Source organism: Mesorhizobium sp. WSM3873 (assembly GCF_001672445.1).
GTDB lineage: Bacteria > Pseudomonadota > Alphaproteobacteria > Rhizobiales > Rhizobiaceae > Mesorhizobium.
Map to the genome: position 1 here is coordinate 1 of NZ_LYTM01000015.1, position 57,671 is coordinate 57,671.

General features: G+C 60.9%; 49 protein-coding genes and 1 pseudogene (1 of these 50 running past the window's edge). 22 read left to right on the forward strand and 28 right to left on the reverse strand.

Annotation, left to right across the window (positions count from 1 at the left end):
- Window positions 1-179 precede the first annotated feature (179 nt).
- From A9K71_RS12805 to A9K71_RS12840, 8 genes are all read right to left on the reverse strand, one after another.
- On the reverse strand, window positions 180-1,670 hold the full coding sequence (locus A9K71_RS12805) for a replicative DNA helicase (protein WP_066995631.1): 1,491 nt from the start codon (window positions 1,668-1,670) through the stop codon (window positions 180-182).
- Between the two features lie 269 nt (window positions 1,671-1,939).
- Window positions 1,940-2,905: a small ribosomal subunit Rsm22 family protein gene (locus A9K71_RS12810; RefSeq protein WP_066995634.1), complete on the reverse strand. Its 966-nt coding sequence runs from the start codon at window positions 2,903-2,905 to the stop codon at window positions 1,940-1,942.
- A 1-nt stretch (window position 2,906) separates the two neighbouring features.
- Window positions 2,907-3,230, reverse strand: coding sequence for a YnfA family protein (locus A9K71_RS12815; RefSeq protein ID WP_066995889.1), 324 nt, complete (start codon window positions 3,228-3,230; stop codon window positions 2,907-2,909).
- Window positions 3,231-3,300: 70 nt separating this feature from the next.
- The gene (locus A9K71_RS12820; RefSeq protein ID WP_066995637.1) at window positions 3,301-4,584 is read right to left on the reverse strand and encodes a cyclopropane-fatty-acyl-phospholipid synthase family protein; all 1,284 of its coding nucleotides are present in this window, start codon (window positions 4,582-4,584) and stop codon (window positions 3,301-3,303) included.
- A gap of 226 nt (window positions 4,585-4,810) precedes the next feature.
- The gene (gene rplI / locus A9K71_RS12825) at window positions 4,811-5,395 is read right to left on the reverse strand and encodes a 50S ribosomal protein L9 (RefSeq protein WP_066995892.1); all 585 of its coding nucleotides are present in this window, start codon (window positions 5,393-5,395) and stop codon (window positions 4,811-4,813) included.
- Between the two features lie 209 nt (window positions 5,396-5,604).
- Window positions 5,605-5,853 carry a 30S ribosomal protein S18 gene (gene rpsR, locus A9K71_RS12830; RefSeq protein WP_006203718.1) on the reverse strand — a complete coding sequence of 83 codons (249 nt, stop codon included), beginning with the start codon at window positions 5,851-5,853 and terminating at the stop codon, window positions 5,605-5,607.
- Window positions 5,853-6,347 (reverse strand): 30S ribosomal protein S6, encoded by a 495-nt coding sequence (rpsF, locus tag A9K71_RS12835; RefSeq protein ID WP_066995640.1) that lies wholly within the window; start codon window positions 6,345-6,347, stop codon window positions 5,853-5,855. Before rpsF ends, rpsR begins: the two co-directional genes overlap by 1 nt.
- Window positions 6,348-6,707: 360 nt before the next feature.
- Window positions 6,708-8,654, reverse strand: a complete 1,947-nt coding sequence (locus A9K71_RS12840) for an LTA synthase family protein (RefSeq protein ID WP_082980493.1) — start codon at window positions 8,652-8,654, stop codon at window positions 6,708-6,710.
- Window positions 8,655-8,853: 199 nt separating this feature from the next.
- Here A9K71_RS12840 and A9K71_RS12845 point away from each other — a divergent pair.
- Window positions 8,854-9,975 (forward strand): annotated as a pseudogene (locus tag A9K71_RS12845) (recombinase family protein); the annotation flags it as partial.
- Window positions 9,976-10,008: 33 nt separating this feature from the next.
- Here A9K71_RS12845 and A9K71_RS32540 read toward each other — a convergent pair.
- On the reverse strand, window positions 10,009-10,563 hold the full coding sequence (locus A9K71_RS32540) for a recombinase family protein (protein WP_082980494.1): 555 nt from the start codon (window positions 10,561-10,563) through the stop codon (window positions 10,009-10,011).
- A gap of 170 nt (window positions 10,564-10,733) precedes the next feature.
- On the opposite strand from A9K71_RS32540, the gene A9K71_RS12855 reads away from it, so the two are divergent.
- Window positions 10,734-11,486 (forward strand): hypothetical protein, encoded by a 753-nt coding sequence (locus tag A9K71_RS12855; protein ID WP_156752650.1) that lies wholly within the window; start codon window positions 10,734-10,736, stop codon window positions 11,484-11,486.
- A gap of 64 nt (window positions 11,487-11,550) precedes the next feature.
- Window positions 11,551-12,156 (forward strand): hypothetical protein, encoded by a 606-nt coding sequence (locus tag A9K71_RS31435; protein ID WP_156752651.1) that lies wholly within the window; start codon window positions 11,551-11,553, stop codon window positions 12,154-12,156.
- A gap of 991 nt (window positions 12,157-13,147) precedes the next feature.
- Here the strand turns inward: A9K71_RS31435 and A9K71_RS12870 are convergent.
- Window positions 13,148-13,660 carry a hypothetical protein gene (locus A9K71_RS12870; protein WP_066995660.1) on the reverse strand — a complete coding sequence of 171 codons (513 nt, stop codon included), beginning with the start codon at window positions 13,658-13,660 and terminating at the stop codon, window positions 13,148-13,150.
- A 131-nt stretch (window positions 13,661-13,791) separates the two neighbouring features.
- Here A9K71_RS12870 and A9K71_RS12875 point away from each other — a divergent pair, with 131 nt between their 5' ends.
- Together A9K71_RS12875 and A9K71_RS12880 are read left to right on the forward strand one after the other, a co-directional pair.
- The gene (locus tag A9K71_RS12875) at window positions 13,792-14,094 is read left to right on the forward strand and encodes a hypothetical protein (protein WP_156752652.1); all 303 of its coding nucleotides are present in this window, start codon (window positions 13,792-13,794) and stop codon (window positions 14,092-14,094) included.
- A gap of 76 nt (window positions 14,095-14,170) precedes the next feature.
- Window positions 14,171-14,818, forward strand: a complete 648-nt coding sequence (locus tag A9K71_RS12880; RefSeq protein ID WP_066995666.1) for a hypothetical protein — start codon at window positions 14,171-14,173, stop codon at window positions 14,816-14,818.
- Between the two features lie 709 nt (window positions 14,819-15,527).
- Here the strand turns inward: A9K71_RS12880 and A9K71_RS12885 are convergent.
- Both A9K71_RS12885 and A9K71_RS31440 read right to left on the reverse strand, forming a co-directional pair.
- On the reverse strand, window positions 15,528-16,511 hold the full coding sequence (locus tag A9K71_RS12885) for a tetratricopeptide repeat protein (protein ID WP_066995669.1): 984 nt from the start codon (window positions 16,509-16,511) through the stop codon (window positions 15,528-15,530).
- The gene (locus A9K71_RS31440) at window positions 16,504-16,920 is read right to left on the reverse strand and encodes a hypothetical protein (protein WP_156752653.1); all 417 of its coding nucleotides are present in this window, start codon (window positions 16,918-16,920) and stop codon (window positions 16,504-16,506) included. Before A9K71_RS31440 ends, A9K71_RS12885 begins: the two co-directional genes overlap by 8 nt.
- Window positions 16,921-17,207: 287 nt before the next feature.
- Here A9K71_RS31440 and A9K71_RS31445 point away from each other — a divergent pair, with 287 nt between their 5' ends.
- Entirely contained in the window at window positions 17,208-17,357 is a 150-nt protein-coding gene (locus tag A9K71_RS31445; protein ID WP_156752654.1) for a hypothetical protein, read from the forward strand.
- A gap of 415 nt (window positions 17,358-17,772) precedes the next feature.
- Here A9K71_RS31445 and A9K71_RS12895 read toward each other — a convergent pair whose 3' ends face one another.
- Window positions 17,773-18,117 carry a helix-turn-helix transcriptional regulator gene (locus A9K71_RS12895; protein WP_066995675.1) on the reverse strand — a complete coding sequence of 115 codons (345 nt, stop codon included), beginning with the start codon at window positions 18,115-18,117 and terminating at the stop codon, window positions 17,773-17,775.
- A 182-nt stretch (window positions 18,118-18,299) separates the two neighbouring features.
- Between A9K71_RS12895 and A9K71_RS12900 the strand changes: the two genes are divergently transcribed.
- From A9K71_RS12900 to gmk, 9 genes are all read left to right on the forward strand, one after another.
- On the forward strand, window positions 18,300-18,917 hold the full coding sequence (locus tag A9K71_RS12900) for a hypothetical protein (RefSeq protein WP_156752655.1): 618 nt from the start codon (window positions 18,300-18,302) through the stop codon (window positions 18,915-18,917).
- Between the two features lie 1,054 nt (window positions 18,918-19,971).
- Entirely contained in the window at window positions 19,972-21,033 is a 1,062-nt protein-coding gene (locus tag A9K71_RS12905) for a hypothetical protein (protein ID WP_066995681.1), read from the forward strand.
- 178 nt (window positions 21,034-21,211) lie between these two features.
- Window positions 21,212-22,153, forward strand: a complete 942-nt coding sequence (fabD, locus tag A9K71_RS12910) for an ACP S-malonyltransferase (RefSeq protein ID WP_066995684.1) — start codon at window positions 21,212-21,214, stop codon at window positions 22,151-22,153.
- A gap of 300 nt (window positions 22,154-22,453) precedes the next feature.
- Entirely contained in the window at window positions 22,454-23,191 is a 738-nt protein-coding gene (gene fabG / locus A9K71_RS12920) for a 3-oxoacyl-[acyl-carrier-protein] reductase (RefSeq protein WP_066995690.1), read from the forward strand.
- A 314-nt stretch (window positions 23,192-23,505) separates the two neighbouring features.
- Complete coding sequence (locus A9K71_RS12925; protein ID WP_006203723.1) at window positions 23,506-23,742, forward strand: acyl carrier protein; 237 nt, start codon at window positions 23,506-23,508, stop codon at window positions 23,740-23,742.
- A 34-nt stretch (window positions 23,743-23,776) separates the two neighbouring features.
- Window positions 23,777-25,039 (forward strand): beta-ketoacyl-ACP synthase II, encoded by a 1,263-nt coding sequence (fabF, locus tag A9K71_RS12930; RefSeq protein ID WP_066995693.1) that lies wholly within the window; start codon window positions 23,777-23,779, stop codon window positions 25,037-25,039.
- A 103-nt stretch (window positions 25,040-25,142) separates the two neighbouring features.
- Window positions 25,143-26,372, forward strand: coding sequence for an endolytic transglycosylase MltG (gene mltG / locus A9K71_RS12935; RefSeq protein WP_066995696.1), 1,230 nt, complete (start codon window positions 25,143-25,145; stop codon window positions 26,370-26,372).
- Between the two features lie 155 nt (window positions 26,373-26,527).
- Complete coding sequence (locus tag A9K71_RS12940; RefSeq protein WP_066995699.1) at window positions 26,528-27,418, forward strand: YicC/YloC family endoribonuclease; 891 nt, start codon at window positions 26,528-26,530, stop codon at window positions 27,416-27,418.
- Window positions 27,419-27,423: 5 nt separating this feature from the next.
- Window positions 27,424-28,098, forward strand: coding sequence for a guanylate kinase (gmk, locus tag A9K71_RS12945; protein WP_066995702.1), 675 nt, complete (start codon window positions 27,424-27,426; stop codon window positions 28,096-28,098).
- A 48-nt stretch (window positions 28,099-28,146) separates the two neighbouring features.
- Here gmk and rsmA read toward each other — a convergent pair whose 3' ends face one another.
- The 6 genes from rsmA to lptF form a co-directional block, all read right to left on the reverse strand.
- On the reverse strand, window positions 28,147-29,007 hold the full coding sequence (gene rsmA / locus A9K71_RS12950) for a 16S rRNA (adenine(1518)-N(6)/adenine(1519)-N(6))-dimethyltransferase RsmA (RefSeq protein ID WP_066995704.1): 861 nt from the start codon (window positions 29,005-29,007) through the stop codon (window positions 28,147-28,149).
- Window positions 29,004-30,038, reverse strand: coding sequence for a 4-hydroxythreonine-4-phosphate dehydrogenase PdxA (pdxA, locus tag A9K71_RS12955; protein WP_066995707.1), 1,035 nt, complete (start codon window positions 30,036-30,038; stop codon window positions 29,004-29,006). The genes rsmA and pdxA overlap by 4 nt, the downstream gene beginning before the upstream one ends.
- Window positions 30,039-30,116: 78 nt before the next feature.
- Complete coding sequence (locus A9K71_RS12960) at window positions 30,117-31,043, reverse strand: peptidylprolyl isomerase (protein WP_066995711.1); 927 nt, start codon at window positions 31,041-31,043, stop codon at window positions 30,117-30,119.
- A gap of 206 nt (window positions 31,044-31,249) precedes the next feature.
- The gene (locus A9K71_RS12965) at window positions 31,250-33,664 is read right to left on the reverse strand and encodes an LPS-assembly protein LptD (RefSeq protein ID WP_066995713.1); all 2,415 of its coding nucleotides are present in this window, start codon (window positions 33,662-33,664) and stop codon (window positions 31,250-31,252) included.
- The gene (lptG, locus tag A9K71_RS12970) at window positions 33,664-34,746 is read right to left on the reverse strand and encodes an LPS export ABC transporter permease LptG (RefSeq protein ID WP_066995716.1); all 1,083 of its coding nucleotides are present in this window, start codon (window positions 34,744-34,746) and stop codon (window positions 33,664-33,666) included. Before lptG ends, A9K71_RS12965 begins: the two co-directional genes overlap by 1 nt.
- Before the next feature lie 2 nt (window positions 34,747-34,748).
- Window positions 34,749-35,948, reverse strand: coding sequence for an LPS export ABC transporter permease LptF (lptF, locus tag A9K71_RS12975; protein ID WP_066995718.1), 1,200 nt, complete (start codon window positions 35,946-35,948; stop codon window positions 34,749-34,751).
- A gap of 349 nt (window positions 35,949-36,297) precedes the next feature.
- On the opposite strand from lptF, the gene A9K71_RS12980 reads away from it, so the two are divergent.
- Window positions 36,298-37,824 (forward strand): leucyl aminopeptidase, encoded by a 1,527-nt coding sequence (locus A9K71_RS12980; RefSeq protein WP_066995720.1) that lies wholly within the window; start codon window positions 36,298-36,300, stop codon window positions 37,822-37,824.
- A 7-nt stretch (window positions 37,825-37,831) separates the two neighbouring features.
- Window positions 37,832-38,281 carry a DNA polymerase III subunit chi gene (locus tag A9K71_RS12985; protein WP_066995722.1) on the forward strand — a complete coding sequence of 150 codons (450 nt, stop codon included), beginning with the start codon at window positions 37,832-37,834 and terminating at the stop codon, window positions 38,279-38,281.
- Window positions 38,282-38,473: 192 nt separating this feature from the next.
- Here A9K71_RS12985 and A9K71_RS12990 read toward each other — a convergent pair whose 3' ends face one another.
- Together A9K71_RS12990 and A9K71_RS12995 are read right to left on the reverse strand one after the other, a co-directional pair.
- A complete protein-coding gene (locus A9K71_RS12990; protein WP_156752656.1) occupies window positions 38,474-39,271 on the reverse strand; it encodes an OmpA family protein in 798 nt (265 codons plus the stop codon).
- A gap of 85 nt (window positions 39,272-39,356) precedes the next feature.
- A complete protein-coding gene (locus A9K71_RS12995) occupies window positions 39,357-42,596 on the reverse strand; it encodes a DUF6212 domain-containing protein (RefSeq protein WP_066995729.1) in 3,240 nt (1,079 codons plus the stop codon).
- 257 nt (window positions 42,597-42,853) lie between these two features.
- Here A9K71_RS12995 and A9K71_RS13000 point away from each other — a divergent pair, with 257 nt between their 5' ends.
- Complete coding sequence (locus A9K71_RS13000) at window positions 42,854-43,807, forward strand: glycosyltransferase family 2 protein (protein WP_066995731.1); 954 nt, start codon at window positions 42,854-42,856, stop codon at window positions 43,805-43,807.
- A gap of 34 nt (window positions 43,808-43,841) precedes the next feature.
- Here A9K71_RS13000 and A9K71_RS13005 read toward each other — a convergent pair whose 3' ends face one another.
- Window positions 43,842-44,132: a hypothetical protein gene (locus A9K71_RS13005; protein ID WP_156752657.1), complete on the reverse strand. Its 291-nt coding sequence runs from the start codon at window positions 44,130-44,132 to the stop codon at window positions 43,842-43,844.
- A 237-nt stretch (window positions 44,133-44,369) separates the two neighbouring features.
- Window positions 44,370-47,042 (reverse strand): glycosyltransferase, encoded by a 2,673-nt coding sequence (locus tag A9K71_RS13010; RefSeq protein WP_066995734.1) that lies wholly within the window; start codon window positions 47,040-47,042, stop codon window positions 44,370-44,372.
- 231 nt (window positions 47,043-47,273) lie between these two features.
- Here A9K71_RS13010 and A9K71_RS13015 point away from each other — a divergent pair, with 231 nt between their 5' ends.
- The 3 genes from A9K71_RS13015 to A9K71_RS13025 all read left to right on the forward strand — a co-directional run bounded on the left by A9K71_RS13015 (window position 47,274) and on the right by A9K71_RS13025 (window position 51,417).
- Complete coding sequence (locus A9K71_RS13015; protein WP_245299612.1) at window positions 47,274-47,789, forward strand: hypothetical protein; 516 nt, start codon at window positions 47,274-47,276, stop codon at window positions 47,787-47,789.
- A gap of 138 nt (window positions 47,790-47,927) precedes the next feature.
- Window positions 47,928-48,668: a sulfotransferase domain-containing protein gene (locus A9K71_RS13020; protein WP_066995737.1), complete on the forward strand. Its 741-nt coding sequence runs from the start codon at window positions 47,928-47,930 to the stop codon at window positions 48,666-48,668.
- 334 nt (window positions 48,669-49,002) lie between these two features.
- Complete coding sequence (locus A9K71_RS13025) at window positions 49,003-51,417, forward strand: sulfatase-like hydrolase/transferase (RefSeq protein WP_197504227.1); 2,415 nt, start codon at window positions 49,003-49,005, stop codon at window positions 51,415-51,417.
- 28 nt (window positions 51,418-51,445) lie between these two features.
- On the opposite strand, the gene A9K71_RS13030 is transcribed toward A9K71_RS13025, so the two are convergent.
- The 3 genes from A9K71_RS13030 to A9K71_RS13040 are packed head-to-tail and all read right to left on the reverse strand — an operon-like array spanning window position 51,446 to window position 54,460.
- On the reverse strand, window positions 51,446-52,429 hold the full coding sequence (locus A9K71_RS13030; protein WP_066995743.1) for an NAD-dependent epimerase/dehydratase family protein: 984 nt from the start codon (window positions 52,427-52,429) through the stop codon (window positions 51,446-51,448).
- Window positions 52,430-52,460: 31 nt separating this feature from the next.
- Entirely contained in the window at window positions 52,461-53,537 is a 1,077-nt protein-coding gene (locus tag A9K71_RS13035; RefSeq protein ID WP_066995901.1) for a glycosyltransferase family 2 protein, read from the reverse strand.
- Window positions 53,538-53,542: 5 nt separating this feature from the next.
- Window positions 53,543-54,460 (reverse strand): lysylphosphatidylglycerol synthase domain-containing protein, encoded by a 918-nt coding sequence (locus A9K71_RS13040; protein WP_066995745.1) that lies wholly within the window; start codon window positions 54,458-54,460, stop codon window positions 53,543-53,545.
- Between the two features lie 393 nt (window positions 54,461-54,853).
- Between A9K71_RS13040 and A9K71_RS13045 the strand changes: the two genes are divergently transcribed.
- Window positions 54,854-55,441 carry a DUF995 domain-containing protein gene (locus A9K71_RS13045; protein WP_082980497.1) on the forward strand — a complete coding sequence of 196 codons (588 nt, stop codon included), beginning with the start codon at window positions 54,854-54,856 and terminating at the stop codon, window positions 55,439-55,441.
- A gap of 190 nt (window positions 55,442-55,631) precedes the next feature.
- Here A9K71_RS13045 and galE read toward each other — a convergent pair whose 3' ends face one another.
- Both galE and A9K71_RS13055 read right to left on the reverse strand, forming a co-directional pair.
- Window positions 55,632-56,765, reverse strand: coding sequence for a UDP-glucose 4-epimerase GalE (gene galE, locus A9K71_RS13050; RefSeq protein WP_082980501.1), 1,134 nt, complete (start codon window positions 56,763-56,765; stop codon window positions 55,632-55,634).
- Window positions 56,765-57,671 carry the 3' portion of a UDP-glucuronic acid decarboxylase family protein gene (locus A9K71_RS13055; protein ID WP_066995749.1) on the reverse strand. Its footprint extends 155 nt past the window's final position, so 907 of the gene's 1,062 nt are visible here — the last part of the coding sequence; the start codon falls outside the window, past its right edge — the gene reads right to left on this strand; it ends in the stop codon at window positions 56,765-56,767. Before A9K71_RS13055 ends, galE begins: the two co-directional genes overlap by 1 nt.

Here is a 57,671-nt window from a genome sequence, read left to right on the forward strand (position 1 = left end):
CCTCTGTCCTGCCGGCCATCTCCCCCGCAAGGGGGGAGATCAGCAGCTTGGCCGCCGGCGCTCTTCTTGCAACGGCGGCGATTGGCGAAGGTCGTGGCGACAGCCAATCTCCCCCCTTGCGGGGGAGATGTCGGGCAGGACAGAGGGGGGTGTGACGGAGCGCTGACGTGGGCCAAAAGCTACTCAAACCTCTCCGGCAGATGATGCTCCTCGGCCAGGTCCGAGAACCGCGTGAATTCGCCATGGAAGGCGAGGCTGACGGTGCCGGTCGGTCCGTGGCGCTGCTTGGCCACGATGCACTCGGCCTTGCCGCGCGCCTCGTTCATCTCGTTTTCCCACTTGATGTATTCGTCGGTGCCGAGCTTCGGCTCGCGGTTCTTGAGGTAGTATTCCTCGCGGTAGACGAACAGCACCACGTCGGCGTCCTGTTCGATCGAGCCGGATTCGCGCAGGTCCGAGAGCTGCGGGCGCTTGTCGTCGCGGCTTTCGACCTGACGCGACAGCTGCGACAGCGCGATGATCGGCACGCCGAGCTCCTTGGCTAACGCCTTCAGGCCCGTGGTGATTTCGGTGATTTCCTGCACGCGGTTTTGCGAGGCGCGCGCGCTCGAGCCCTGCATCAGCTGGATATAGTCGATGACGATGAGGTCGAGGCCGCGCTGGCGCTTCAGCCGCCGCGCCCGCGCGGAGAGCTGCGCGATCGAGATGCCGCCGGTCTGGTCGATGAACAGCGGGATCTTCTGCATCGTCTGCGAGCAGGCGACCAGCTTCTCGAAATCCATCTCGGTGATTTCGCCGCGGCGGATCTTCGATGACGAGATTTCGGTTTGCTCGGAGATGATGCGGGTGGCGAGCTGTTCCGACGACATTTCGAGCGAGAAGAAGCCGACCACGCCGCCATTGGCCGCCTTGAAGGTGCCGTCGGCCTGCTGCGCCGGTTGATAGGCCTCGGCGATATTGAAGGCGATGTTGGTGGCCAGAGAGGTCTTGCCCATGCCGGGGCGCCCGGCAAGCACGATCAGGTCGGAAGGCTGCAGGCCGCCCATGCGGCGGTCGAGATCGCGCAGACCCGTGGCGATGCCTGACAGATGACCGTCGCGCATATAGGCGGCGTTGGCCATGTCGACGGCGGTTTTGACCGCGTCGTTGAAGCTCTCGAAGCCGCCGTCGTAGCGGCCGGTCTCCGCGAGCTCGAACAGGCGCCGCTCGGCGTCCTCGATCTGCTCGGAGGGCGACATGTCGACCGGCGCGTCATAGGCGATGTTGACCATGTCCTCGCCGACGGTGATCAGCGCCCGGCGCGTGGCGAGGTCGTAGATGGCTCGTCCGTAATCGGCGGCGTTGACGACTGTGACCGCCTCGACGGCGAGCCGCACGACATACTGCGCCACGGTCATGTCGCCGACCTTCTCTTCCGCCGGCAGGAAGGTCTTCAGCGTGATCGGCGTCGCGATCTTGCCCATGCGGATGAGCTCGGCCGCGACCTCGAAAATCTTGCGGTGCAGCGGCTCGTAGAAATGTGCGGGCTTGAGGAAATCCGAGACGCGGTAGAAGGCGTCGTTGTTGACCAGAATTGCGCCAAGCAGCGCCTGCTCGGCCTCGATGTTGTTCGGTGCCTCGCGGTAGAGCGGTTGCTCCGCCACGCCGAGCTTGCGCGCTGCTTCAGCCATGATGTCCCCGATTTCGATCCCGCTTCCTCGATATCAGAACTGGAAAAATCGGTGCTGACTTATCTGCAACAGTGAGGTTCCAACCGGCTTCGATGCTCGCGATTCACAACCGAAATTTTTCCGTGGAAAGAATCGTCATTGACTCGAATCGAAGTGCGCAACCCTAGCGGGACTCGAACGAGAACAAAACAGGAAAATGCGATGCCGGCTATGTCAGTCGTGGCAAGCTTGTCGGCGCCGTGTCGCCTCGCCCCTGAATCACAAGCGGCTCAGCCAAGCGTGTCGCCCCAGTCCGCCCGCCTCGCCGCCTTGAAGACATCGCCGTCGCGCTTGCTGGAGAGGCGCTCGCCGGCATGGCCGTTGGGCTGGCAGAGCTTGAGCACGACTTTGCCCGGACCGCCTTTTGGCGGCGCGATCACCCGTGACGCGCGCGCCGGCGCCGGCAGACGTGAGGCGGCGAGGTAGATGAACTTCTCGTCCTCCCACGGCACGTCGGCATCCTTGGCGAGCCGATGCAGCCGCGAACGCGCGACGCGGCGCGAGAAATGGCACCAGTCTGGCGGAGCGAGCGGGCAGGGCGCCTCGTGCGGGCAGGGCGCCGAGACATGCGCGCCGGCTTCGATGAGCTGCCGGCGCGCGGCAAGGATACGCTGCCAGCCGGCCGGCGTGCCGGGCTCGACGATCAGGAGCGTGTCGGCCGTCAATCGCCAGAGCCGGTCGACGAGTTTTGGCAGCGAGGCCGGCGCGATCTCGTCGAGCACATAGGCGACGCTGACCAAGTCCGCACGGTCGAGACCGTCGAGATCGATGGTGGCGTCGCCGGCTACCCAGCTCGCGCGGGCAGCGATCGCGCCGGCGGCCAGCGACTGGCCGACCTTGCGCACCGCCGCGCTTGCCTCGACCAGAACCGCCCGTTCGAGCTCCGGCCAGGTATCGGCCGTGGCCCAAAGCATGGTGCCAGGACCGGCGCCGATATCGAGCAGGCTTTTCGGCTGGAAATCCGGACGGACGTCCGCCAGCGCGTCCAGGCAAGCGCGAACGGCGGCATAGGTGGCGGGCAGCCTGGTCGCCAGGTAAGCCTTCACCGCCATGTCTTCGCCCATATGCAGGCGGCCGTCACGCAACTCGGCGCGATAGCGTTCCGAAAGCGTTCTCGCGGCCTGTTTCAGCGCCGGCAGCGGTACCTTTTCGAGCAGGCTGTCGACGCCTTGCCGGAGCGCGGTGGGCAGTTCCAATTCAGGCTCCTCTTGGCGCGAGCAGGATCACCGAGGCGCCGACGATCGAGAGCGCGGCGCCGGCGAGGTCGAAAGGGTCGGGGCGCACGCCTTCTGCCAGCCAAAGCCAGCCGAGGGAAGCGGCAATGTAGATGCCGCCATAGGCGGCATAAGCGCGACCTGCGGCGCTCGTGTCGACCAGCGCCAAAAGGAAGCCGAACAATGCCAGCGACGTCAGGCCCGGCACCAGCCAGAGCGGCGACTTCGCCAGCCGCCACCAGGCCCAGAAGGAAAAGCAGCCGGCGATCTCGGCAAGTGCGGCCGCGATGTAGATCAGGTAGTTCATGAAAAAGGCCTCGCGAACGAGACCTTTTTCGTGGCGCCAGGCCGCAATGGCAAGCGGCAATCGCCCCGTTCTATTCCACCTTCTTGCGGCGGGTCGGCTTGACGGCGGGCGTCGCCGGCTCCTGATGGCCGAGGTCGCGCAATTCCAGCGCCTTCTCGCATTTGGCCATATAGTCGCGCGTCATCGGCAGCGTGTCGTTCTTCTTGGCGATCTGGAACTGGAAGATCACCAGGTCCTGCCAGCGGAAGGCGGCTTCCGAGGCCGCAAGGTAGAACTCCCACATGCGGCAGAAGCGCTCGTCATAGATAGCCTTCGCCTTGTCGCGGTTGGCGGCAAAGCGCTGGCCCCAATGCTTCAGCGTGTCGGCGTAGTGAAGCCTGAGAATCTCGATGTCGGTGACGATAAGGCCTGATTTCTCAATCGCCGGCAGCACTTCCGACATCGACGGGACGTAGCCGCCCGGGAAGATGTATTTGCGGATGAAGGCGCTGGTCGCCCACGGCACACCGGACCGGCCGATGGTGTGGAGCAGCATCACGCCGTCGGGCTTGAGCAATGTCGCCGCCTTGTCGAAGAAAGTCCGGTAGTGGTTGACGCCGACATGCTCGAACATGCCGACCGAGACGATGCGGTCGAAGCGTTCGTTGAGCGCGCGATAATCCTTGAGGTCGAAATGCGCGCGGTCCTGCAGGCCCAGCGCATGCGCGCGGTCGGTGGAGACGCCCTGCTGCTCGGTGGATAGCGTCACGCCCTGCACGTCGACGTCGAAGGCCTTGGCGAGATAAAGCCCGAGGCCGCCCCAGCCGGAGCCGATATCGAGCACCGTCTGGCCGGCTTTGAGTCTCAGCTTGGCGGCGATGTGGCGCTTCTTGGCGACCTGCGCTTCGTCCAGCGTCATGTCGGGCTGTTCGAAATAGGCGCAGGAATACTGCATGTCCTCGTCGAGGAAGAGCTTGTAGAGTTCGCCGGAGAGGTCGTAGTGGCGCTGCACGTTGCGGCGAGATCTCGACGCCGTGTTGATCTGCTGCAGGCGGCGGAAGGCATGGCGCAGACCTTCGATGGCCTTCGACCAGGTCACGTCGATGCCGCCGCTGCCCATGTTCTGGAAAGCGATCCGCATCACCCCGAGGACGCCGCCCTCGGGGATGTCCAGTTCGCCATCCATATAGGCTTCGGGCACGGCCAGCATCGGATCGAAGGTGATCGCGCGCTCGGCATGCATGGTCTTGATGTGGATGTGTACCGGTTCGCCGCTGCCGTCGCCGAACTTATGCGTCGTGCCTTTCGGCCCGGTCACTTTGAGGTCGCCGGTCCGCACCAGCCGTTCGAGAACGTGTTTCAACAGGATGTTCATGACCAAATGTCCCCTCAGACGGACCATCCGGCAGTCGGACCGAATGCCAAATCGAAAGTGCCACAGCGCATCGCCCGCGTCCAATCGACGCGCTACGCCGTAATCTGCAACAAGATATAGGGATTAGAAAAGTTCCTATTGGCACAAAAAAGCCCGGGTCGAAGACCCGGGCGTTGGTCCAGCCGGCGCTAGACGAGGAGCCGCAGCACGGCTCCTGCCTTGTCGATCAGGCGTTGTCCTCGCCGCCTTCGAATTCGGCGTTCGGATCGAAGAAGTTTTCCGGCCGGGCGTTGTCGTTGATGTCTTCGCCATAGATGGCTTCGGCCGTCGTCAGCGTCTCGCCCTTGGCCTGGCGCTCCGCCTCATCGGCCGAACGGGCGACGTTGAGCGTCACCGTGACCTCGACTTCAGGATGCAGCGCGATCGCCACGTTGGAGAGGCCGATGGTCTTGATCGGCTGGTTGAGCTCGATCTGGTTGCGGCTGACGGAGAAGCCCTCGGCGGTCAGCAGTTCGGCGATGTCGCGGGTCGACACCGAGCCGTAGAGCTGGCCGGTTTCGCCGGCCGAGCGCACGACGATGAAGCTCTTGCCGTCGAGCTTCTCGGCGATCTGCGAAGCCTCCGACTTGCGCTCGAGGTTGCGGGCTTCGAGCTGGGCGCGCTGGCCCTCGAACTTCTTCTTGTTGGCTTCGTTGGCGCGCAGCGCCTTGCCCTGCGGCAGCAGGAAGTTGCGGGCGAACCCATCCTTGACCTTGACGGTTTCGCCCATCTGGCCGAGGCGGGAAATGCGCTCGAGGAGAATGACTTCCATGGTTTCGTTCCTTTGGTTTGGCGCCATCGCGGATGACGGCGGATTCCTTTGGGAACAGGTCAGGAAGCAAATGGCGTCTTCGCCGGTGTCGCTGTCCTGCCTGTTTCGGCAGTTAGAGGTTTATGGCCTCAACTCGGGATTTGAGCCTGCCCATCGCGGCGCCCGTCGCCGTGGGCCGAAGCGGGCGGCAAGCCGCCCGCATCAATAGCTTAGCGAACCACGTAGGGCAGCAGGCCGAGGAAGCGGGCGCGCTTGATCGCCTTGGCGAGCTCACGCTGCTTCTTCTGGCTGACGGCGGTGATGCGCGACGGCACGATCTTGCCGCGCTCGGAAATGTAGCGCTGCAGCAGACGCACGTCCTTGTAGTCGATCTTCGGAGCGTTGGCGCCGGAGAACGGGCAGGTCTTGCGGCGGCGATGGAACGGGCGCCGGGTCGGGATCTGGTTGATGTCGACCATTATTCTGCACCCCCTTCAACGTTTTCGCGCGGACGGCGCGGACCACGGTCGCCGCCATCACGGTCGCCGAACGAACGCGGGCCACGGTCGCCGCGGTCGCGATCGCCGAACGAACGCGGGCCACGGTCGCCACGGTCGCGGTCGCCGAAGCCGCCGCGCTCGGAGCGCTCTTCGCGCTTCTGCATCATCGCCGAGGGGCCTTCCTCGTGCGCCTCGACCTTGATGGTGAGGAAGCGCAGCACGTCTTCCGACAGGCCCATCTGGCGCTCCATTTCGTTGAGCGCGGCCGGCGGGCAGTTGATGTCCATAAGCGTGTAGTAAGCCTTCCGGTTCTTCTTGACCCGGTAGGTGAGGGACTTCAGTCCCCAGTTCTCGATCCGGCCGACCGATCCGCCATTGGCGGCGATGACGCCCTTGTACTGTTCGACAAGCGCATCAACCTGCTGCTGCGACAGGTCCTGCCGGGCAAGAAACACATGTTCGTAAAGAGCCATTATGTTTTTCTGCCTTTCTTCGTTTCTCTCACCGGCCCTCGCGGCTAAGCCTCTGCAACTTGTCTGACCCGGTCGCAAAGGCGCGCGGGGAAGAAAGGAGCATCACGAGACGGTCGAGAGCGGAGACACGGGAGGCCCAAAGCGCTTCTGGCTTCATGACGTGGCCCTCTAAGGCCACGGCCCTCCGTTCAGCCCCCAGCAAGGACCGGCAGATTGCCGGCGTCTATACAGCAATTCGTGAGGAAGGCAAGGGCGGGAGAGAGGGCCGGCGGCTCCGCAGTGTCGCAGGCCTGGCGGCGCTTGTGGGAATTGGCTGACCCGCCGGCCGCAGGTCGGCCATTTCGTCGGAAGGCGATCCACTCAGCTCATATGCGCGACGAGCGGGACTACCGTCTCGGGGAAGAAGTCGGGCGCGACCCGGCGCTTGCCGAACATCATGTCGTACTGGATCAGCCGGAAATCGTTGATCTTCGGATCGATCTTCTTCTGCCGCGCCCAGTCGGGCGTCGCCTCGCCGGAGGGCGACAGCAAAAGGTTGCGGTCAACCACCCGGTAGTGCTCGCGCAGCGCGCCGAGGAAGCCGGTGTAATAGGGGTGGGTGATCCCGGCCGTAGTCAGGATATGATAGGGCAGGAAGGCGGGGCTCACCGAGCCCAGATTCTCGACCGGACCGGAGCGGTTCGACCAGATGATCAGCGGCGTGTCGTGATGCTCGAGCGCCGCCTCGGGCGTCGGCTCCTTGCGCGGCGCGACATTGTCCTTGAGGAAGCCGGTCTCGACATACACCGGGCCGAGCGGCGGCAAGTGGTCGCCGAAGAAGGCGATGATGGTCGGTCGCTCGCGCTTCTTCGCCCAGTCGATCAGGCGCTGCAGGCCGCGATCGGCGTCGGCCGAGCCTTCGGCGTAGGAGAGCAGCGATTCGCGCGCCCAGGTGCTGATCGGCGCGTCGACGCTATGGGTCGGATTGTAATAGCGGTAGGGCTCGTAGGGCCCGTGGTTCTGCAGGCTGACCGCGAACAGGAATACCGGCTCTTCGCTGGCATCGGCCTCGCGCATGATCTCGTCGGTCATCGCCGCGTCGGAGGCCAGCGGCCCGCGCTTTTCCATCGGCGGCAGCGTCTCTTCCGAGCGGAAGTCGCTGAAGCCGAAATCGGCGTAGACGGCGCCCCGGTTCCAGAACCAGTTGGTGCCCGGGTGGATGGCGCGCGCCCTATAGCCTTCGCTCTTCAGGAAAGTCGCCAGCGACGGCGTCGGCGTGCGCACATATTGCTGATAGGGAATCGAGCCCGCCGGCAGGAAGGCGTTGGAGAAGCCGGTCAGCGCCTCGAACTCGATATTGGCGGTCATGCCGCCGAATTCCGGCGAGAACATCGAGCCCGAGCGCAGCGCGCGCACCGTCGGGATCGGATCGGGCTTGATGCTGACGCCGGGAAGCTCCGTCGGATCCCAGAAGGATTCGCTCATCACCACGATGATATCGGGCTTCTGGTCGGGCACCGAGGCGGCAACCCCGGGACGCGCGATCGCATCCATCGTCTTCTCGGAATAGCCGGGCGGGGCCGAGACATGCGCCATCGGCACGTTGAGCGCGAAGGCGAGCGCGAAGCCGTTGGAGGCATAGTTCTCCTTCTGGTCCCACATGATCGGGATGATCTGCAGCCTGTCGCGCGTCCACGAGAAGGTGGCGTAGTCCATGATCGAGACGAAGAAGGCGAGCAGCGGCACGGCAAGCGTCAAGCGCGCCAGCCGTCCCTTGCGGCTGAGGATCGGCACACGCCGGCGCCAGAGCCGCCAGCCATAGACGAGCAGCGCGAGGCTGGCGACGATCGCCGCCGCAAGCAGCACTGCCGTCCAGGGGCGCTCGCGCACCAGAAGCGGCATCAGCGCCATGATCTGGCGGGCATAGAGGAAATCGGTCGGGTAGAGCGGATCGCCAAGATAGTGCGATTTCTGGTGACCGACAAAGGCCAATGCCAATGTCACCGGCGCGACGATCATCAGGCTTTGATGGCTGCGGCCGAGTATGGCGTCGAGCCCGATCAGCACCAGCGAAAAAACGATGATGGTGGTCCAGCCGGGCTTGAAGGGCTGCAGGAAGAAGTCGACGGTGCCGAAGAAGTCGCCGCGCACGATCCATTCGATGGCGAAGACCAGAAGGGCGGAGGCAAGCAGCGTCGCCAGGCCGTAGCGGACAATCGGCCATCTGCGCCCCGGCAGATAGCCGGTGGACGGATCGTCTTCCAAAAATTGCGGCGCGGGTTTGGCCGCGCCTTTCCTGATCCTAGCCACTTTGCTTCCCCGGCCCATGTCACGCGTCTTCCACTCGCGTCACGCCACTGTCATCGAAATGTCACACAAAGCTAGCGCCTGTGGCGGAAATAAGAAGAGCCAGCAAACGATTCGTGAGCGGTTTTCATCAGGTGTGATCCACTAAAAATTTAACCGACAGGTGGGCTTGTATCCCTAGAAGGGCAGCCCATATCGCTGGGCAAGATGCTGGAAGCCCATGAAAACACTGACTTTTTATACAGAAGGCAAATATTCGGAAAGTGTGTCAGCACTTGCCATTTCCTACCTTCGTTGGTCATCGGCCATCCAAGGGTCTGGCGACACGTTACGCAGGCAAACCGACAAAATCGATGCATGGCTTGCGGCTCACCCTCACGTCAGGCTTGCCCAAGAGCTGATTGACCCTGGCGTTTCGGCCTTCAAAGGCAAGAACATTAAGGATGGTGCGTTCGGTGCTTTGCTTACCGCCGTGCAGGAAGGCAAGATTCCAAGAGGCACATATTTGCTGGTGGAGTCCCTCGACCGCATCAGCCGCCTAACCCCGGAACAAGCGCTTACGATCTTCCTGCAACTCATCAATGCCGGGATCATCATCGTGACCCTGATGGACGGTCAGGAATACCGGGCAGGACAAAAAGACATGATGATGTTGCTGTTCAAGTCCATCATGATCATGGCCACCGCACATGAGGAAGTTTTGAAGCGTTCCGAACGCATCAAGGAGTCATGGGTCGGCAGGACCAAGGCAGCACGTGAAAGCGGTAAGGCCATCAAGGGTAACCTTCCTGCATGGCTCTATTACGATGCCAAGGGCGTCTTGAGGATCGATGACGCCAAGGCAGAAATCGTTCGCCGCATTTTTGAGATGTGCATTTCCGGGATTGGCATAACTGCAATTGCGCAAGCTCTGAATGCTGCCGCAGTGCCTCCTTTAGGTCTCGACAAACGCAAGACGATCAGGAACCGTTCCAACTTCTGGACCGTCACCAGCGTTGCCTACGTCCTACGTTATCGTGCCGTGTATGGCGACTATCACCCGAACAAAGGTGAACCGATCTATGGAATTTTCCCGGTGATCGTGTCCAAGGAAGACTTTCACCGAGCAGGGGCCGCAAGGGAAAAGCGGCATAAGGTGGTCAGGGGTAGGACGGGGAAGAGCTACACCAATCTATTTAAGGGCATCGCCAAGTGCCATTATTGCGGTGAACCTATGAACATCAGGAACAACCGTAACGCCAAGACGCCAAACAAGGCGCTGCAATTCCGTTGCAAGGGCGTTGGCGTGAAGACGTGCAATCACAAACCATGGAACTATGAGGTGTTCGAGGCAGCCTTTCTGTCAGTAGTCAGGGAGATTGATACACAAGCCCATTCAAGCAGCTTCGGCCAAAATCCGATATACGGACGAACGACCCACGCCGAGCGCCACGGCAATCTCGGTCGGCTTCTTGCCCGCTTGGTGCATCGACACGACATCGGCTGTTTTACGGCGGGCAGTGGGTGCACGTCCCTTGAACTTGTGCTCGGTCTTTGCCTTGGCGATGCCTTCACGCTGCCGGGCCAACATAATCTCACGTTCGAATTGAGCGATGGAGCCCACAAGATTCATTAGCAGCCGGCCCGTGGGCGATGTCGTATCAACCGACATGTCCAGAATCTTCAGCCCAACCTTCTTGGCCTCCAGGCGGCCAACAATCTGGTGGAGGTCACCGACAGAGCGGGCGAGTCGATCAAGCCGGGTAACGACCAGCACATCGTCCTCACGAACAAATTCGATCACCCTCTCAAGCTCTGGGCGCTTCGAATTAATCGAAGATACCTGTTCACTGAAAACCTTCTCGCATCCCTGCAACTTCAAGTCCCGAAGTTGCGCCTCGTAACCTGCCTGCTGCTCAACGGTGCTGGTCCTGGCGTAGCCCACAAACATGCAATATCCTTTCCCACTAGCCTCTAAGACATTGTGGGACCAGATTCCTAAAATGTCAATGGAACTCTTGTGGGACGCCAACCGTGAGATACAGTCCGTCCCATAAGAGCAGGCCCTGTGGGAACCTCTCAGGTACTTGCTCGCAACCTAAGACTACTGAAGTGGTCGGGATGTTTGATAAACTGAAGGGTAAGCAAACTGTCTGGCAAATCGAGACCGCACCCTACGTTCCCCGCATTGGAGCAGCTTGTGACGAGTTACAACCACTTTTGGATCGCAAACTTGGCCCGCCTATGGAGCGATTAGGTGAGGAATCCACTCCGAAGCAAGCAATCGCCTTGCAGGCAATGTTGTTTGGGCGAAATGCCGTCGTCGTTGTGGACCAGTTGCTGGACAACACAGGACTCCTGTGGTCGCAAGGCAGGATGGTTGGAGTGTCAGGGCTAATCAGGTTCGCTTTGGAGTACTGGGCTGCACTCCATTACGCAAAACGAACATTGCTTGACCTAACGAAAGACGGCGATATCGAAAAGGCTGCGGAGCGTTGTAGCCGCTTGCTGACGGGTTCACGCACGCCGATCGCTCTTTATTGGGGCGGAACGACAGTCCTACCCTCCGTAAACGTTCTCACAATGATTGATAAGCTGAATGAGGCCCATAGCGGCGCTAGAGGCGTTTACGAGTATCTATGCGAGGCAAGCCATCCAAGTTTTGTACAGAACCTCCATTTTATCATAGCGAGCAGGACCTATGACAAGCATCAGTTCGAAGAGATAAAGAAGGTATCGGTTGACGTGCTAGAGCGGACGGTGTCAGCAGTAGAGTTCATTGCGAAGGGATTTGCCGGTGATGGGGCTGATATATTCCGCATCGGGAGCGAAATGCTGACAAATGGCCACGAGGAGCCGATCTATCCAACATAAGTCCTTGCCTCGTCTGTTTAGCTGCGTCTAATGTGCAGGTTCCCGCAACGGCGATAGGCATAACATGGACCCGATCACCGAAATCGAACTCCGAGCCATCCATGCATTCGTTTTGGCCCGCATTCCGTATACATCCCGAGTTGCCCGGCTTATGCGAACCGTAACGGAGGCTTTTCATTTCGACGGGGTATACTATCCGAGCACGCCTGCAAAGCGAATTAATCGAACGATGAGTCGCCGTGCGGCAGAATTGCTGGCGGTATCGACAAGAATTGAATTTCCACAGCGGACGATTTTGGAACATACGTTTCCATTGAAGGCGATGTATAACACATTGCTTGAAAGTAGCCGTGAATTTAGCTTTGGAGAGATAGAGGCGTATTTTTCTAATACGATGCGTGAGTGTCCCCTTGTGACAGTCACCCGGGAGGAAGATCGGCTACTCAACAATGACTTGCTGCCTACCGAGCGCTACCTCCAAGCCGGCATCGAAATCGGAGAAGTGGAAGAGATGACGTTTGGTACGACGCCAGAGTGGACTCCCCTGGGGGCGCAGGTGGAGGTCGTTCCTGATGAGCCAGACGAGGGTGGGTCACCGGCTGGAGGAGCCATAGCAGATCGAAGAGATCACATGAGCTGGGGACCGGGTGACATCGAGATTCACGACTAATTTGGAACGTCGAAACGGGATGAAGGGGGACTGCTCATGGCGCAAATTTCTGCTGCTCACTATTTGAAAATGAAGAACAGCTTCCGGTTGGATGTCGCCCGGCACCTTGCGGCAGTTGCGACGGCCAAGGGGACAATCACTTACGGGGAGCTATCCGAAAAGTTCAATGTTGCCACACGAGGGTGGGGCGACATCCTCGGCGGCATAGCCATACGGTGTCACGACGCCGGTTACCCGCTGCTTTCCGTGATTGTCGTGAATGCTGCTACGAGAATGCCCTCTGACGATGCTGTCCTATACTCGGACCTTGGCTTGGAGACGAAAGCACGAATTGGGGACGAGCAAACTAGGTGTTTTCAATTTGATTGGTCGTCCACACCCTTAAAAGCCGTTAGCCGCTGACGTGACCCTTTCCCTCTCTCCGATATGGCGCACAGGGCATTGCCCTCAGGAGCTTACGCTGAAATCAATTCCGCAATGTCTGTCAGCGGCCCAAGATTGAGGAAAATAGGCGTTGAAGGGCGATTTTTTCTGGGTGCCAATATAGCCCGAAACTCTCGTTGATAGGCGTATCGGAAAGGTTTAAGGAAGTGAACCTCGTGGATTGTTTTGACATCGACCAGTTTGCAAGGGTCGTAGTATACAACGGGTGAAAAATTGGCCTGAGCTATTCTATCGTCTGGTCTCGCTGCGTTAAATTCGTGAACGCTTCTTATAACCCTATTTTCGAATTCGGGAACATCTCTAATAACGACACAGCTATTGGCCTCGAACTCAGCATACATCCTCAATTCATAAATGCAGGAGAATGAGCAAATCCAAAACTCGGCGTTGAGTTCATAGTAGCCTCCGTTGCTAACATGTACCTGATTCTCGTTGTCGAATTGAGCAGGAAGAAGAGCATCGTCTCGATAGGCCATCGAAGGAGCGAAACGAAGGGTTCCTTCATGCAAAAGAGACTCATTGTATTTCTTATTAGAAAATCGAAATATTATTTTAGGCCTTTGATAATTTGTAGCAAAAGCTCTGTTCTTTCGCCGCAAATCCGATCTGCCCATTTTTGATCAAGTAGGGTTTTTTCGGCGTCGATCAACTTCCTTTTATTTTTCGCCTTTAATATCTTTCTCCCTCTTATTTCTCCCTCAAAAAAAGTTTCCATCATCATTCTGAGGAAATCTAAGTTCGGAAGTGAGAGATATATTCCATCTGTTATATTTACTTCTGGCTTGTACTTCCCTGTATCCCAATCAAGAATCATTACGTTGTCAAAAATATCGCACATCCTGTCTTCGAGATATTCAACTGATCTCGAAAGCAGGTAGCGATCTTTTAGATACTCTTGCTGCCAAACCCGGGGCATTTCAGTGTTTAAAGACACCGGCTCGGGAAATCGAATGATTTTTTGGCTCGGCTTGAGGCCCGATCCACTAAGGTCATCCCGATCCGTCATACCGCTCCCCTCGGGAATGCCATTCTGGCCAATTGGGCTGGTTTTAGCGCCCATTTGGAGCGGCGCCAAATTAGCTTAGCTCCCTGCCTCGCACAAAACCCCTTGATTGCAAGGTGGCAATATGCAACATAGTATTATGCAAGATAGCAATCAAGCTTCTTGATTTGTACAAGGGGAAAGAAACCATGGCTTTTGGGCTCGACAATTTTAAGGCCAGTGAGTTCGGCAGGCGGGTTGGTGAAGTCCTCACCGACAGGGACAACATCACTGGAATGCGCTACCTCAGTGAACACGGAATTCCAGCTGTTCAGGCGGTGGGGAAGCGACTTGAAGCGCTCGGGAAACCTCTCACCGACGATGAAAAAAAGCTGATCGGTCGTTGGGTCCGGGAAATCATGGAGGCGCAAGGATGGACGACCAATAAGAAGGGCAGGGTTGCCCCAGGCAACCTCTTTTCCACAGGCGCAATTTACGAGCCACGTACATAACGCCTTGCAGCGGCAGCTAACCTAGGGCGCTGGTCAGGCTAAGCATTCGTCGTTTTTTTGAGGATCGGACAGCACAATGTCAGAACTCGAAGCTGCTCTTGAGCGTTTCAACCGCAAGGAGCGATATTGGCTCCTTCGGGAAGCTTTAGGTCGTCAGCCGCTCAGTGAAGAATTTCGCAAGAAGCTTGCAGGTGTTTTCGGCTCGAATGCCGGGGTTGCCGTCCCGGAGAACGCATGGTGGGCAATCGACTACCACGCTGATTGGCTATTCGGTGCGCTATCCACTTTGCGGTATGGGGAATCGTTTCCAGCCCACCCGAACGTGCCGGTTCAGGTGACAGGTACGCAGGAGGATTTCGACCTCCTAATCGCCTTCGAACGGACGCTGATTATCGTGGAGGCGAAGGCGGGTCAGCATTGGGGGAATAGGCAGGTCAAAAGCAAGCTTGCTAGGCTGACGGCACTGGTGGACTACAACAGCCGTCTTCCGGACCCGCTCAGGCTTTATTTCGTCCTAGCCTCGCCAAGGCAGCCGAGCAAACTAGATGCCTCCTCCTGTCCTCCAGTTCTCCGAACAAGGGACGGCGGGGTCCACTGGATTCAAATGGGCTATGGGTCCTCGGGAATCAAGCATTTGGCCGTCTCTCGTTGCGACCAAGATGGAAAACCAGATTCGACGGCTGACCGTTGGCGAGTGCGAGAGGTTTATCGCCGGGAACGGTGATATCCGTCACTGGTGGGCCTGCCGGAAGGGCGGAATCTCTTATCGCTGGGGTATTGCAGAATTCGGGTGCGGAATCGTAGCTTTGAATAGAAATTTCATGCGAGACCCTCGGACTTCGTAAAATGAGCCCTGCGGCTATGGAAACGCCACGCTTTGCCTATTTGATAAGAACCTTGGTGTTCCCGAGGATATCGGTGAATTTGACATCCGAATATCCACAAACCAACCTGTTATCTCGACTCTCTGACGCAAAAGAAGAACACGGCGAATTGGTTAGCAGAGTTCTTATAGATAGCGATAGTAAGAAGTTCTGGATTGAAGCTGGCATTTTTAGAAATATAACGACATTCAAAGGTCGCTACTCTGAGAATGAGAAAGGTTGCTCTGTACGAGGGTCATTTGTAAACAGTGGCACTTGGATATCATATCCTTTTTTGATTCTAACTATTTTTTCTTTGGCGTATTTTTTGTTCATAAATCAAGATGTGCCAAAGATGACTAGCTACCTTATATTTGCTTTCATATTTCACCTATCAATTTTGATGTCTTTCAATATACATACAACAAATATAATAAAATTCATGAATGACCGCTTGGAGATACACCTCTCCAGAATCTAGGCTGTGTCGACAATATTTCGGCCATGCGACGGATTCAACCAGTCATTGATTTTGTATTTCGATCCGAATCCGTTCGGGACTAGCGAGTCTTAGGCCTTTTTTGCGGGTGGTTCCAACTTGATAAGATTGGCCTTAGCAGTGGAATCCCCTTGATCAGCGGCTTTGCGTATCAAAATGATGGCTTGGGCGGTATCCTGCTTCACACCACGGCCATCGAGGTATGCTACTCCAAGGCTATTCTCAGCTTTGGCGTACCCCTGATTGGCAGACTTGCGCAGCCAGGCAACGGCCTCCGCATAGTCTAATGGGACCCCTAACCCCTTGTAGTACGAAAGACCAAGGTCGTACTCGGCACCTGCATCTCCCTGGTCCGCAGCTTTCTGGAACCAGGAGACGGCCTGGACGTAATCGATCGTAACGCCTAGCCCCTCCGCATAAATCAGACCAAGATCATGCTCGGCAAGGGCATTCCCCTGCTCCGCCGCTTTGCGATACCATGCGACAGCCTCGGTATAATCTTGGGCGACACCTAGTCCTTTGGCGTAAGCCAAGCCCAGAAAGTATTGAGCAACAGCCGTTCCTTGGTCGGCGGCCTTACGGAACCATGCGTCAGATTGTACGAAGTCCTGCGGGACGCCTCTTCCATCTCTGTACAGCAACCCGAGATTGGTTTGAGCGACCGCTAATCCTTGATCGGCTGCTTTGCGAAACCAAATTGCAGCCTCGGCATAGTCCTGCTTGACCCCTAACCCACGGTCATAAAGGTAGGCGAGATTGTGCTCTGCCTGGGCATCACCCTGGTCCGCTGCCCTGCGGTACCAAGCGGCAGCTTGAACGTAATCCTGAGTGACACCGTGCCCTTCGGCGTAGGCGGTGCCAAGATTGTCCTCCGCCTCGGCGTCACCAGTCTTGGCCCTGAGGTTCCACAACTCGAAAGCCGTTGCGTAATCTCCCCTTTTATAGGCTTGTTCCGCTTCGCCGGCGTGGGCCATGCCGGCCGCTAAAACGCCAGACATGAAACAGAGCAACTTTGACAAGCTCTGCATGGTAGTTTCCAAAAAGGATTCAGCCATTCTTTGATTCCCTGCACCCCGATCCGAATCCTTCCGGAAAGGGTCTCTCATTCAGCTTGGCTCTGATGAATTTCCCCTGTGCACGGGCCATTCTTTGATTAAGTTTTGCCAAAAGGTATGAATCCCAAATTATGAAAATCATACCGGGAGCAAAAACCACTTTGTCCGGCAATAAAAGTATCTGAGACAATAACACTATAACGACAACGGAAAAAAAGCAGTTATAGGCTCCGAATATGGCGTCCTTCCACATACGAGTCCGTGGGAGATATTGTTCCATCCATGGCATAATTAACGGGTTTTCATCCCAGAATTGATCGATAGTAATGGGACCCTGCACCATACCGTCGGTCTTGGTAACTTCGGCCGCAGCCTCAGCAGGTTTATTCGGATTGACCTCTTCAGCCATTCCTTCCTCCATCTCTCTTGGTTAGAAGGAATTTGCTGCGCCTACTTGAAGTTAATCCAAGATGGAGATCAACTTTGCGTTAGCTGATCACGTCCGAGTGTGGCCAAACTTGACGGCATGCAACCGTGATTAGGGTCCGAAAATAGCCCTGCCGCTGATGCAGGAGAACCCATCAGTCACATTTGCGAGAAGCGCTTTGAAGGCGGTAGACCTAACCTGTCCCCCATGTATTGATTGTGGACGAGTGTCGTGAATGAAGCTCGGAAAACCGCTGACGAAAGGCTGGAATGAGCAAGATTCTGCTATTCGCATCCATGGCCATCATGCTCATGCTGGCCGACAGCGCACATGCCATAACACATCATGTCGATCCAAACAATTATGAGGAATCCTCGCAAACATTTGGAGGACTGCAAAAAGAAAAGTCGGTTCAGTGAAGATTATTGCCTTTGTGCATATAGAGTTTCACACGGTATTTTGCAGAACGGACCGATCTTTAATATGTTTGTACAATCCGCCATAAAAAACAAGGCTCAAATAATAAAGTTATCGGAATTACACTCTAGAGAGTGACCTTTATAACGAGCATACGTTCTCTTCGATGCGAGAGAAGGCAGAGTACCTCGAAGGGAGGTTCGCTATGTTTACACAAAGATTGCGTAGCCAGTGTGTGAGTAGGGGGAAACCCGTCAAGTTCTCTTGATTGACGGCGTCGGCTTGTTCATCGAGGATGAGTCCGGGTTCGCTTATATCCATCATATTTGGTTCATGATTGGCGTATGTGCTTGAGCCTGAACCCAGACAAATCTCGCCGGTGGTTAGTCGCCCCAAGATGAGAGACACGACCTTCCCTCAGGATGCCGACTGGCCTCTTTTTGCCAAAGCTTTTAGCTGCTCAATTGCCACTTTCAAATCGCTGTCGCTAAGGCCTGAGAGGATCACGCCGGCTTGAATTTCAAGCATGGCACGTTGCTCGGATTGAGCCAGATCGCCCTCCTGAAAGAAAATCCGTACGGGGACATCCAGAGCTTTCCCGAGACGCACGAGGGTTTCAAAATTTGGCCAATTCAGCCCTCTTTCCCATTGGGAGACGGCGTCAACTGACCTGTCCGTCCGGAGCGCCAAATCGTCCTGCGTAAGCACTCGCAACTTGCGGAGTTCCCTCAGAATCATGCCGAAATTTTTGGTCGCTGACATAGGGCAGCATTGCGCTGCCAGCTTCAAACGGTGAACCGAACAAAGTACGGTGAATTGGCCTTAAAGTCGTAATAAATTACGGATTCTTGCGTTGAGCTATCGCCCTCTCTCGGCTATTGAATCAGGCGCTCGGGCTACTCGGGCCAGCCCGCAGAGAGTCGGGAATTTGCGAGGGGGTGAGGTTGAAGATAGCTTTTGCTACCATTCTAGTTCTGGGGATAATGGGGGGATCGTTGCAACGGGGACAAGCAGCGGAAGATAGCCCCGAGGCGAAAAGCCTTAGGCAGGAATGGAAGTTTATCGCAATCAATGACGATTTTCGAAATAGGTACATAGGTTCAGGAAACAGCCTGTTACGGAACAAGTTTATTTCCGAAAGGGCTAAGCAACTCAGAGAAATCATACCGACCGGTCACATAACAGGATGGGTGGGCAGGGTTGATCATATCAACGATGCGGGTGGAGGATATGGCTCCATTGCTGTTTCCGTTGACGAAAATATTCAAGTTGGTACGGCTGATACCTTGCTTCAAGAGCCTTCACAATGGATCGATTCCATGACCTCGGACCTTGGCGGGGGGGCGGAGAAGGCGGTAGAAGGGAGTTTGATTGATCCCAAGTCGCAGTTGTACCAGAAATTGCTAGCGCTTAGAGTTGGTCAAACCATCGAGTTTTCCGGAAGTTTCTATCCAACGAACGATGGAGGAATTGTTGACTCGAATATACTTGAGGAAAATTCCGTAGTTAAACCGTTCTATAAATTCAAGTTCGAATCAATTAGCGAAAAACAACAATCCTGACGGAGAGTGAACTTCTGTCGAACCTCGTTGAGACCTAGGCCCACTTCTGTTCCAGTAGGACGGTTCTGACAGGTCCGGGCATCATTACAACCGAAGCGTGCCCCTTGCGAAGCGCTGCGCTGTAATTCAAAGTCCACTGGAACGGCCCACGGGAGCGTGGATCAAGGTCGGGCAGTCGGGGCAATAACAATGAATTCGATTTCCGCACTGATTGGGATATTGGCGCTCATTGCGGCGCTTGTTGGGTTCATACCGCTTGTCGGGTGGTTGAATTGGGTCGTGATCCCCGTGGCGGTAATTGGCCTCGTTCTAGGGCTGTTCTCTAAGAGTCGACAGGCCGAAACATAAACATCGTAATCCTCCTCGTTTCAATGTTCCGGCTCTTCATGGGAGGCGGCCTCCTATAGTAATACGCTTCATCGATGGAGTGGCCAACTTTAAGTTCAGATGGGGGGCGTCGCACTGTAAATGCGTAGATGTGTAAATTTAGGTCTGGCAATCCTCTTTGTGGTCGCCTCCGTTGTAAACGTATTTGCTTTCGATGATGTGCCTGTTTTGAGACAACTGTTAGAAGTTGTGATCGATAAAGAGCAGACGAACAACACTGAGTTTTTTGGCCGTATCGGTATTGTTTCCGGCAACGCCCTAATTTTCGACAAGGGGACATATGAACGAGGCCGTCCCACAAAAGTAGCAAAGTTTTTGGATCGATGTTATGCTATTGCTAGGAATTCAGGTCAAATGAGGAATATAACGACGTGCTTTATTGCAGACTTCGAGTTAACAAGCGTTATGAGTCGAAGTCTAAACAGTCCAACGATAGCCGACACGACGACCGATCGATTCAAAAGGTTTTTTTTCTGAATTGGGTTTCGATAAAAATATGCAACAAAAGATCTACGCACAATTCAAGGAAGGCTATATCCGGGCTTCGAAATGGAAGGAAACTAGGACTATAGCACAAATAAGCAGCTGTATAGAGGCGGGAGTCGGTGGTTTAGATTGCCCATAATTCCATTGCTTAGCATGCCGCAAAGGAAGCCGATTGTAGCTCATGTTCAGGCAGAAAACACTTTTGATCCTTGGGGCAGGGGCCAGCTATGAACTGGGACTGCCCACCGGCAATGCCTTAAAACAGGAAATTTCGGAAATCTTGAAGGTGCATCCGGAGCGTGACCATCTGATGGACCTTCAGCCACGTCATGACAAAATTACAGACGCTCTGAACCATGTCGTCCGGCACGGAACCGCCGATGGTTCCACCTTCAAAAAGGCGGAATTGCTCTACGCCTGTAGCCGCATCAGTGCTTCTATTCCGCTTGCCCGCTCGATAGACAATTACCTACATTCGAACAAAGACTCGAAAGCAATCGAGTTGTGCGGAAAGCTCGGTATCGCCTATACCATTCTACAGGCCGAAGCCGATTGCCTTCTGAAAACTGAAAAGGCCGCTGCACCTTTTCAGGTGGATTTTTCGGCACTTAAGGACAGTTGGTATAGCCGGTTCGGAAGCCTGCTTTTCGAATCGTCGTTCGATGATATGAAAGAGGCTTTGAAAAACCTCACGGTCATCGTCTTCAACTATGACCGCTGCTTTGAGCATTTCCTGTATCACGCCATCATCACCTATTACGGACGGGAACCCAACGAAGCCGCCGACGTGGTGAAAAACATGGCCATCTATCATCCTTATGGAATGGTTGGTCATCTTCCTTGGACGGGTGAACCACTGACAGCCGAATTCGGAGAGAAGGCCGAAGGCGGGAAGCTCGTTCAGTTGGCCGGGAACATCAAGACTTACACGGAAGGTGTAGACCGGCGTTCCAGCGAAATTCAGGCTATCCATGAAGCCATCAGGCAGGCGACAACGGTTGTGTTCCTAGGTTTCGGATTCATCGGCTTGAACATGGATTTGCTACTCGCCGACGATGGCGAAACGATGAACACCAACAAAACGGTTTATCTAACCAGCAAGGGAATCTCAGACCCGGATATGCGCCGTGTTTGGAAACGGATAACTGAACAACTCTGGAATCCGGGTATGGAAGTGGGCGATCAATGGACCTGCGTCGAGCTTTTTGACCAGAACACCTTCAGCCTAGGTGAATCCTTATGATTGGTGGAACGGTGGCGGCTAATTGATTCATGGAGTGTGATCGCCAAAAAGCCTTTCAGAACAGGGAACTCGGCCGTTGTCCCGGCTGGAACAGTCGCTGAACTGGCGCTTGCGGGCTTGACTTGGCCGTCCGCCTTGCGCCAGAGGCAGGGAAAAACCAGCTGCTGGAGACGCTAACATGGCCGTCGCATTCACCTTTCCGGGACAGGGCAGCCAGGCCGTCGGCATGGGCAAGGACCTCGCCGATGCCTTTCCCGAAGCGCGCCATGTCTTCGAGGAAGTCGATGAGGCGCTCGGCGAGAAACTGTCGAAGCTGATCTGGGAGGGGCCGGAAGAAACCCTGACGCTGACGGCCAATGCCCAGCCGGCGCTCATGGCGGTGTCGCTGGCGGCCGTAAGGGCGCTGGAATCGCGCGGTTTTTCGCTGAAGGACAAGGTGGCTTATGTCGCAGGCCATTCGCTTGGCGAATATTCGGCGCTTGCCGCAGCCGGCTTCGTTTCGGTGGCCGATGCCGCGCGGCTGTTGCGCACCCGCGGCAACGCCATGCAGGCGGCGGTGCCGGCGGGCGAGGGCGCCATGGCTGCCATCATCGGGCTGGAGCAGGCCGATGTGGAAGCCGCCTGCGCCGAAGCTGCACAAGGCTCTGTCTGTCAGATCGCCAACGACAATGGCGGTGCCCAACTGGTGATTTCCGGCGCCAAGGCGGCCGTCGAACTGGCGGCGAAGCTGTGCACCGAAAAGGGTGCCAAACGGGCGCTGATGCTGCAGGTCTCGGCACCTTTTCACTCGGCATTGATGACGCCGGCCGCCGATATCATGTGCGAGGCGCTGGGCGGGGTCGCGAAAAGCGCGCCGGTGGTTCCCATCGTCTCAAATGTTTCGGTCACGCCGACCAGCGACCCGGATGAGATTGCCCGCCGCTTGGTCGAGCAGGTCGTCTCCCGCGTGCGCTGGCGCGAGACGGTGGAATGGTTCGGCGCCAAAGGTGTCGCGACGCTTTACGAGGTTGGCGCCGGCAAGGTGCTGTCGGGCTTGGCGCGACGCATCAACCGCGATATCGCGACCGGCGCCATCGGCGCGGCCGCGGAAGTCGAGGCGGCGCTGGCAACTTTAGGATAAACGGGAAACTCTAGCTGGCAGGTGCGGCATTCTTACTTCAATCCGTCTTTCTCCCTAAGCGCCGCCTCGACGATCTCGTGGCGATGACTGATCGAAGCAAAGCCGAATAACTGCGTGACTTCGTTGAGCGTGGACTCGAAGATCTCGAGGACTATTACCTGGCTGCGGAAGTGCTGGAGCAGATCAGGCTTGGTGAAGAATCGGTCGTGAGCGCCGAGAACTTCTGGTATGGCCTGGACAACATGACAAATGCGGAACGAGGGTCGCTCGCGGGGCGTCCGGAAGAATGAGGTTGAAGCAATGTTCGAACTGACCGGCCGTAAGGCGCTCGTCACCGGTGCATCGGGAGGCATCGGCGAGGCGATCGCCAGGGTGCTGCACAGCCAGGGCGCGATCGTCGGCCTGCACGGCACCCGCGTCGAGAAGCTGGAAACGCTGGCCGGCGAGCTCGGCAACCGCGTAAAGCTCTTCCCGGCGGATCTGACCAACCGCGACGCGGTCAAGGCGCTCGGACAGAAGGCGGAGGCCGATCTCGAAGGCGTCGACATCCTGGTCAACAATGCCGGCATCACCAAGGACGGCCTGTTCGTGCGCATGTCGGACGCCGACTGGGATTCCGTGCTCGAGGTGAACCTGACCGCCGTGTTCCGTCTCACTCGTGAGCTCACCCATCCGATGATGCGCCGCCGCCATGGCCGCATCATCAACATCACCTCGGTGGTCGGCGTCACCGGCAATCCCGGCCAGACCAATTACTGCGCCTCCAAGGCCGGCATGATCGGCTTTTCCAAGTCGCTGGCGCAGGAGATCGCCACCCGCAACATCACCGTCAACTGCGTCGCCCCGGGTTTCATCGAATCGGCCATGACCGACAAGCTCAACGACAAGCAGAAAGAAACCATCATGGCGGCGATTCCCACCCGGCGCATGGGCACCAGCGCCGAGGTTGCCTCGGCCGTCGCCTATCTCGCGTCCAATGAGGCGGCTTATGTCACCGGCCAGACCATCCACGTGAATGGCGGCATGGCGATGATCTAGGGTATTTGAGATTCAGGTGATGCCGGCCTGCAAACGGCGGCTTCCTGCGCTTCCGCTCCGGCCCTCGCAAGCCGCCATTTTCGGCTCGGCTTGAGCTGAATCTCACACACCTGGGCGACCGAGCCCCGGGCGCCTGTGAAAACAGCCATTTCGGCTTGGACGCCCGCTGTTTTTCGTGTAATGCGGCCGGCAACCCGGCGGTTCGGGCAAAAACCGGTCCTGTGGCGTTGCGTTTCCCACAAGACCATCTTTCAGCTTGATTAGCGGCATTCCGCCCGCTAACGAAGACAACACAACGTAAGACGAGGCCCCAAATGAGTGACACCGCAGAGCGCGTCAAGAAGATCGTCATCGAGCATCTCGGCGTCGATGCCGACAAAGTGACGGAGCAGGCGAGCTTCATCGACGATCTGGGCGCGGACAGCCTCGATACGGTCGAACTCGTGATGGCGTTCGAAGAAGAGTTCGGCGTCGAGATTCCAGACGACGCCGCCGAGACCATCCTGACTGTCGGCGATGCCGTGAAGTATATCGATAAGGCCTCGGCCTGAGGCTTTCCGCGGGTATCGCCGGGGAGGACCTGCGATGAGGCGAGTCGTCGTCACGGGCCTTGGCCTGCTTTCGCCGTTCGGCATGGGTGTCGAGCACAGCTGGAAGGAACTGCTTTCCGGCCGCAGCGCCGCCTGCCGCATCACCGAATTCGAGGTGGACGACCTTGCCTGCAAGATCGCCCACGTCATTCCGCGCGGCGACGGCTCGAACGGCACCTTCAATCCCGAGGCCGTGCTCGAGCCGAAGGAACTGCGCAAGATCGGCGACTTCATCCTCTACGGCATCGCGGCGGCCGACGAGGCGCTGGCCGATTCCGGCTGGAAGCCCGAGACGCATGAGGACCAGTGCGCCACCGGCGTGCTGATCGGTTCGGGCATCGGCGGCATCGACGGCATCGCCGAGAACGCGATGATCCTGAAGGAGCGCGGCCCGCGCCGCATCAGCCCGTTCTTCATCCCCGGACAGATCATCAACCTGGTCTCCGGCCAGGTTTCCATCCGGCACGGGCTGAAAGGCCCGAACCATGCTGTCGTCACAGCCTGTTCGACGGGCGCGCACGCCATCGGCGATGCCGCGCGTCTGATCATCTGGGGCGATGCCGACGTCATGGTGGCCGGCGGCGCCGAAGCGCCGATCACCCGGCTTTCGATGGCAGGTTTCGCCGCGTGCCGCGCGCTCTCCACCGAGCGCAACGATGCGCCCGAGATCGCTTCGCGCCCCTATGACCGCGACCGCGACGGCTTCGTCATGGGCGAGGGCGCCGGCGTCGTTGTCCTGGAGGAGCTCGAGCACGCCAGGGCGCGCGGCGCCAAGATCTATGCCGAGGTCACCGGCTACGGCCTGACCGGCGATGCCTATCACATCACCGCCCCGGCCGAGGACGGCGACGGCGCCTTCCGCTGCATGACGGCGGCCCTGAATCGGGCGAAGCTCTCGCCCGCCGACATCGACTACATCAATGCGCACGGCACCTCGACCATGGCCGACACGATCGAGCTCGGCGCCGTGGAGCGGCTGGTCGGCAATGCCGCTTCCAAGATCTCGATGTCGTCCACCAAGTCGTCGATCGGTCATCTGCTGGGCGCTGCGGGCGCCGCGGAAGCGATCTTCTCGATCCTCGCCATCCGCGACAACATTGCCCCCGCCACCATCAACCTCGACAATCCGGAACGCGAGACGGCGATCGATCTCGTGCCGAACAAGCCGCGCCAGCGCCAGATCGATGTGGCGCTGTCGAACTCCTTCGGCTTCGGCGGCACCAACGCCTCGCTCGTCTTCCAACGTTACGATGGCTGAATATTCAGCATACCGGCAGGTCCGCCGCCTGCCGTCATTTTTGCCAAATTTGCCCCTACACTTCGGCTAGGGGATTCGTTGCAAGATCAGACGGTAGGGCGCCATGAATACAAATCCGGGCGGCGGTGGAGAATTCGGACAGCGTCAGGCGCAAGGACCGATCGTGCCCAAGACAGCCGCCGAGGCGCTGCGCCCCGAGGCTGGCACGCCGCCGCCGTCGAAACGCTCGCGCGCGTCGCGCAGCCAGGTCGTCGTATTTCTGAATTTCTTCCTTTCGTTGGTCATCCTGGTCGTGCTTGCCTCGGGTGCCGCACTCTATTTCGGCATGCAGGCCTTCATTGAGCCGGGCCCGTCCGCCAATGGCGACACCTTCATGGTCAAGCCGAACGCCGGCGTTCAGGAGATCGCCGACCAGCTGGAGCGGCGCGGCCTGGTCAGCGATGCGCGCATCTTCAGGCTGGGGGTGCGTGCCACCGGCAACGATTCCGCGCTGAAGGCCGGCGAATACGCCATCAAGCCGCGTGCCTCGATGCGCGACATCATGGAGCTGTTCAAGAGCGGCAAGTCGGTGATGTATTCGCTGACCATCCCCGAGGGGCTCACGGTTGAGCAGGCGCTGCAGCGCGTGGCCGAGCAGGAGGCGCTGACCGGCGACATGCCGGCGGCCATGCCGCCCGAGGGCAGCATCGCGACCGACACGCTGCGCTTCACGCGGGGCGCCACCCGGCAGCAGATGGTCGAAAAGCTGGTCGCCGACCAAAAGAAGCTGGTCGAGGACGTCTGGGCGCATCGCGCGCCCGACCTGCCGATCGCCAATATGGAGGACTTCGTCATCCTGGCCTCGATCGTCGAGAAGGAGACGGGCAGGGGCGACGAGCGCTCGCGCGTGGCCGCGGTCTTCCTCAACCGGCTCGCCAAGGGCATGCGGCTGCAGTCGGATCCGACCATCATCTACGGCCTGTTCGGCGGCAAGGGCAAACCGGCCGACAGGCCGATCTATCAGTCCGACATCGAGAAGCAGACGCCGTATAACACCTATCTGATCAAGGGCCTGCCGCCGACGCCGATCGCCAATCCGGGCCGCGCCGCACTCGAGGCGGTGGCCAATCCGTCGAAGACCGACGACCTTTATTTCGTCGCCGACGGCAATGGCGGCCATGTCTTTGCCGCGACGCTGGAAGAGCACAACCAGAACGTCGCCCGCTATCGGGCGGTGCAGAAGAAGCAGGCCGATGCGGCGGCCAAGGCCTCCGGCCAGACGACGGCGCCGGCCGCTCCCGACGACGGTGCAAGTGCAGGCGCCAGCGGCGAGAATGGCGACGCGGCCCAGTAGGCCGCGGTGATTGCCGGATCTGGCCCGCCTCCTTTGACGCCGGGCCGTATTCATGTTTTGAGGGGACATCCGACGCTGGCCAGAGGTCCGGCGTCTTGCTAGGGGCGCATGCTCGGGCCATCGCGCCGGGCCTGCGTCAAGGGGTGACACGCATCATGAACGTGCAGAGCATGACCGGTTTCGCGCGAGCCGTCGCTGAGCTCGACGGCACGTCGATCGCCTGGGAAGTCAAATCGGTCAACGGCAAGAGCGTCGAGGTCAGGCTGAGGCTGCCGCAGGGTTTCGACCGGCTGGAGCCCGCTGTAAGGCAGACCGTGCAGAAGCGCTTCGCGCGCGGCAATTTCCAGGCAACGCTGACTGTCGCGCGCGCCGCCGCCCAGCAGGCGCAGCCGGTGGTCAACGAGGCGTTCCTGAAGGACCTGGCGGGACTGGCCAAGCGCCTCCAGGAGCAGTTCGGCACCGCGCCGGCGACGGCTGACGGTCTGCTGGCGCTGCGCGGCGTGCTCGACATCCTGGAGACGGTCGAGACCGAGGAGGAGCGCGCCGCCCTCGACGCGACGATCCTGTCGGCGCTGGACATGGCGCTGGCCGGATTGGAGCAGGCAAGGCAGAGCGAAGGTGCCGCGCTGCGCAAGTTGTTGTCCGGCCATATTGACGCCATCGAGGCGCTGACGCTGAAGGCCGAGGCCGACCCGTCGCGCGAGCCGGCGGCGATCCGCGAGCGCATCACCGAACAGGTCCGGCTGCTGATGGATGCGTCGGCCAATCTCGACGCGGTCCGTCTGCATCAGGAAGCGGCCTTCCTCGCCACCAAGGCCGATATCCGCGAGGAGATCGACCGGCTGAAGACGCATGTCGCATCAGGCCGCACGCTGCTTTCCAGCGGCGGCGCCGTCGGCCGCAAGCTCGATTTTCTGGCGCAGGAATTCAATCGCGAATCGAATACCTTGTGTTCCAAGTCGAATGCCGCCGCGGTCACCGCGATCGGGCTGGAGCTCAAGGCGGTGGTCGACCAGTTTCGCGAGCAGGTTCAGAATCTGGAGTGACGGGGATGGTTGCCAAGGAGCCTACGGCCGCCAGGGATCTGGGGTCCCGCATCCGCCGCCGCGGGCTGATGCTGGTGCTGTCGTCGCCGTCGGGCGCCGGCAAGTCGACGATCGCGCGCAATCTTCTGGAAAGCGATTCGAGCCTGGAGCTGTCGGTCTCCGTCACCACCAGGCCGCGCCGCGGCTCGGAGATCGAAGGCGTCCACTATCTTTTCCGCACCATGCGCGAGTTCGAACGGTTGCGCGATTCCGACGCGCTGCTCGAATGGGCCGAGGTGCACGGCAATTTCTATGCGACGCCGCGCGAGCCGGCCGAGGCAGCGCTTGCCGAAGGCCGCGACATGCTGTTCGACATCGACTGGCAGGGCGCCCAGCAGCTCAAGGAGAAGATGCGCGCCGACATTGTCTCGATCTTCATCCTGCCGCCTTCGATGAAGGAGTTGAAGGCGCGCCTGAAGCGCCGCGCCGAGGACCAGGAGCAGGTCATCGAGACCAGGCTGAAGAATGCGCGCGTCGAGATCGAGCACTGGAAGGAATATGACTTCGTCATCGTCAACGACGATCTCGACCGCGCCTTCGCCGAGGTGCGTGCAATCGTTACAGCCGAGCGCCTGCGCCGCGACCGTCGGCCGGGCCTGTTCGATTTCATCTCGGGCTTGCTGGACGAGAAGACGGAGTGAGAGGCAGTGCCTCCCCTTCTCCCACAAGGGGAGAAGGAGGCCGGCAGGTTACAGCGCGTTCGTCAACCTTACGAACTCTTCCACACTCAGCGTTTCGGCCCGGCGCGTCGGGTCGATGCCGGCGCGGGTGAGCAGGGCTTCTCCGCCCAAGCTCTTCACGCTTTGCCGCAGCATCTTGCGGCGCTGGCCGAAGGCGGCTTCGGTGATGCGGCCCAGCCTCTTGCCGTCGGTGGGCAGGGGAGATGGACGCGGCACCAGATGCACCACCGAGGACGTGACCTTCGGCGGCGGAGTGAAAGCCTGCGGGGGCACGTCGAAGGCGATCTTTGCCTCGGTGCGCCAGCCGGCAAGCACGCCGAGCCGGCCATAGGCGCCGCTGCCCGGGCTTGCGGTGATGCGCTCGGCCACCTCGCGCTGGAACATCAGCGTCATCGATTGATAGAAGGGCGGCCAGTCTGCCGTCGTCAGCCAGCGGATCAGAAGCTCCGTGCCGATGTTGTAGGGCAGGTTGGCGGCGATCTTCACCGGGCCGCCGTCCGTCGTGCCGGCAAGCGCGGCAAAATCCGTCTTCAGCGCATCGCCGGGAATGACCTCGAGCCGGCCGGGATAATGGCCGGACACCTGCGCCAACGCTTCCAGACAGCGCTCGTCGCGCTCGATGGCGATCACCCGTTTGGCGCCGTTGAAGAGCAGCGCCCGGGTCAGCCCGCCGGGGCCGGGCCCGACCTCGATCACGGTCGTCTCGCTGAGGTCGCCGGCCGCGCGCGCGATCTTGCTGGTCAGATTGAGGTCGAGCAGGAAATTCTGGCCGAGCGCCTTCTTCGCCTGCAAACCGTGGCGCTCGATCACCTCGCGCAGCGGCGGCAATCCGTCGATGGTCGTGCGCCCCCCGCTCAAATCGAGCCTCATGTCGCCGCAGTCCGGCGGCCGCTGTCGGCGAGGCGGCGCGCCAGCCTGAGCGCCGCGATCAGGCTGTCGGCGCGTGCAATGCCCTTGCCGGCGATGTCGAACGCCGTGCCGTGGTCCGGCGAGGTGCGGATGAAGGGCAGGCCGAGCGTCACATTGACGGCCTCGTCGAAGGCCAGCGTCTTGGCCGGGATCAGCGCCTGGTCGTGATACATGCAAAGGGCTGCGTCATAGCCGGCGCGTGCCTGCGGATGGAACATCGTGTCGGCCGGCAGCGGCCCGACGGCGTCGATGCCCTCGGCCTGAAGCGCCTCGACGGCAGGCAGCACGATCGACAGATCCTCCGCGCCCATCGCGCCGCCTTCGCCGGCATGCGGATTGAGCCCGGCGATGGCGAGCCTGGGCCGCGCGATGCCGAAGCGGCTCTCGAGGTCGGCCGCGGTGATGCGTCCTGTGGCCACGATCAGCTCGCTCGTCAGAAGCTTCGGCACCTCGGCAAGCGCGATGTGGATGGTGACTGGAACCGTGCGCAACTCGGGCCCGGCAAGCAGCATCACCGGCGTCACCTCGGCGCCGGTGTGGCGCGAGGCCAGATGCGCCAGGTATTCGGTGTGGCCGGGAAAGCGAAAGCCGGCGTCGTAGAGCGGCTTCTTGGCGATGGGGCAGGTGACCACCGCGGCGGCGCGGCCGGCGAGGCAGTCGGCGACGGCGCGGTCGATCGCTTCGATGGTGCCCGCGGCATTGGCCGAATTCGGCTTTCCGGGACTGTCCAGATGCCGGGCGTAGAGTGGGACGACGGGCAATGCGCGGGGAAAGTGGTGCGCCGCTTGCCCCGGCAGGGTCTCCATGATCGCCACGTTGGCCCCGATCTGACGCGCCCGCGCCTTGATCAGGGCAGGGTCGGCGAGCAGGTAGAAGGGCGGCACGCCGGCGCTGTCGCCCGCCTGCCAGGCGGTGATGGCGATCTCGGGCCCGATGCCGGATGGATCGCCGACGCTGAGCGCCAGCGGCGCGTCGGTCCTACCTGCACTCATGGCGTCACGCGGGGCGCCATGCCTGCTTCGAAGCAGGGCGGCTGGCTCGAGCCTTGTTCTGTCATGCGCCGAAACGGCCTATCGCTCGACGATGGTGGCCTTCTTGCGCAGTTCCTCGACATATTTCTTGCTGAGTTCGTCGGCGTCCTTGTCGTTGCTGCCGCCTTCGGCCTGGAACACCATCTGGGCGGCCTTGTCGTCGGAAACCTCGCGCGAGGAACAGATACCGATGAACTCGACGCCGCGTTCGGTCTCGCGCGTCGGCGTCGCCCCTCCGACCTTGGTCGCCTTGATCTGTTCGGCCCAGTCCGACGGCAATTGCGGCGCCAGCACGCGGCCGAGATCGCGCACCGTGACGTCGATCAGCCCCTTGGCGAATTCGCGCGTGGTGTTGCAGCCGTTGAAGCGGGCACGCATGGCGTCGGCCTCGCGCTTGCGCTTGGCAAGCGTGGCCGAGCGCTCGGAAGCGGGCACCACGAAGATGACCTGCTGCAGCATATATTCCGTGGCGCTCGGCTTGGAGCCGCCCTTGTCGAGCATGCGGCGGACCGCGTCCTGCTCGGTCACCGAGCCACCCTCGCCGGAGCGGTAGCGCGCGCCAAGCGCCTGGTTCCAGGCCATCTGCGCGCGGATGAACTCCTTGAAATGCTCCTTGGTAACGCCGGACTGCGCCATGACGGCGTCAAGCTTCGCGAGCGGCATCTTGTTGTTGGAGGCAAAGCGCTGATAGGCGGCGTCGACCTGCTGGTCGGTGATGCGGATGCCGAGCCGCTTGGCCTCGGCAAGCCGCAGCGTCTGGTCGATCATTTCCTTGGCCGCGTCGCCTTTCTTGCGCTGCAGCTTGAAGAATGCGGCGCGATGGGCGATGTCGCCGGTGGTGATCGGTATGTTGTTGACGACATATTTGATCTGGCTGGCGAATGCCGGCGGCGTCATTGCCGCGATCGAAACCGAGGTCGCCGCCACCAGCAGCGCGAATCCTGCCGAAAACAGGTATTTCCTCATCTCACCTTCCCAATTCCTATCCGCCACGACGGCGCCGCACGTCCTCCGAACGCATGCGCTATGTGGTCGACCCCATGCCCGTCCTATGCGGCGAAACAATGTCGCCGGCGCATGACCCCGAGAATCGGCCCCACTTTCGAAGGATCACGCGCCAATCCAAGCTTCACGCCAGCGACGGCGCACGCCGTGACCGGCGCTGCCTCCGCTTACTGGATCGTGTCGACGCCGCTGGTCGACGAGCCGAAATCGCCGAGCGTGCGGAACGACAGGTTGAAGCCGATATTCTGCGACACCTCCTTGGTGACCGTATCGCGCGTCTGCGAGAACGTCATCACATAGGTGAAGCAGGAATCGTTATAGGCGAAGCCGACGCCGTCCTTAACCAGGACGCTTGTCTCCAGGTCGTAGGTGCCGGTGCCGAAGACCCGCCAGCTCTCGGCCAGGTGCGTAGAGGCTCCGAGCGTGACCTCGTGGCGGTCCGTGGCGAAGCCGTAGAGCGGCTGCGCCTGGATGAAGGCATATTTGGCGCTGAGCGAAACCGGCAGGCCGGAATAGGCCGCCTTGATCTCCGCGCGCCTGACCTCGAATGTCTGCTCGTCGAACCGGCCGCTGAGCGAGCCGGAGAAGCCGCTCGGGCTGTTGAAGCCGATGAGGCCGACATAGTCGGACTTGGCGGTCTGCAGGCCCGAATAGGCGCCGACATTGACGAGGTCCGGCGCGTCGAAGGAGTTCTCGCCGCCCAGTTGGTAGGACTGGCCGAAGATGGCGTTGGTGCCCCAGCCGTTTCCATAGGCGCCGGAGTAGCGGAAGCCGACATTGGCGCGCGTGCCGCCTTCGATGCGATCGTAGCCGGAGAACTTGTCGCGTTCGAACAGGGTCGTGGCGTCGAAGACGAAGCTCTGCGCGTCCTCGTTCGGAATGGCCAGCCCGCCGACATATTGCTCGTTCGGCCGCACGAAGATCTGCGCTGTCGGCTCCAGGACATGACTGGAGTTAGACATCGAGAACAGGAGCGGCCAGCGCATCTCCAGGCCGAGCGTAGCCATGTAGCGGGCGAGCGAGGAGCGCATGTCGACATCCTCGCCGAGATTCGCCGCCATCTGGTTGACCGCCGCCAGCGATTCGGATGTGGTCGACACATAGCCGGCGTCGCCACGGAAGGCGAGCAGCGGCGTCAGCTGTAGTCCGTCATCGGTTGTGAAGGTGCGCTTCCATTCGGCCTCCGCCGTCAGCCGGCTGGACTGGCCCTCGAGGCCGCGCACGTTGTTGATGGAAGTGTCGTCGAGCGGATTGGCCAGCACCGCGTCCAGCCGGTCGCGGCTGATGACGCGCGCATTGACGTTGAGCGACAACTGCCCGCCCGCCACCGACATGTCGGGGATATAGGCGTAGTCGAACGACGGCAGGACCCAGGGCTGCTTGGCGGAGCGCGCCGTCGGGTCGCTGGACAGCGTGTCTTCCTGCACCTCGAATCGCATTGCCCTGACATCGAAATAATTACGGTCGCTCAGGCCCGTCAGATAGATCGACGACTGGTGGACGAGGTCGTTGTAGCCGTCGATATTATAGGTGCGCGAAAAATTCTTGTCGGTCTGCAGCAGCACGTCCCAGCCGAAGTTCCAGCGCTCGTTGATGGCGAACTGGCCCTTGGTGCCCATCATGCCGCGGAACTTGTTGGGATCGTTTGGCTCTCCCGAATCGACGGTAAAGCGATTGCCCGTGCCGATGAAGGCGTCCGGATCCTGCTGATTGATGCCGGCGATTTTAAGGCTGTACTCGCCATTGTTGAAGCGCTGCCGCCATTCGGCCTCGCCGAGGAAGCCCTGCTTGGTGTAGCCGCTGCCGGTGACGGTCAGGTCATAGGTCGGCGAGAGCGCGAAATAGTAGGGTACTTTGAGGCCGACGCCGAGGTTGTTGTTGTAGACGATGCCGGGGATCAGGAAGCCGCTCTTGCGCTTGACCGTCGGGTCGGCGATCTCGAAGGCTGGCAAATAGGCAAGCGGATAGCCGAAGAACTCGAAATTCGCATTTTCGAAGCGAACCGTCTTCTTCTCGCCGTTCCAGATGATCTTCCTCGCCTTGACGCGCCATGTCGGTGCCGAGTCGGGCTTGTCCTCGCAGGGCTCGCAAGCGGTGTAGATGCCGTTGTGAAATGTGGTCAGCACGCCGCCCATGCGCTCGGCGCTTTCGGCGGCGAAATAGGCCTTCTCGACGGTCTCGACGCGCAGCGCGTTCACGAAGCCGTCGGCGAAATCGTCGGTGATGTCGATATGCTCGGAATTGATCTTGGTGCCGTCGCTGTTGATGAGCTCGACGGCGCCGCTGGCGACGAGGCGCTTGGTGTCGCGGTTGTACACCACGCGCTGGGCGACGAGCTTGTTGCCGCCATAGTCGATCTGCACGCCGCCGACGGCCGTCACCGTGTGCTTGTCGTTGTCATAGACGAGCGTATCGGCGGCCAGCAGCATCTGTGTGCCGGAGGGAACAGGCTTCGCCGTGATGGTCTGCGCCAGCGCCGGCACCGTCGGTACCACGCAAGCGAACAAACATGCCAAGGCTGTCGCCCCATAAAGGCGTGCCAGGCCGGCCTGCCTATGGCTGCGCAAACCAGCCTCCCTCACTAGCCGTCTTCCTTGTATAGCAGAAAAGTCACCCCGAAGAACATAGCCACGACAACCGGAACCCATGCAGCCACCATTGTAGGCACGAATCCGGCGACCCCGAATGCCTTGACCAGTACCGAAACGACATAAAGCAGAAAGCCGGCCAGGACGCCACCCAGAATCATCGTCGCCGACTGCCCCATCCGCGCAAATCGCATTGAAACTGTTGCCGCAATCAGCGTCATGGCGACGAGGAGGAACGGCAACGCCACCAGCGAATCAAACTGCATGGCGAAGGCATTTGCCTTGAGGCCGAAGGAGCGGGCAACCTCGATCTTTGCCGGCAGATCGTAGAACGGGATGGTTTCCGGGCGCGCCAGGCGTTCCTGCACGAATTCCGGCTTGAGGTTGGTGGCCACGCGGTCGGAGGTCTCGGCACGGATGTTGCCGTCCTTGAACAGCTTGACGTCCTGCAATTCCCAGTAGCCGTCGCGCAGGAAGGCGCGCGCGGCGTCCTTGCGCTCGACGATGTTGCCCTGCTGGTCGAGGACGAAGAATACCGCGTCCGCCATCTCCAGTCCTTGGTTGAGGATGGCGCGGGCGCCGATGATGGTGTCGCCGGAGTTGGTCTTTTGCCTCAGCCAGGGCGTCGTGTCCTCCGCGACGGCGTTCGACTTGCCGGCGCGCAACTGGTTTTCCATCTGCTCCGACCAGGAAAAGCCGTGCGCGGCGATCGGGTTGAGCACGCCGACCGACAACAGGCCGAATATCAGCGCGCCGACGCAGCACGGGAACAGGAACTGCCAGGCCGAAACCCCGGCCGAGCGCGCGATGACAAGCTCGTAGCGGCGGTTGAGCGACACCAGCGTTGCCATCGCCGAAAACAGCCCGACGAAAGGCACCGTCTGCAGCATGATCATCGGCATCCTGAGCGCCGAAATGGCGAAGGCGGTGCCGTAGGTGAAGCCCGGCAGTCCGGTCGTGCGGCCCGAGAGTTCGGTGAAATCGATCAGGAACACCAGCGCCAAAAGGCCGAGGAAGAACCAGATGGTGATCGACACGTAGCGGAAGAAGAAATAGCGGCCCAGCGTCCAGCCCATCGTCAGGCTCCCTGGCCGGAGGTGCCGCGCCGGGCGAGCCACAGCTTGAGCGCCGTCCAGCCCTCGCTGACGCGGCCGGCGAGATTCGTCATCCAGTCGGCCCAGGCGGCGGGCAGTTCCATGCTCCGCGACGAGACGATGAACCAGGCGGAGACCGCCGACGCCACGATCGGAACGGCGTAGACCATATAAGCGTAGTACCAGACCTTGTCGGCCTTGCCGGCGGCGAAGAAGCCAAGCCAGCGGACGAAAAGGGCGATTGCGATTGCGGTGATCAGCGGATGGATGCGCGCCTCGCGGTGCGAGCGCGCGTCGCCTGCGACCGCAAGCGCGATCAGCGCGAAGACCAGCGAATAAGACCATTCGGAGAAGCGCTGGTTGACCTCGGCCGTATAGCTGCCCGGATTGCGCTGGTACATCTTGTCGTTGGGATCCGGGTCGAGCAGGTATGGCGTCGTCCGGTCCTTGGGCAGCAGCGTGATCTCGTTCGCCGCCGACATGAAGGCCGACAGGTCGAAGGCGTAGGAGGTGAAACGGATGACCGAAAGGTCGCCGGTCACCGATTTGCGGTTGATGACGCCGTCATTCATCATCAGCACCTTCTCGTCGCCTTTTTCGACGATGCTGCCGGTCTTTGCGTAATAGGTGAGGTTGGCGCCTTCCTCGCGCGAATCGGCGACGAAGATGCCGCCGAGCTTGTTGTCGGGCAGCCGTTCTCCGATCTGCAGGACCAGGCCGTCGTCGATCTTACGGAAGGTGCCTTCCTGGATGATCAGTGACAGAAGGTCGGCGCGCGAGGCCGCCACCAGCTGCCGGTTCTTCTGCCTGGCATAGGGATCGACGCCGTTATCGACGGCAAAGGAAAAGACGCTGGCCGCCAGCGCCAGCAGAAGGATCGGCCGCGCGATCGCCCAACGCGAGGCGCCCGCGGCGTTGATCACCGCCAGCTCCGAATCCGTGTTCATGGCGCTCAGCGTCTGCGCCACCGCGACCACCAGCGCGAACGGCACCACGATCGGCACGATCGAGGGGATGATCAGGGCCGCGACTTCGAAGAAGGTCAACGCCGACTGGCCGCTGTCGGTGACCAAGTCGATCTTGGCGAGCACCTGCGTCGTCCAAACGATCGCCAGTGTCCACGCCAGCGCCGCCAGGAACATCGCGGTAGCGCGACGCATGATGTAACGTTCAACGACCTTCATGAAGGCTTTTCTCGATTGTGCCGAACGGCATCATGCCCGCCGACAAGGTAGTCATCCGCCGACGCCTGCACAACCGGGTCCATAGGCGGCTCATCTGGTTTGTCCTCTCCACGCCACGCGCCCGGCGCGGCGGAGTCTCCGCGTCAATGAATAAGAAATGCGAAACATTGATGGTTAACAACAGGTTGCGGCATAAAGCTTGCGTTCCGCCGCGACGAATCCTTGGTTGGTTTCGGCGCCGATATAGACAGCGATTTCGGCCAAAGTCTTGCCAAATGGCCGAAAACGACCAAATGTCGCGCACGCTTGAAAGCCGGTTCGCGGCGCCTCACCCCGGAAGCAGGATCTGATGACTTCGAGACCTTCGATTGCCTTCGCCAAATTCGCCGCGCCCAAAAAAGGCAGCGTCTTCGTGCTTGCGGCCGACGGCGGCGGCCTTGGCGATGCCGCGAAGGCCTGCGACCCGGCTGGCGCATTGGCGCGCGCGTTTCCGGTCGCCGATTTCTCCGGCAAGTTCGCGAGCTCGGTGGAAGTGCTGGCACCGGAGGGAACCTCTGTCGACCGGCTGGTGGCCGCCGGCGCCGGCAAGGTCGCAAGCCTCGACGACTACGCCTGGCTGAAGCTCGGCGGCGCGGTTGCCGCCGCGCTGCGCAAGGCTGTGGAAGTCGCTGTCATCCTCGATCTTCCGGACCTCCAGCCGGACGGCAGGCAGGCGGCGCACCTTGCCGCCGGCATCCTCCTGCGCAGCTACGGCTTCGACAAATACAAGACCAGGAAGGACAAGGAAGACGGCCAATCCGACGCGAAGGGGGCGGAGAGCAAAAAGGCCGAAACCGCAAAGTCGGCCAAGATAACCATCCACTGCGCCGACCCTTCCGCCGCCAAGAAGGCCTTCGCCGCGGAAGAGGCGGTTATCGAAGGCGTGCTGCTTGCGCGCGATCTCGTCAACGAGCCGGCCAATACGCTCGGTCCGGTCGAGTTCGCCGCTCGCGCGAAGGAACTGGAAGGGCTCGGCGTCGAGGTCGAGATCCTCACCGAAAAGGAGATGAAAAGGCTCGGCATGGGCTCGCTGCTTGGCGTCGCGCAGGGCTCGCCGCGTGGCGCCCGCATGGCCGTCATGCAATGGAAGGGCGGCAAGGCCAAGGACGCGCCGATCGCCTTCATCGGCAAGGGCGTCACCTTCGACACGGGCGGCAATTCAATGAAGCCGGCCTCCGGCATGGAGGACATGAAGGGCGACATGGGCGGAGCCGCCGCGGTCACCGGGCTGATCCGTGCGTTGGCCGCCCGCAAGGCCAAGGCCAATATCGTCGGCGTCATCGGCCTGGTCGAGAACGCTGTCGACGGCCATGCGCAACGCCCGGGCGACATCGTCACCTCGATGTCGGGCCAGACGATCGAGGTCTTGAACACCGATGCAGAAGGCCGCTTGGTGCTCGCCGATGCGCTCTGGTACACAAACGATCGCTTCAAGCCGAAATTCATGGTCAATCTGGCGACGCTGACCGGCGCCATCATGGTCGCGCTTGGCCAGCACTATGCCGGCCTGTTTTCCAACAATGACGAGCTGGCCGGCAGGCTTTTCGGCGCCGGCCAAGCGACGCAGGAGCGGCTGTGGCGCATGCCGCTTGGCGCCGAATACGACAAGCTGATCGAGTCCAAGAACGCCGACATGAAGAACATCGGCGGCCGCTATGGCGGCGCCATCATCGCCGCGCAGTTCCTGCAGCGTTTCGTCAAGGACACGCCCTGGGCGCATCTCGACATCGCCGGCACCGCGATGGGCGCGCCGGCGAGCGAGATCAACCAATCCTGGGGCTCCGGCTTTGGCGTACGGCTGCTCGACAGGCTGGTGCGCGACCATTACGAAGGATAAGGCTGTCGTGGCCGACATCCTGTTCTACCACCTGACCGAATCGACGCTTGAGGAAGCCCTGCCGGGCCTGCTGGAGCGCAGCGTCGAGCGCGGCTGGCGCGCCGTCGTGCAGACCGGCACGGAGGAACGGCGGGACGCGCTCGACCAGCATTTGTGGACGTTTCGCGACGACTCCTTCCTCGCGCACGCCACCGACCGCGAAGCCTATCCGGCCGAGCAGCCGATCCTGCTCACCACGGGGGAGGGCAACCCCAACGCTGCCCAGATACGCTTCCTGGTCGATGGTGCGCACCCGCCCGAGCTTTCGGGCTACGAGCGCGCCGTCTTCCTGTTCGACGGCCACGACGCGGCGCAGCTCGAAGGCGCGCGCAGCCACTGGAAGACGATGAAGGAAGCCGGCCACGCGGTGACCTACTGGCAGCAGACGCCCGACCGTCGCTGGGAGCGAAAGGCGTGAGGGTGATCAGCGGTCGCTTATCGTCGCCTTGTTGATTTTCGTGCCGGGCGGAAGGTCCTTCACCTGTCGGTGGATTTGGCCGGCGATATGCACTTTGACCCTGAAGAAGTCTTCCTGATTTGCTCGACGGACATTTCCCCACCGAGCACGGGTGGCGTTTCAAAGTCGTAACATTCGCCGGCGGCAGGCGCGCTACATCAGCGATGCGGTGGCCATGCGATTTTTGGCGGTATTCGGCTTCTTGTCGCCGACATACTCAACATTCGTATCGATGAGGCGGTCGCTGTCGATGCCAATCGCGGTCATGATGTCCATGATCGCCTTGATCCGTTGCTTGGCCAGGTCCTTGTTCGTCTTTGCCGCATTGGCGCCCGTGATCTCCTTGGCGGCCAATGCCGTCAGTTCCACGTTGCAACGCGTATCCTTGATGCTGTTGGCGAACTTCTCGAGGTCGCGTTTGACCGGGGGTGAAATCACCGACGATTTGCTGTCGAAGAAGAGGGCGACCTGGGCAGGGCTTCGCTTTTCATACTGCCGGCAGGAGATCCCTTGCTTCGGCAAGGTATACAGGATAGCGCTCCGCGCCTGGTCCTTATCGCTGGCGCTATCGTCGACCCAATGAGAAAGCGCCAGCACCATTTCGGGCTTGACGCCCTGCGCTTTCAAAAACGCGCGTGTGGCGTTCAGCCTTTGGCCGGCAATGCCGTCCGCCTTGTCGTACGCGCCTTCCTTGCTGGCCGTCGCGTAGACCCGGTAGCCGCAATCGCGACCGGCGTCCTTGACGAATGCCGCCAGCCCTTTCGCGGTTTCGTCGGAAATCTTGCCGTCGCCCTTTTTGAACAGGACGCGGTACGAGTTCCACTGGGTGCACTTCGGCCCGACGTCGCGCTCCTTGGCGGCGGCTGTGAAAAATGCGGTGCTGACGGGAATGATGAAAAGGCCCAGGACAAGGCCGACAATACTTTTCATTTCTTTGGCGCCTTTCCACACTGACCCGATCTGTTCTTATCGCACTTCGCACCTCTGATTCGCACCCATGAAAGGTCACGTTCGCGCGATTGGCGGGCTCCCGCCTTCAGTCCCAGACGAGCAGCAATTTGCGCCAGAAGGCGTTGGACGGCATCGGCTTCGAACCGCGCGGCAGTTTGATGGCCAGATAGATGGTCAGCCATTTGCGGTCGATCTCCCGGACGGAAACCTTCAAATCGTGCAACTCGAAAGGTTTCGAAATCCGCGTCCATCCGGAGAATGCCAGCGCGCCGACCGGCGTGTCGTTTTTCCAGACCAGTTTTTCTTCCGGCCGGCCCAGCGCCATGGCGAATTCGAACGGCGAGGCATCCTCGTGGGCGATCTCCACCGTGGCGATGACACTGCGGGCAAAGGTCGGGAAAGTCGAATTGAGGGCGGCGACAACCGGGCCATGGATGCTCGGCCGCAAAAAGATACCGCCATTGTCCCCGGCGACCAGCAATGCCGGCAACTCGGACGGATAGTTCGTTACAAGCGCTGCGCGCTTCAGCTCCTCGCCGGTCAGCCGCCGCATGCGTTGACGTTCTTGCGGCGCGTTGAGACGCGGGTGCTTACCACCGGTCGAAACCACATTTCGGACCTGAATGCTTGAAAAGCCCCCGAGCACCCGAGCGTCCGGCCGATTGCCACCGCATCTGACGGCGAGCAGCAGGTCGCGTCTGCCGGGAGCAGGCGAGTGGACGCCCGTTGCGATCTCGCGTGGTTCGTGCGGGCGGCTGACATCGGCCCAACCGTTCCCGTCGCCATCCTCGAGGAGCCGGGCGAGCTGGTCAAAGGTCTGGTTTTCCGCGTCCACGATCGCGATCTGGAACTGCGCCGGTGCGGTCAGTGCCTCATCGAGATAGACCCAGCAGCTGGCGCTGATCGTCCCCGCCGGACAGACGCCCTTCAGCAGCGCCATTGAGACGGTGCCGGCGGTGGCTTGGACAAACAGCTGGTCCGGCGACTGCTCGACATAGCTCAAGAGATCCGCATCGGCAGCCGGATGCGAGCCAACATAGGCGCGGCGCAGGGCTTCGACCGGGAGGTAGCGCTCGCTGTAGAACGAGGAATGGAGTTCCGGCACTGTTTCTTCAGCGGCGGCGTTGAGCAGTTCGACGACGCCCAGCGTGAAGTCGGACCGTCCGGCGTGAGCGAGCAGCGAAATGGCCGTATCGGCCCTGCCTTCTCGCGCCGCAATCTCGGCCAGCAACTGCACTGCGTCCGCGGAGTTGGGGGAGGCTGCGCTCAGCCGCAGATACCGTTCGTCCTTGACGCGCAGTTCAAGGTTCCAGAGGTTGAGGTCCTTCTCATGATCGGCAGTGTTCGAGCTGATGCCGAGCTGCACGAACATGTCGGTGTGCGCGAACTTGTGCTTTCGAAACACATCGATGATCGGCCGGCGATTCCTCAGCCACTCGGCATTGCGGTTCATGCCGGCCGGCGAAGACCGGTACCAGTACAGCGGCTCCGGCACGGTGACGATTTCCAGACCCGCGAGATCGGCGCGCAGGAAGAATTCCCAATCGCTCGCCGAAAAGCCGCGCTCCTCGTTGAGGTAGCCAACCTTGTCGAACACCTCGCGCCGGAACATCGCATTGGCGTCGCCATACGGATTGGTAATCAGCGCAATGTCCGGCGGACCGCCGACCGGAAAGTAGAGCATATAGCCGCTCTTGGTGTCCGGCGGCACGAAGGGCTCGTTGAGCCATTTGGCGAAAGTCGTGCAGATATCGGCGCCGGACTTTTGGATGCCGGCCACGAACGTGCTGACCGCGTTGGGGAAGAGAGCGTTGTCGTCGTCCAGGAACAGGATAAAGGACCCCTTGGCGGCGCGAATACCGGTGTTGCGCGCTTTGCCGAGGAAGCCGTTCTTCTGCCGGATGATCCGCCAGCCGCGCTGCTCGAACTCGGGCTCGATGTCATTGAGCAGCCGAATTGCATCCGGATCCGTGCTGCCGTCATCGACGACGATCAGTTCGATATTAGGGTAGTCCTGGCGCCGGACCGAGGCAATCGCCTGCGGCAACAGCCGCGCCCGATTGTAGTGCGCCGTGATGATGGATACCAGCGGCGGTCGGCTGCGGTTCCGGCTTGGGCCGTCGGTTCTGGCCGGATGCCGGCACAATTTGACGTGCAGTTTGCTCCAGGCCTTCTCGCGCGCTTCCCGGTCAAGCAACGGTTTTGCCGGACCGAACGAGCGGCTCTCGAGCACAGATTGGATCTTGGCCGCGATCGCGGAGGGGGATGCCTCCACCATGACCGCCTCGGCGGACTCCGGCTGAAGCAGCCCGCGTATGCTGCCGACGTCCGTCGTGACGAACGGGATCTTCTCGTCAAGGCACGTCACCACATCCAGCGGGAGCTGCGCGGCCGAGTGCGTGATTGCCACCAGCGCATGGCTTTGCCGCAGGTAACGAAAGATCTCGGGCTCGTCCCGGATGGGCAGCAGTTTCAGCTTGAAGGGCCAATGCCGGGCGCGCCGCAGGATCATGCCGCCCGAATGCTCGCCGAGCACATGACCAAATGCGCCGACGATCGTCACGGCCAGGTCCGTCACGCCATTCTCGGCCAGGCGATCCAGTGCGTCGCAAAACAGCGTCAGTCCGCTTCGCGTCTTGGTGCCCGAGAAATGAACCACCTCGGCGGCCGGTTTTTCCCGGGGCCGGTAGTGATCGACGGCGAAGTTCGAACGCCACTCCTCCGGCTGCAACGGCGTCGCGATGTGCTGGCTGGCCGGCAGTCTCCACCCCGCCTTGGTCATCCAGTCGAGCAGGGACTGGCCTGTGACGACGAGATGGTCGCAGGCTTCGGCGGAGGTCCTCTCCATATGGGCGACGGTCATCTGCTCCTTGCGTTCGATCGCCCTGGCGTTAGCCTCCAGATCCCACATGAGCGGCCCATGCGCGAGCACCACGAGGATGGGAGGGTCGGCAAAGACACCCGTGCGCTTGGCGACGGTGGGGAAATGCGCCAGCCCGCCTTCAAGCGCGAAATAGACGACATCGAAGGGGTTCTGTTTGAGGTAGTGGTAGACGGCTACGGAATTCTTGTCGCTGGACTCCAGGCCACGCAGCAATTCGGGTGACCGCGGCAGCAGCTCGAGGCGCACCAGGAAATTATCGAAGCTCCATTTGGCGAGCCTGTCGATTTCCTGCTCGTCGGGCTGGCTGCCGAGCGGGCTCGGCACCCATAGCAGCGTGACCGTGTCGCCGATTTTCGCCAGGTGCTGCGCCAGCGCATACGTCGCCGACCCTGGATCAGCGGTTACCGTAGAGCCGAACTCGACTTCGGAAACGACACACACCCTGCGGGGTTTGTGGTTTGACTGCCGCTTAGGCGTAGAGATTGCGCCCGTCTTCGAACCAACCTTCAATCGGTCCCCCTCGATCCTCAGCGGCAGCAGTCTTGCCAACAGGTGGATAACACTTTGATAATCGTCTGACCGGGATAATCATCGCAAGCCTGTCCAGGCTCCTCGCGCAAACCGTATTGATTGGCGTTCGCATGCTTGCCCATCGACCTCCAAAACACCTTGAGCGGCTGGACCATAGGCCGCTTGACGTGCGCAAGGACGAGATTCTGTGCTTCGTTGCACTGCGCAACGAGAGGACGTTGCTGCCGCATCTTCTCGAACATTATCGAAGGCTCGGAGTCGACCGGTTCTTCTTCCTGGACAACGGCTCGACGGACGGGACGCGAGAACTAGTCCTGGAGCAGCCGGACAGCCATTGTTTCCACACGGAGGGGTCGCATTTCGCCGAGAACATCACCCCGCCGCGATGGATCAACACATTGATGCGCGTGTTCGGTTCCGGCCACTGGTGTCTGTCCGTCGATGCCGACGAGCTTCTTGTCTATCCCGATCTCGAGCGCGTGAGCCTGCGCCGGCTTTTCAATTTTCTCGAGTCGACCGGCGCCGAAGCTGTGATCGGATCCATGATCGACATGTACGCGGACGGACCGTTGGCGGAGTGCAGCTACGACGGCAGCATCCCTCTGGTGGACGCATCCTCCTATTTCGATCCGGAGCCGGGATGGCTGCGCGCGCGGGATGGACTTTATCCTCCCGAGCAAATGTTCGGCGGGGTGCGCGAGCGCGTTTTCTGGCGCGGCCGCTTCAAGCAGACCTTTCCACCGTGCCTGACCAAGGTGCCGATCGTGCGGTGGAGCAGGGACACACATTATCACGCGGCGCAGCACACCATCAGCAAGGTGCGGTTCAGCGAACTCCGCGTCGCGCTGCTGCACTTCAAATTTGTTTGGGGCTTCCAGCAGAAATCGGCATCCTCTCTAGGCGAGAATGCGCAACTGAAGGAAAAGACGCTCGAAGAGCGCGCCGCCTATATGGAGGCCTTGGAGCGCAATCCGAAACTCTCGCTTCGCAACGACCGGTCCGTGCGCTATCGCGGCGACACTGCCCAGCTCGTGGAACTCGGCTGGATGAAAACCTCGGATCGCTACGCCGAATTCGTCGCGACGGGCTGGCCGCGGTTACACGAAACCGCGGCCAGCTGATCTGACGATCTATTGGCGAAAATGCGGCCGGCAATTATCCGCCGTAGCGGCCGCCGCCATCCCCGCCATTGCCGTTCCCACCGCCCCCGGCAAACTGCGACAAGCTGTTCAAAGCAAGCGCTTTGCAGGCCGTTGGCGCATTCGGATAACGATGCAGGTAGTCCTCTAGCGCCTCGATGGTGCCGATCTTGAGGGCCTGCTCGCAGGCGAGCTCGGCTTCCTGGATTGGAGCAACTTCGATTTGCGCTTGCGCCGCATTCGAAAACGCGACGCTCAACCCGAGCAGACTGAGTCCGCCCAGAAGTAGCGACTGTATCTTACGCATTACGCCCACCCTTGCCACTACACACCCCATAGGCTGTTGATACTATTGATTTGTTAGCAATTTGTCAACCATAGCGGAAGAAATCGGCTTGAGAGATGGTTAACTTTGAGCGGCTGCTTGGGCCTGTGAAGGCTATTTCTCGCCGACGGGGCTGAATCGCGTCGTGGCCGCAGAAATGCGCCGCCGAAAAACAGGCGAACGGGCAGCATGTCGAGTTCAGATTTCGAACGTCCTGCTTTAGTCGCTGAACACCGTCAGCGTCCGAAAGAAGGCGTTGCTCGGAGCACCGTTCGGTCCTTCCGCGAAGCGCACCGCGAGCACGATCGAAAGCGGCATCTTGCGCCTGACATTGACCGTCGCCGCCAGGGCGTGGCGCACGAATCTGTCGCGGACCGTCATCCAGCCGGAAAAGCCGATTGTCTGCGCGCCGACATCCTGCTGCCAGTCTATAGGCCGGTCCGGGCGGGCGAGCGCCAGGCCGAACGCGATTGCCGGAGCCTCGGCATGGGCGAGTTCGATGGCGGCCTCTATTCTGCGAAAGAAGGGCGGGAATTGGTGATCGATCGATGCGGCGACCGCACCCTCCGCATGCGGGCGCAGGAACACGCCGCCGTCGGGCGCGACCAGCAGCAACGGCAGCGCGGCAGTGCGCGGCGTAAGCAGCCTTGCGCTCCTCAGCGCGTCGTAAGCGAGCGCGCCTGAAGCGCGGGCCGCCACGGCTCTGCCTGATGCGTCTGGCTGCGGCCTGGCGAGACCGTCTCCAAGCAAGGCGGTGGCAGTATCGTGGCGGCCGACCGAAGCGGCGATGCCGGCGAGCGTCTCGATCGCTGCCTCGCCGTTCGGCTCGAGGTCGCTGAGAGCCAGATATTTGCGATCGGCAGGCGTATATTTCAGGTTCTCGCGCGCGCTGTCGACTTCGGAACGCGCCGTGTTCTGCGCGATGGCCATTTGGTGGAGCAGCCGGGTGTCATCGGATCGCAGCGTCCGCAACGCCTCCAGGACAGGCAAGCGGTTGTCGTACCAATTCGACGTGCGGAACATGCCGTCCGGCTTCGACCGGTACCAGTAGAGCGGCTTTGGAATGGGCCTGAGCTTGAGCTCGGCGAGTGAGGCCCGCGCGAAGAACTCCCAGTCGTGCATGGCATAGCCGGGATCCTCAAGCCAAAATCCGATCTGCGAGAAAACAGACCGGCGCACCATCGCATTGGCGTCGCCATAGACGTTGTGGATCAGGCCCAGCGCGTCGGGGCCGCCAAGCGGCAGATACTGGATCAGGCCGTCGGCCCGGTCCTCGGGCACGAAATCCTCATAGAAGAGCAATTGGAAGGCCGTGCAGATGTCCGCGCCCGATGCCGCCATGCCACGGACGAAAAGCTCGACGGCTTCCGGAAAAAGCGCATTGTCGTCGTCCACGAACAGGATCAGTTCGCCGCGCGCGGCGCGCACGCCGGCATTGCGGGCGGCGCCAAGATGCTTGTGCGGCCGGCGCAGGATCCTCCATCCGCGCTTACGGAAGCCTGGTTCCAAAGTATCCAGCAATTGCCTGGCTTCTTCCAGATCGCTTCCGTCGTCGACCAGCACCAGTTCAAGATTGCCGTAGGTTTGCGCCTCGACCGCTTCGATGGCTTGTTTGAGATAGAGCGGCCGGTTGCGATGCGCCATAACCACCGAAACCAGGGGCGCCGGTTGGGCCTGTTTGCGAATGCGCTTCCGGGCAGCGGGCAGATGGCGCGTATCCAGCCATGCCTTGCGGCAGGGCCCCGTCATATCGATCCGCCGTGGCCGGGTCGGTTTCTCGAGCGCCGCCAGCATGGCGGCCGCCAATTGCGCCGCGTCGGGCTCGACCAGCGGCGGCTGGGCGGCTTCAGCCTTCCAGGCTTCGGCATTCGCGCCGGCATTGGTTGCGACGAAGGGCAGCCCTGCCGCGGTGCATGCGCCAACGGCCTCGCCGGTCGATGCGGCAAGGCTGGGGACAACGGCCAAGGCGCCGCTGCGTGCGAGGTAGTCGAGCCTCTCCTCGAGGGTCGCGCGCGGCAACAGCTTGAGCCGGAACGGCCAACGTTCGGCGCGCCGCAGAAGCAGTCCGCCGCTGTGCTCGCCCATGATCTTTCCGAATGGGCCGAACGCGGTGAGGGTCAGCCCTTCGGGCGCCGATTGCGCGAGGATGTCGAGCGCGTCGCAGAGCAGCGTCAGGCCGTCCCGGAACCGAACTCCGGCCAGGGCGGCAAGCTCACGCGCCTTGCTCGCGATGGGTGGCCGCGGCGCTTCGGTCCGGACGGCCCGAAGCGGTGGCGGCAGCACCGTCGCCTTGCGCACCTTCCAGCCTCTCGACAGCATCCATTGGCGCAGGGCGGCGGATGCACAGACCGTCCTGTCGGCCATCTCGGCGCAGTACTTTTCCATGTAGGCCGTGGCGATCGCCTCGGTGCTGCCCATGAATGTTTTGTCGGCTTCATGCGCCCATTCTTGCGGAGCGCGGGCAAGGAGGACGATCGGCGGCGTGGCGAAGGCATTGGTCTCAGCCGCGAGCAGGGTGAAGTAGGGCAGGCCACCCTCCAGCGGCGCGTAGACCAGATCGTAACTGCACCGCTCGAGATAATGCAGCAGCGCAGCGGAGCGGCTTTCGGGCGTCGCCAGCGAGGGAAGCAGCTGGTCGGACCGGTCGAGAACCTCCAGTTTGACCGAGGCGGCCCCGAACTCCGCCCGGCGGGCCGCGACCTCGTCCGTGGATGGCACGTCGCGGCCGGCAACCCACAGCAGCGTGACGTCGTCTCCGTCTTCGGCGAAGAGCCTGGCAAGTTCGCCGGGCGCCGAGGCATCGTCTTTATCGGCGTCGCGCCGGATCGCAGGCGTGACCACGCAGATGCGGCGACGACCGCCTTCCGGCTTCGGCTTGCTTCCAGCGGTCATTGAACGTTCCTCTGACCCAAATCGACCGGCAAGGCTTCCACGCTTCTCTGGTCTTTGACCATGCCGGATTTACTTTTCAGTGATCATCCTTCTGCGCCGTTGATAAACCAATGCAATCAAGCGGCTCCTAAAAAGACTGTGCAATCAAGCGATTGTTACAAGTTTATCGACACGGCATAACCAATCTTTACGCGTCCGGGCTAACCGTTCACGGCATAGCAGGAGGCGCGAATGAAAACGATATTGAAGTTTCTCGCTGCGCTCGCCTTGACGGGCGCGATGATCTCGACGAGCTCGGCAGACCAATTGCTGCGTCCGCGCATGAATCTCGGCAAGGGCTACGTCAAGACGATCAGCGGCGACCGCGGCGGCTATGTAATCGACTATGCCATCCGCATGCTGAAGATGCGCCGCAGCGGCGGCTTCGTGCGCTTCAACGGTGCGTGCGATTCGGCCTGCACGCTTTACCTGGCGATGCCCAAGAGCAAGGTCTGCGTCACGCGCAACGCATCGTTCGGCTTCCACCTGCCGTATGGCGCCGGGGCGCGTGGCAACCAGGTCGCGGCCGACTTCATGATGAAGAACTACCCTGGCTGGGTTCGAGGCTGGATCGCCAAGCGCGGCGGCCTGAAGAACTCCGTCACCACCATGACCTATGCGGATGCGAGCCGGTTCCTGCCGACTTGTCCCGCCGAACAGCGTTCGACCATTGCGAGCCTCAGCCCAACGCGCCTGCGCGGCGGTTGAACCCCGCAGCAAGTGCTGGGACACCGACGACGGCGGGTGCTTCAGGGCGCCCGCCGCTGCCGTTTCAAGCGGCCGCGCACATTTGAACCGAGAGGTCGTTTGTGTATGTTCGGGCAAACTCCAGCGGGTGTGGCGTGAATGCAGTCTTGTCAGAAGTTCGTGCTGATCGCTTCGCCGCGAACCGGTTCTCAAGCGCTCAATCGCCATCTCAACCAATATGACGGGATGGTCCTGCACGGCGAAATCTTCAATCCGAGCTTCGTCGGCTTGCGCCATGACTATCACGAGAAGATCGATCTGCCGCGCGATCGGGTCGATTTGCGAGATGCCGAGCCGGAGCAGTTCACCGCGCGCATCTTCGACGATCCGTCGGCTCGCTTCGTCGGTTTTCACATATTTCCCGACCAGACACGCGCGGCCATACTCCCCGTGTTGGAAGATGAAAGCGTCAAGAAGCTCTGGCTTGTCAGGAATCCGATCGCGTCCTTCGTCTCGCTGCTCGAAGCGGAAGCATCCGGAGTATGGACAGTCCATGCCACCGATCGGTTCGCAGCCGACAGCCCCAGAAAGAAGGTGCATTTCGACATAGAACGTTTCAACGCGTTTCTGCGCGAGCTGAATCTGTTTCGCGCAAAGATCAGATCAGTGCTGTTCGAGATCCGACAGCCGTATTTCCCGATCCACTATAGCGACATCGGCGATCCACTGGTTGGCAATGCAATCATTGCCTATCTCGGCGGTTCCCAGCGACTGGACCACTTCGAGACCGAGATCCTGAAGCCGCCGCAGCGGCCTTTCGTCGACCGCATCGAGAATTACTGGGAATTCGTAACCTATTTCAGGGCAGTCTCGACGGACGATCTGTACGCGTTCGGCTGACGTCGGAATGAAGCCGGGCCGGCCCGCAACACGGTCTCAGCCTTCTTCGTTGCCGCAAGTTGGCCGCTTCCATGCTGATCGGCGCTTTGGCAAACCCATCGTCTTTCAATCTTTGCGGTTAACCAGTTCTGAAGAGACGTCGTTAACGCACACTTGATTTTGTTGACTCTTTCCTGCCCCGAACCGATTTTGCGCACGGGGTTTGAAAGCTGCCGGCCGTGGTTTCTGGCCGGAGCACAAACTGGCGGTGGGCAATCTCATGAGTATCGGCGGCGGTATGGGCTCGGCGAGCCGGTCCGAGGGCGGCCAGACGGGATCGAGGACGAAACCTGCATTGACGCAGGAACTTCGCTTCACGCGGACGTCCTTGCGCGTCATTTGCACCAGCCTGTGGTTATGGCTTCTGCTGGGCATCTACCGGGCCGTAATCGTCGATCCGCAAACGACATTTCAGGGAGGCCTGGCGTCCATTCCCATGGGATTGGCGGCAAGCTATTACGACCTGATACTCATCACATCGGTGACGGCGGCAACGCTGATCCTGCTCTTCCTTACAAAGTCAAGCCGGCTCGCATCCGCGGCCGTCGCCTCCCTTTTCTATCTCGTGGTCCTGGTGTCGCTCGGCTGGGGATTTGCCAACATCAATCTCGTCAAGATGCTGGGTGAGCCTTTCACCTTCCAGTGGCTAGTCTATGGCGACTTCCTGCAGAATGCCGACGCCAAGAGCGCGATGGGCGACGCCCTCAACGTGAGGGATGCAGCGATCCTTTTCGGGTCCATCGTTCTGGTGCTGGCCCTCGGCTACGCCGCGGGCAGTTTGTGCCAGCGGCTGAGTTCCGCAGGCCGCAAGAGGTTTCTCATCGCTTTGGTTCTGTGCGTTGGCGCGGCCCTGGTCGGCAGCGGCTATCATGTGCGCGCTCAGTCGCTGCCAGCATCCAAGGTCGACAATCCTATAGTGTATTTCGTTCAGTCGGCGTGGTTCAGTTCGACGCCGGTGACTTTTGCGATGAGCGCCGGCGGCAATGATCCCGATGTCGCCAGCGTCGGGGAGCGTCCGGCGGAAACCTCAAGCTTCAAGGTGCCGATGCCAAATCCGATCAAGAACGTGCTGATTTTCATGATGGAGTCGGTGCCGTCGAAATACATCGAGACGTTTGGCGGCCAGTATCCAATCACGCCGAACATAAAGAGCTATGCCGGAGATTCCATTCGGTTCGACAAGATCTATGCGCATGCACCGTCCACGCACTACTCGATCTTCTCGCTGCTGACCTCGATGTACAACGACATCTCATTCTACGGGATGACCGCCAAATATCCGTACCTGCCGCTGGAGACGATCTCCAACGCCCTGTCCAAGCACAATTTTCGCACCGGGTTCTTCTGGAGCGCCGATTCCCGTTTCCAGCGTGTGGACGAGTTCCTGCTCAACAAGGGACTGGACGTCATCCAGGACTATCGGGGGCAGAAATGCGCCACCCCGACCTTCAAGCTCAGTACCGAGCAGTGGAAGAACATGGACTACAACAGTGACCTCTGCACTGCCCAAACGATCATCGACTGGATGAAGAAGGATCCGCAGAAGCCCTTCTTCGGCATCATGTTCACGGCGATGACGCATTATCCGTATATCACCGGCAGCCCGATGTTCTCGAAGATGGTGCCTTCCGCCAAAGACATCGGGCCGGTGCACTACGTCGATGACGAAAAATTCAATGCCTATCTCAACGCCCTGAAGGTCGGCGACGCAGCGTTCGGTGAAATCCTCGATTCACTGAAGCAGTCCGGCAAGCTCGATTCGACGCTGGTTGTCGTCCTTGGCGATCATGGCGAGGCGTTCGGAGAACATGGCGACTACGTCCATGCCACCGCGATCTACGACGAGAACGTCCACATTCCGCTGATAATGATCAACAAGCACCTTTTCCATGACGAAGTCGCGCATCCGGTCGGCGGCATCGTCGATATCGCTCCGACGATCATGGACATACTGGGACTGCCATTGCCCGAGCAGTGGCAGGGCCGCAGCTTGTTCAGCGAGCAACGGCCAAACAGGACCTTCTTCTTCAATCCGTGGGCCGGCTCCTTGCTCGGTTATCGCGATAATGATCGAAAGGTGATTTTCAACGCTACCACCGGCAAGGTCGAGGAATACGACCTTAAGGCCGATCCCGGCGAAAAGACGAACCTATTCGACGAAGGCTTGAGCGATCGAACGGCGCTGCTGCAGCCGATTGCCGGCTGGGTGCAATCGCAAAAGCGGCGCATAGCCACACTTGTCGCCAACGCGGCCGGAGACGCGGGGCGCTGCACAGCCACAAGCTTGGAGATCGACGCGGCCGGCACCGACTACCAGGGTCAGCCTCGTTTCGACGTCTTCGCCGACGGCAAGCGCCTTGGCGAGATCGCCGTCCAGGGCAAGGAGAGCAAGGCGTCGACAGGCGAGCAGCGCGTGGCGGAACTGACGGAGGCGGCCGTCGAGGCGCAACCGTTCCACATCGACCTTAGCGGCGTGCCCAATCCAAAGACGATCGAAATTCGTTATGTCAACGACCAGTGGGCCGGAGAGGGCCGACCCGGCGATCGCAACCTTTTCATCAAGAGCATCAAAGTGAACGGGCAGCTTGTGCCCAACGGCAAGCTGCACGTCGACGAGCAATCCCATGGCTACACCGACGACAGCGGAACCGCCATGTATACCAACGGCTCGCTATGGGTCAGCGGCCCGTTTATCGAAGGATGCATGTAGGGCAGGGCATCGGCGGCAGCGCTTCGCTTTACAGCTTGCCCTCCGGCCGCCATTCCCGCCGGTACCAGTCGACGAATTTCGCCAGTCCTTCCTCGATCGGCACTTTCGGCTTGAAGCCGATGTCGCGCTCTAGCTGGCTGGTGTCGGCAAAGGTCTTCTCGACATCGCCGGGCTGCATGGGCAGATCCTCACGGATGGCCTTCACGCCGAGCAGCCCTTCCAGCGTCTCGATGAAGCGACCGAGATGCACCGGCTGGCTGTTGCCGATGTTGTAGATGCGGTGGCGCTCGCGGCCGGCCGCCGGCGGCTTGTCGAGAACCGCAATCACGCCCTCGACAACGTCGTCGACATAGGTGAAATCGCGCCACATCTCGCCGTGATTGAAGACGCGGATCGGCTTGCCGGAGAGCATCGCCTCGGTGAAGATCCAGGCCGCCATGTCCGGTCGTCCCCAGGGGCCATAGACGGTGAAGAAGCGCAGGCCCGTCTGCGGCAGCCCAAAGAGATGCGAATAGGTCGAGCTGATCAGCTCGTCCGCCTTCTTGGTCGCCGCGTAGATCGACACCGGATTGTCGACGCGGTCGGTTTCCACGAACGGCACCTTGGTGTTGCCGCCATAGACCGAGCTCGACGAGGCATAGACCAGATGCTTGATCTCGGGCGATGCACGGCAGAGCTCCAGCACCTCCAGGTGGCCGGCGATGTTGGCGTGGATATAGGCGCGCGGATTTTCGAGCGAATAGCGCACGCCCGCCTGGGCGCCGAGATGCACGATGCCGCTCAGCAGCGTTCCCTCGAGATTCGCCGCCAGCGCGCCCGGCTCGGCTATGTCGAGTTGGCGGAACGAAAATCCGTGCCGGCCGGAAAGCCTGGCGAGCCGTGCCGCCTTCAATGCCGGGTCGTAGTAGGCGTTCATGCAGTCGACGCCGACAACGGCGTCGCCGCGGGCGAGCAGGCGCTCGCAGACATGGCTGCCGATGAAGCCGGCGGCTCCGGTCACAAGGATGGTCATGCGCGGACCTCGGATGAGGGCAGGGGCGGGATCATTTCCGTCTCGGGGCTTTCTTGGCTTGCGCGGGCGGGCTCGGCCAACGCCAGCCATCGCCTTCGCCAGGCGCGGGCTGCGGGCGCGCCACATAAGCGAGCGAAACATTCGCCTCGAGATAGACGCGCGACAGCATCTCGGCGAGCACGCCCGACGTTACCATCTGCAGGCCGGCGATGACCAGGAAGAAGCCGGTGAACAGCATCGGGCGCGTTCCAATGTCCTGTCCGAAAAACACTTTCAAGCTGAACAGGTAGGCAAGGATCAGCGAGCCGAGCACGCCGAACACGATGCCGATCCCGCCGAAGAAATGGCCGGGCCTGGTGCGGTAGCGCATGAAGAAGAACATGAAGACCAGGTCGAGCACCACGCGGAAGGTGCGCGAGATGCCGTATTTCGACTGGCCGTGGATGCGGGCGTGATGCGTCACCACCTCCTGGGCGATACGGCGCGGCGTCGTCACCGTCGCCAACCAGGCCGGGATGAAGCGATGCATTTCGCCATAGAGCCTGACGCTGCGGATGACGCTGCCGCGGAACACCTTGAGGCTGCAGCCATAGTCCTTCAGCCGAACCCCGGTGACGCGCGCGATCAGCGAGTTGGCGATGCGTGACGGCAGCCGGCGCATCCAGAAACCCTCCTGGCGGTTCTTGCGCCAGCCGGCGACGAGGTCGAGGTCCTCGGTCAGCAGTCGATAGACCATGCGCGGTATGTCGAACGGATCGTTCTGCAGGTCGCCGTCGAGCGTCGCTATGACATCGCCGCGGGCAGCGTCGAGGCCGGCCTGCATGGCCGCCGTCTGCTTGAAGTTGCGCACCAGCTCCACAGCGTGCACATGCGCACCGTATTCGGCCGCCAGGCGGCGAATTTCGTTCGGCGTGGCGTCGGTGCTGCCGTCGTCCACCAGCACCACTTCCCAGGGCTGGCTGTAGTTCTCCATCGCCTGGTGGATACGCACGATCAGCGGCTCGACGTTGTCGGCCTCGTTATACATCGGGATGACGATGGAAAGCTGGTGCTCGGGCATGACGGCACCGGCAGGCAGCCCCGACTGAGGAATGGGAAGCATGTCCATGGCGGTCATTTCCTTGCGGGTCCCGTAGCCGGCGTCTCCGGCAGCGTCGATTTCGAGGGAAACAGCCAGGCGATCGCACCGGTGGCAACGGCCGAGCAGAGGATGAACAGATGCAGCGCCAGCGCCGCCTGCAGCCCGTCCTTCATGGCGATGCCGGAATAAAGCAGTGCGGCCGCGGCTCCCGCCTCGTAGGTACCGAAGCCGGCGACGCCCTGCACCGGCAGGATGGCGGCGGCCTCGGCGCCGACGGCGCCGGGAAAGGCAGTCTGGAAGGAGGTGCCGAGCAGCATGGCGAGCAGCCATCCCTGCACGGCAAGCTTCAGCGTCCAGTTGGCGACCGTCCACCACCAGCCGTAGCGGGAGCGCCCCGTGGCCTCGGTGAAGATATCGCGCAGCTTGCCGAGCTTCGACACGATGCTGCCGCGCCCGGCCCAGTCATGCGGCGCGCGCGCCCAGCGCGGCAGATACCAGGCGGAGGCAATCAGCGCTGCTATTCCCGCGGCCCTGAGCGCCGGGTGAAGACCGGGCCACACCAGGCACGCGAGCACGCCGACGACGAAGGCGTCCTGCAGCCTGAACCACAGGAGCGAAGCGCCGGCGCGCACGATCGAGATGCCGAACACCTGCCGCAACAGCAGCGGGAAAGCGGTCTCGCCGCCGCGGAACGGCACCACGTTGATCATGGCGTTGTGAATGAGGATGACGCGCAGGCAGGCGCCGAAGCGGCCGTTCACGTCGTCGCGGAACTCGTCGCAGACCCGCAGCGCGCGCAGCACATAAGTGACGAACAGCGCCAGCGTCGCCGCAGCGAAGGCGCCGGGCGTGATGCTGGCGAAGGCGTCGCCCACCATCTTCCAGCGCGAGTCTGCCGCAAGCCAGGCCAGCAGCGCCAGGGTGACGATTATCGAGAATGCTCTTTTCAACCAGTTCTCCGAATGGCGTCGACCGCCGCATTCCGGGTAATTGCTTCGATTTCGAAATCGGGCGCACGGAAGGGGACCGCTCCAGGCCGCCGGCTCCCTTGCCGGTTTTCAATGGCCTGGCGAGGCGCCAAGATTCCGAGCCCTTCCGTGGTCGCCGGCCCGTTCAACGTTTCTGCTCCATCATAAGCGGCCGATCCTATAAACCAGCGGCTTGCCCATCCACAAGCTTTGGCGCGGCCGCAATCACCGTCCGCGGGCGATCCTGGCTCGCTGCGACGGGAAGGTTGACACCATTCCTCGAGCGGCAGTTAATATCACGTGGGGGCGGTAGCTGCGCATTGGGATCGAATACCCAATCTGGGTAGTGACGCCGGATCGAAAGGCGTCGTCGAAATGTTATCGCTCATCATTCCTGCAGTTCGAAAAATATTGCCGTCCAGACCAGCGCGGAGCGTGAGGTGCCGTCGTTCCGCGCGGCGCGCGGACCTGATGCTTCTGCTCCTCTGCGGTGGAGCGACGCTGTCCGGCGTTGCTCACGCAGCCGGCGCTGGGTCCCCGGCAGCGGCACAAGCAGGCACCACGCCGACGGCATTTGAGTTGCAGTTGTTCTATGCCGACCGCACCTGGAACTGGGAGGACGGAGCCGCCTATTTCGCCCAGGACAGGCGCATGCGTGCCTGGACGTCCAAGCCTGGTTCAACGTCCTTCGCCGAAGGCACATGGCATCTCAGCAATGATGGCAAGATGTGCATGGATCTCGTGTGGCGGTCCACGGCCTATACGGCACAGCCCATCCGCACCTGTTTCAGCCATCGCGTCCTGAACGGGACCGTCCAGCAACGGAGGGATCCGGATGGCCGGTGGTACAGCTTCAGGCACGCTTCGGACAATTCGGCCGACGAGCTCAAGAAAATTCAGGCGGGCGATACCAGGAGCGTCGATTTCGAAAAGGCCCGCAAGTTGGTCGATCCCAAGAGTTAGTCGCTGCTGGCGCACGACCAGAAAGATGCCTAGAGCGGCTGGCCGTTTCACGGAAACGCCGAACCGCTCTATCTCTTTGCTCACGCAATTCCGGACGGAAGCCGCTGCGCACGTCCTGGAATTGCTCTAGCAGTTTCCGCTCGGAATTGTCCCGGCGGATCAAATCTAAGAGGCTCGCTGAGACAAGCCCTCAACCCAGCTCAGCGAGCCCACGCCCCGACACAGTACTCACAGGGACGACTGCCAGCCGTGCAGGCTGGCGTTTTTCCGCGGCGTTCATGCCGCGCGGCGCGCGCTTCGCGCGCGAGACGTCGGTGGACGCTTTGAGAGCCTTCGGCTTCAGGGCCGGCCGCAGCCCGAAGAAGGGCGCTGCCGTCCTGACGATGGTGTCGATATCGGAAAGTTCCGCCACAAAGCCCAACTGCTCTTGTGCGAGGCTGGGATCGGCGAACAGCCCGGCCGGGTCGCCGGGCCGGCGCGGTTTATAGGCGACCGGCACGGTCCGGCCGGTGATGCGGCCGACGGCCTCGAGGATCTCCTTTATCGAGATGCCTCGGCCGGTGCCGAGATTGACGGACAGGCTGTCGCCGCCGGCCTCGAGATGCATCAATGCCATGAGATGCGCGCGCGCGAGGTCGCTGACGTGGATGTAGTCGCGCACGCATGTGCCGTCCGCCGTCTCGTAATCGGCGCCGAAGACCTCGATCGCCTCGATCATGCCGGACGCCGCCATCAGCACCCTCGGAATGAGGTGGGTTTCGGGAGTATGCCACTCGCCAAGCTCGCCTTCGGGATCGGCGCCGCAGGCGTTGAAGTAGCGAAGGATCGCGTATCTCGTTCCATAGGCAGCGGCATAGTCCCTGATGATTTCTTCGCCCATCAGCTTGCTGCGGCCATAGGGGCTGATCGGCTTCTGCGGCGAGGCCTCGCTCACCGGCAATGCTTCCGGCACGCCATAGGTCGCGCAGCTCGAGGAAAAGATCACCTTGTCGATGCCGCTTGCCCGCGCGGCGTCCAGTACGGCGATGGTGCCGCCGACATTGGTCGCATAGTAATCCGCCGGCGCGCTGACCGACTCGCCGACATAGGCAAGGGCGGCGAAATGGATGATCGCTTGTGGTCTGTGAGTCTCGATCGCCCGCCGCAACGCTTCGCGGTCGCGGATGTCGCCGACGACCAGCGGCCCCCAGGCGACGGCTTTCTCGTTGCCGCGGCTCAAATTGTCGTAGACCACCGGCAAGTAGCCCGCCGCCGACAGCAGCTTGCAGGCATGGCTGCCGATGAAGCCGGCGCCACCCGTCACCAGAACGGGGCGGCGGGTCATCATGCCGTTGCCTCCCTGGCCGTTGATGCCTGGACGGCGCGCGGGGCGATGAACCGGCGGCCGCCCAGGACGGCGTCGAAATAGGCAGTGGTGTGGGCGAGGCCTTCGCTCAGCGCAACCTTCGGCTCCCAGCCGAGATGCTGCCTGGCAAACGAGATATCGGGCTTGCGCTGCCTGGGGTCGTCGACCGGCAACGGCCTGTGCACGATGCGCGAGCGTGAATTCGTATAGTCGATGACCAGCTCGGCCAATTCCATGACGGTGAATTCGACGGGGTTGCCGAGATTGACCGGGTGCTGGGGGGCCACGTCGGCGTTCATCAGGCGCACGAAGCCTTCGATCAGGTCGTCGACGAAGCAGAAGGAGCGCGTCTGCGCGCCGCTGCCGTAGACGGTGATGTCGTCGCCCCGCAGCGCCTGGACGATGAAGTTCGATACCACGCGGCCGTCGTCGGGCCGCATGCGCGGACCGTAGGTGTTGAAGATGCGCGCGACGCGGACATCGATGCCGTATGTCCGCGAGTAATCGAAGAACAGCGTCTCGGCTGAGCGCTTGCCCTCGTCGTAGCAGGAGCGCGGACCGTGCGTGTTGACATTGCCGAAGTAACCTTCGGGCTGCGGATGCACCAGCGGATCGCCATAGACCTCCGAAGTCGACGCCTGGAAGATCTTGGCGTTGTGTCGCCGCGCGAGCTCCAGAAGGTTGATCGAGCCGAGCACGCTGGTCTTGAAGGTGTGGATCGGATCGGCCTGATAATGCGGCGGAGAAGCCGGGCAGGCGAGATTGTAAATCTCGTCGACAGTAAGGTCCGTCGGCAGTTCCTCGACGATGTCGTGCCTGATGCAGGTGAAAGTCGCGTCACGCGCTATCGCTGACAGGTTGTAGCGCTTGCCCGTGTGGAAATTG

Excerpts from the sequence above, each read along its gene's own strand:
- lptG (WP_066995716.1), bottom strand. The coding sequence starts at position 34,746 with ATGGGCTGGACGCTGGGCCGCTATTTCTTCTTCCGCTACGTGTCGATC.
- A9K71_RS13045 (WP_082980497.1), top strand. The coding sequence starts at position 54,854 with ATGTTATCGCTCATCATTCCTGCAGTTCGAAAAATATTGCCGTCCAGA.
- A9K71_RS12880 (WP_066995666.1), top strand. The coding sequence starts at position 14,171 with ATGTCAGAACTCGAAGCTGCTCTTGAGCGTTTCAACCGCAAGGAGCGA.
- A9K71_RS12875 (WP_156752652.1), top strand. The coding sequence starts at position 13,792 with ATGGCTTTTGGGCTCGACAATTTTAAGGCCAGTGAGTTCGGCAGGCGG.
- rpsR (WP_006203718.1), bottom strand. The coding sequence starts at position 5,853 with ATGGTCGACATCAACCAGATCCCGACCCGGCGCCCGTTCCATCGCCGC.
- A9K71_RS13005 (WP_156752657.1), bottom strand. The coding sequence starts at position 44,132 with ATGCGTAAGATACAGTCGCTACTTCTGGGCGGACTCAGTCTGCTCGGG.
- A9K71_RS12905 (WP_066995681.1), top strand. The coding sequence starts at position 19,972 with ATGTTCAGGCAGAAAACACTTTTGATCCTTGGGGCAGGGGCCAGCTAT.
- gmk (WP_066995702.1), top strand. The coding sequence starts at position 27,424 with ATGGTTGCCAAGGAGCCTACGGCCGCCAGGGATCTGGGGTCCCGCATC.
- A9K71_RS12840 (WP_082980493.1), bottom strand. The coding sequence starts at position 8,654 with ATGGGCCGGGGAAGCAAAGTGGCTAGGATCAGGAAAGGCGCGGCCAAA.
- fabD (WP_066995684.1), top strand. The coding sequence starts at position 21,212 with ATGGCCGTCGCATTCACCTTTCCGGGACAGGGCAGCCAGGCCGTCGGC.
- A9K71_RS13015 (WP_245299612.1), top strand. The coding sequence starts at position 47,274 with ATGAAAACGATATTGAAGTTTCTCGCTGCGCTCGCCTTGACGGGCGCG.
- A9K71_RS12815 (WP_066995889.1), bottom strand. The coding sequence starts at position 3,230 with ATGAACTACCTGATCTACATCGCGGCCGCACTTGCCGAGATCGCCGGC.
- A9K71_RS12820 (WP_066995637.1), bottom strand. The coding sequence starts at position 4,584 with ATGAACATCCTGTTGAAACACGTTCTCGAACGGCTGGTGCGGACCGGC.
- A9K71_RS12855 (WP_156752650.1), top strand. The coding sequence starts at position 10,734 with ATGTTTGATAAACTGAAGGGTAAGCAAACTGTCTGGCAAATCGAGACC.
- A9K71_RS12980 (WP_066995720.1), top strand. The coding sequence starts at position 36,298 with ATGACTTCGAGACCTTCGATTGCCTTCGCCAAATTCGCCGCGCCCAAA.
- A9K71_RS12805 (WP_066995631.1), bottom strand. The coding sequence starts at position 1,670 with ATGGCTGAAGCAGCGCGCAAGCTCGGCGTGGCGGAGCAACCGCTCTAC.
- rplI (WP_066995892.1), bottom strand. The coding sequence starts at position 5,395 with ATGGAAGTCATTCTCCTCGAGCGCATTTCCCGCCTCGGCCAGATGGGC.
- rsmA (WP_066995704.1), bottom strand. The coding sequence starts at position 29,007 with ATGAGGCTCGATTTGAGCGGGGGGCGCACGACCATCGACGGATTGCCG.
- A9K71_RS13010 (WP_066995734.1), bottom strand. The coding sequence starts at position 47,042 with ATGACCGCTGGAAGCAAGCCGAAGCCGGAAGGCGGTCGTCGCCGCATC.
- A9K71_RS31440 (WP_156752653.1), bottom strand. The coding sequence starts at position 16,920 with ATGGCTGAAGAGGTCAATCCGAATAAACCTGCTGAGGCTGCGGCCGAA.
- A9K71_RS12960 (WP_066995711.1), bottom strand. The coding sequence starts at position 31,043 with ATGAGGAAATACCTGTTTTCGGCAGGATTCGCGCTGCTGGTGGCGGCG.
- A9K71_RS12885 (WP_066995669.1), bottom strand. The coding sequence starts at position 16,511 with ATGGCTGAATCCTTTTTGGAAACTACCATGCAGAGCTTGTCAAAGTTG.
- A9K71_RS13035 (WP_066995901.1), bottom strand. The coding sequence starts at position 53,537 with ATGGACATGCTTCCCATTCCTCAGTCGGGGCTGCCTGCCGGTGCCGTC.
- A9K71_RS12870 (WP_066995660.1), bottom strand. The coding sequence starts at position 13,660 with ATGGGCGCTAAAACCAGCCCAATTGGCCAGAATGGCATTCCCGAGGGG.
- A9K71_RS13020 (WP_066995737.1), top strand. The coding sequence starts at position 47,928 with ATGCAGTCTTGTCAGAAGTTCGTGCTGATCGCTTCGCCGCGAACCGGT.
- A9K71_RS31435 (WP_156752651.1), top strand. The coding sequence starts at position 11,551 with ATGGACCCGATCACCGAAATCGAACTCCGAGCCATCCATGCATTCGTT.
- lptF (WP_066995718.1), bottom strand. The coding sequence starts at position 35,948 with ATGAAGGTCGTTGAACGTTACATCATGCGTCGCGCTACCGCGATGTTC.
- rpsF (WP_066995640.1), bottom strand. The coding sequence starts at position 6,347 with ATGGCTCTTTACGAACATGTGTTTCTTGCCCGGCAGGACCTGTCGCAG.
- A9K71_RS12895 (WP_066995675.1), bottom strand. The coding sequence starts at position 18,117 with ATGTCAGCGACCAAAAATTTCGGCATGATTCTGAGGGAACTCCGCAAG.
- fabG (WP_066995690.1), top strand. The coding sequence starts at position 22,454 with ATGTTCGAACTGACCGGCCGTAAGGCGCTCGTCACCGGTGCATCGGGA.
- mltG (WP_066995696.1), top strand. The coding sequence starts at position 25,143 with ATGAATACAAATCCGGGCGGCGGTGGAGAATTCGGACAGCGTCAGGCG.
- A9K71_RS32540 (WP_082980494.1), bottom strand. The coding sequence starts at position 10,563 with ATGTTTGTGGGCTACGCCAGGACCAGCACCGTTGAGCAGCAGGCAGGT.
- A9K71_RS31445 (WP_156752654.1), top strand. The coding sequence starts at position 17,208 with ATGAGCAAGATTCTGCTATTCGCATCCATGGCCATCATGCTCATGCTG.
- pdxA (WP_066995707.1), bottom strand. The coding sequence starts at position 30,038 with ATGAGTGCAGGTAGGACCGACGCGCCGCTGGCGCTCAGCGTCGGCGAT.
- A9K71_RS13030 (WP_066995743.1), bottom strand. The coding sequence starts at position 52,429 with ATGACCATCCTTGTGACCGGAGCCGCCGGCTTCATCGGCAGCCATGTC.
- A9K71_RS12940 (WP_066995699.1), top strand. The coding sequence starts at position 26,528 with ATGAACGTGCAGAGCATGACCGGTTTCGCGCGAGCCGTCGCTGAGCTC.
- fabF (WP_066995693.1), top strand. The coding sequence starts at position 23,777 with ATGAGGCGAGTCGTCGTCACGGGCCTTGGCCTGCTTTCGCCGTTCGGC.
- galE (WP_082980501.1), bottom strand. The coding sequence starts at position 56,765 with ATGACCCGCCGCCCCGTTCTGGTGACGGGTGGCGCCGGCTTCATCGGC.
- A9K71_RS12925 (WP_006203723.1), top strand. The coding sequence starts at position 23,506 with ATGAGTGACACCGCAGAGCGCGTCAAGAAGATCGTCATCGAGCATCTC.